The organism is Eubacterium sp. 3_1_31, assembly GCF_964249515.1.
In the GTDB taxonomy this organism is placed as follows: domain Bacteria; phylum Bacillota_I; class Bacilli_A; order Erysipelotrichales; family Erysipelotrichaceae; genus Longicatena; species Longicatena caecimuris.
Genome location: NZ_CAXUBY010000020.1, coordinates 1 through 51,776, shown reverse-complemented (window position 1 = coordinate 51,776; position 51,776 = coordinate 1). Strand labels below are relative to the sequence as shown.

Genomic DNA, 51,776 nt, shown 5'->3' with positions numbered 1-51,776 from the left:
GGTAAGCCGTATGCCTTAATAGGGCACGTACGGTTTGATAAGGGGCGGTAGTTTAATGACTATCGCCTACTTTCTTTATATGAGATTGAATTTAATATTGGTCTTTTAAGTAATCTAATCTATGATACTGAAATTTAGGTTGGTTTTACGTTCATACAAGGATTCTAGCTGATGGAGAATAATAAAAACGCAAGGAAGTATCATAATTCATCTTCGTTATGTTATTGTTTAGAAATTTTTAAGATTTTATTTCAACAGTTGATAAGAACTATCCTTCATACTGATAACAGTAAGAAAGAGGAGATGAAGATGAAAAAACAAAGAAAACAAATTAGTTTTGCCATCATCTGTATACTGGTTACGATTGCCTTATGTATCATCATTGCATCTACCCCCTTTTTAAGAACGATTGATACAATGGATGGTATCGTATTGGCAATGGCAGTTGGCTTTATGATAAAAACCACCTTACAGCGCTATATGATACAGCAACAAAAACGGTGGGAGGGATAAGATGGAACTATTTGTATACTGCATCTGTACGGTATGCACGTTTGCAGGATTTCTTCTGCATAGGAATATCTAAGCTTTCCAAGTGAATAGAAATCGGTTAAAATAGAACAAGTAAATAAGAGAGGGCGTTGAAACATATGGAACATACCGTATTAGTTGTTGAAGATGAACAAGGAATCCGCGAGGCAATCGCAATATATCTAAAGAATCAGGGCTATCAAGTGTTGTTAGCGGAAAATGGAAAAGAAGGACTTGACTTGATTCATACCAATGATGTACATTTGGCAATCGTAGATATCATGATGCCGATCATGGACGGTATCACTATGACGATGGAATTGCGTAAAAACTATGATTTCCCGGTGATTTTTTTAAGCGCGAAATCAGAGGATATTGATAAAATCAATGGTTTAAATATAGGAGCGGATGATTATGTTACAAAACCTTTTGGCTCAATGGAATTATTAGCACGTGTGCGTTCTCAATTGCGCCGGTATGAACAAATATTATCGCTACAAACAGCATCCAAACAAGATAAAACAGAGAAAAATCCCCATCGTTTCTGTGTCGGCGGATTAGAACTCGATACCTATACAAAGGATGTATATGTAGATGGCAGGCGTGTCAAATTGACTCCGAAAGAATTTGCTATTCTTCAATTGTTGATGGAATCCGCAGGAAGAGTGTACTCTGCAAAACAGATTTATGAGCAAGTATGGGAAGAAGAAGCCATCAATACAGAGACAATCATGGTACATGTTCGTAAATTGCGTGAAAAAATTGAAGTGAATCCTCGTCAGCCACAATATTTGAAAGTGGTATGGGGCGTAGGATATAAGATTGAAAAAGGATAGGTGAAAAGCATGAAGCAAAAAAGAATATTTTTAAGTGTATGGATCATGTTGCTCAGTGTGATCAGCATAACTATATGCAGTTTTTATCCATCATCTAAAATGGATAAAGAGAATATGCATAAAACCATTCAGAATGTACTGGGCGATGAATTGTTCTTCTATGCACTCAGTATGAATCAATTTGCGGATGAACAATGGTCCTATCCAAGGTTTTCAAATTTTCCTGAAAAAAGTCATTTTGAAGATGAGTATATAAGCTTGATGGATCGAGCAGTCTCCTGTTTCCAAAATGATGAAAATGTACAATATATCGTTTATGATGCAAATACAAAAAAACGATTAGCAGCGAATGTCAAGGATGATTTAAGTGAAAATGATAGTATGTTTTATGGCATAGGAACTTTTAAGAAAGATGGTTCTTTACAGCTGAGCGGAGATTTTGGTAACTATACGAATGGTGCTAAAGATTATTTGGTGGATTGTATGAATACGTTTATCCGGGATCCTTCCTTATATGATCAAAAAAATGATGCAAAGGTTTCTTTTCGTAATGATTTTACAGTTGTTATACGCATCCCTGAGAAATTAACAAATAATGGTATGTATGTTTATGATACAATTTATGACAGATATGAATATACTCCTTACGTGTTTATCGCTATGGGAGTAGGTGCTTGTATTTTAGCTCTATTCATACTTCTAGTACCGATTCGTATCGTAGAACAATGTCAACCGTTCAAAATTTTTGCGCAAATCAAGTTTGAAATCAATTCCATTTTAGCCTGTTGCCTGATTACCTTTGGCTGCATGGGTGTAGTGGTGCTTTCTAATTATACGATGAATGGCTTATTGGCTGAAATATTGTTACGATATGAAATGTGGGATGGCATAAGCCTACTTGCGAACCTTGCGGCATGGATGTTGTTATTTGCTTATTTATCAATCATTTTCTTTTTGCTAAAGTATATAATTGCCCATGGTGTGATTCGCTATTTGAAAGAGGACACCTTCATTGGCAGTATCATTCGGCGTTTTAAGCATTATGTTAATGCTTTAGCAGATGTAGAACTAGATAAATTGAATCAGAGTTTGATCAAACTGCTATTGATAAATTTGCTAATCGTTATTATCTTTTGTTCCTTGCAGGGATTTGGTATCATCCTTTCCTTTGGATATACAATTGCTCTTTTCTTTTGGCTGCGTGATAAGTTGAAAGAGGTAAAATTAGAGTATCAAGAATTACTAGAGAATGCAAAGGCGATGGAAGAAGGACGTTTTGATTATGAATATACACATGTAGATGGTGTATTTAAAGAACTACAACAGGAATTAACCCAAGTGCGCAGTGGTTTTGAAAAAGCTGTGCGTGAAGAAACAAAATCGCAGTTAATGAAAACGGAGCTTATCAGTAATGTATCACATGATTTAAAAACACCATTGACCGGTATGCGAAATTATGTTGAATTGTTGCAAGATACGACATTGTCAGAAGAAACAAGAACACAATATGTACAAATGCTTGCTCAATATACACAGCGTTTAAGTCGTCTGATTGAAGATTTATTTGAGGTTAGTAAAGTTAATAGTGGAAACATTCAGTTAAATCTTATGGAGTTAGATGTCAAAGCATTAATCGAACAAGCACAAGCTGAATGTAGTGAATTATTACAAGAGAAGCATTTACAGGTCATTACTAGCTTTGATCAAGAACAATATTTGGTTGCGTTAGATGGCGATAAAACCATGCGAATTTTTGAAAATTTATTTATCAATATCGGGAAGTATGCATTGGCCAATACAAGAGTTTATGTGATGGTGAAAGCAGAAAACGAAACGGTGATAATCACCATGAAAAATATATCCGCGGAACCATTAAATTTTGATGAAACGCAAATTGTCGAACGTTTTCAACGAGGTGACTCTTCTCGTCATGGAGAAGGAAGTGGTTTAGGCTTGGCAATCGTTAAAAGCTTTACGGAGATTCAAAATGGTCAATTCCATATTGAAGTAGATGGGGACTTATTTAAAGCTATCGTGCAATTCGCTTTGCCTTCTGATGCAAATATAAACTGATAAACAGTAATCGCACAAAGCATGCTAGTTTAAGAATTTCTTAGCTATGCATGCTTTATTTTATCCTCAATCGTTTTCATGAAAAGAAGCTCATAGGAAATCGATGAAGTTCTTATAAGACATCACCTGTGATAATAGTTTTTTCATTTATATCCAGTATAAGAATTGCTAAAAACCTTCTAGGTATGGTACTATAACCACACTATAGAATTGAGGGATATAATGAAGAAATATGTAAATTTGTTAGATGGTGCGATACTTCCGGCATTAAGCTCATTAGCACTACCTATCATGGCAACCAGTTTGATACAAATGGCATATAATCTTACCGACATGCTATGGATTGGCAGAATCGGGGCAAATGCTGTGGCATCTGTCGGTGCTGCCGGTATGTTCATGTGGCTTTCCAATGGCCTAGTCACCTTAGCCAAGATGGGTGCTCAGGTCAAAGTTGCACATTCTTTAGGCGCACAAGATCAAAACAAGGCAGCATGTTATGCCCAAAGTGCCATACAGATGGGCATTGTTTTCGCATTGGCATTTGGTTTTGTCACGGTCGTTTTTTCACGGCAAATGATTGGCTTTTTTAAATTAAACAGTGCACAGGTAGCAGGCGATGCACAAAGTTATTTAATCATCACCTGTGGCCTGGTGATTTTCTCATTTCTTAATCAGATATTCACGGGTATTTTGACAGCCATGGGAAATTCTAAGACTTCCTTTATAGTGACCGCTTTGGGATTGCTCATGAATATCCTCTTAGATCCTATTTTTATCTTTGGTTTTGGTGGGATACCGGCGATGGGAGTGCGTGGGGCAGCTATAGCTACAGTAATGGCCCAAATGATTGTTTGTCTATTATTTCTCATGGCAATAAGAAAAGATACACTTATTTTTTTACAAGTACATATTCTTTCACATATACACAAGGAAGAAATGAAGGAAATATTTCGTATTGGGCTGCCTATTGGATTACAAAGTATGTTGTTTAGCAGCATCTCTATGGTGATAGCACGCTTTATTGCCGGTTGGGGTGATGCAGCCGTTGCAGTGCAAAAGGTTGGCTCACAGATAGAATCCATTTCTTGGATGAGTGCGGAAGGCTATGCCGCTGCTTTAAATAGCTTTGTAGCTCAAAATCATGGTGCGCATAATGCACAGCGTATTCGCAAGGGATATCGTTTGTCTATGAGATTGATGATAAGCTGGGGCATCCTTTGTAATTTGATATTGCTTTTATTTCCGCAGTTTATTTTTCAGATTTTCATCAATGAACCAAAAGTCATTTGGATGGGCGTAGATTATTTACGTATCTTAGGTTTCTCCCAGTTGTTTATGTGTATGGAAATTACTACTGCCGGTGCTTTTAATGGTTTAGGTAGGACATTGCCACCTTCGATTATATCCGTAACCTTGACGGCCGCTCGTATACCTTTGGCAATGTTGCTGGGAAATGGGCTTGGTTTAAACGGTGTTTGGTGGGCCATTACCATAAGCTCCATTTTTAAAGGTGTGTTACTGTTTGGTTGGTTTTTATGGGATATGAAAAAACCGGATTTCTTAGTTCAAGACCATCCATCAAAAAGTATTTGTTAAGTTCTTTGTAAGCGATAAAGATATAAAAAACATCCAAATAGAAAGGGTCTGTACTGGTAAGCGTTGATATTCCCAAGCGAATCCCCTATCTGGATGTTTTTTTATTTTCATAGTGGTTGTTATGGATGAAGGATAGCCATGATAAGAATATCGTGATAATTGCCATCATAATATAAGCCATCTTTTTTTCGTCCTTCTATCTGATAGCCACAACATTCATACACATGTTGGGCACGAGGATTGTAATCAAACACTTCCAGTTCAATGCGATGAAGCTGTAAGGTATACAATCCAAAATCCGTAACAGCTTTTACGGCCTGTTTACCGATGCCTTTATTTGTTTGTGTACTTGAAAATAAAGCAATTCGAAAACCAGCCATGTTAGCATCCCAATCAATGTCATTTAAAACAGCTTCCCCAATTAACTCGTCTTGATATGTAAATATTAAAAAATCATAGCGATCATCTGCTTCAGCAATACGTTCGACATAATCGTAGATCATCTTTTTGCTAAACGTTTGTGTCGTTCCGGTAAAACGTCTCACTTCCTCATCTTCTTGCGCAAAACCTTTCTCATAATACATGGCGGCATCTTCTTTTCGTAGCAAACGAAGATAACAGTCTTGTACATACAAAACATCTGTTGTTTGTTTCTCATGTCTCATGCAATCCACCCAAACTTTTTACAAGCCTTCCATATTCCATCACGTGTATTAGTATCTGTTACATAATCCGCTTTTTTCTTCAAGACTTCTTTAGCATTTCCCATCGCGATACTTGTCCATTGTGAATCAAACATGACCAAATCATTTGTATCATCACCAAATACAACAACATCTTCAGCTTTTCCATCAATATAGCGTAACATGTCTATAATACCATCTTTTTTTCGGTCATGTTGAATTGTTAAGTAAGCATCGACGAAGCGGAGTTGGCCGACTTCTTTTAATAAAGGAATGCGATCTTCTTCATCAATAGGTACGGAGATATATAGTTTATAAATATCTTTTGCATCCTCAATGCGAAAGTTTTGATCATACACATAGCGTGTAGGTTCTTGACGTTCTCCACATTGTTTTACAAACGTGTCATCTATCCCATAAAGGTCAATAGAATCATCTAGCATTGCTAATACACCATATCCAGCATCGATTGCTTGATGATATAAGGCAATACTTTGTTCACGATCTAAGGGAATGTTTTGGATAAGTTCATCGTTTACTACGAGTGCATTTCCTCCGCAACAAACCATGTTATGCAGATGGACGCTTTCCATAAAGGGTCGTGCCTTATAATGTGCACGCCCTGTGGCAATCGCCACAAAATGTCCGTTTTTTTGCAGCTCATCTAGTGCTTTCTGAGCACTAGGTACGATTTTTTTAGTAGCATTGTCGGTTAATGTACCATCAATATCAAAAAAGATATATTTCTTCTTCATTGTAATCACCTTTCTATTTGGTATTATCATACAGGAAACAAAGAATTTTGACAAGAATAGTGGGCCATACAAGAGCCATCCTAACAATAGGTGATAAGATGAAAATTGGATATGCTTGTACACTGGCATTACAGGATGATACAAAAATGCGTAGCTGTATCGCAAAAAATGCGAGTGAGTTGCGTTTAATAGAACTGATAGATCACAATTTAACCGCTTTATCAAATATTCTGACATATAATCATCAACAGGGAATTAAAATGTTTCGCATTAGTTCAGACATCATACCTTTTGGCTCTAGTCCTATCAACAGTGTTGACTGGCAGACTTTGTTTCAGTCAGCCTTTACTTTCTTACAAGAACAAATTAAACGCTATGATATGCGGGTTTCTATGCATCCTGGACAATATACGATTATAAATTCTCCTAATCCGGAAGTGGTACAAAGAGCGATTGCTGATTTACAATATCATTGTGCGCTTTTGGATCTTTTATGTGAGGATGCCACGCATAAGATGGTGTTACATGTGGGTGGGGTATATGGCGATAAACAGGAAGCGATGAAACGTTTTATGGCAGAATATCGAGAATTGGATGAGACAATCAAACGACGTTTGATCATTGAAAATGATGATCGCTATTATACATTAGAGGATGTCTTATGGATCGCGGAAAAAATCCAGATACCGGTGGTCTTCGATAATTTGCATCATAAATTAAATCCATCTCTTACCAATCTTAATGAAAAACAATGTCTAGCGTTGGTAAAGCAGACATGGAAATCCGTTGATGGGCGCATGAAGATGCATTACAGCGAACAGGATCCGTTAAAACGTGCCGGTGCCCATGCCTCATCTATTGACATAGAGACATTTTTGGAATTCTGCAAAGATTTACAAAAAGAGGAAGTTGATATCATGTTAGAGGTTAAAGATAAACATGTTTCTGCATTGTGTGTGATAGAAGCATTGCGAAATAAATATCCATGGCTGCTTGAGGAATAAAGTAAAAAGCCCTGTGCATACTAAAGATTGACAAGGAGGAATCAGTAATGAAAAAAACAATGAAAGTATTGCTGGCAGCATTTCTGTTCACAGGTATATTACAAGGCTGTAGCAGTAATAACAATGAAACCACTGGTAAGGAAAATCAAAGTGATACCGGTGATGTTGCAAATGATGTAAAAAATGATATTGATGACAGCATTGACAATGTCATGAGCTTCTTCAATAACAAAAAAGTTGAGCTTGAGAATATGCAGCCAATCAAAAATATGGAATTTGCGGCATATGAAGGAAAAAGCTTTGAGGTGAATGGCAAAACAGCTTATCTATATCGTGTAAAAAGTAATGATGAAAACATGAAAAAAGTCTTAAAAGAGGCTAGAGAAAAAGGTAAAGTACGAGTAAATATCAAAAATAAAGAAATGGAGTATGGAGCAAAAGTAAATGGAAATTTCTTACTGTTATATGACCCAAATGCTGATATGAACGATGTCTTAACAACATTTGATGGTTATACAAGTGGTGGAGTAAATGCAGGAACAAGCGCCAAAGATACGACCAATACGCCAACAAGTGATGGAGCATATGGAAATGCCAAAACAAACGATCCCAATGCCGGTAATACGACAAGTGGGAATCAAAATGGTGATGTGAATAATAATGGTAAAACAAATGCCAACAATACCAATGGAACCAATGCTGCAGGACAAAATGAAAACTAAGTAAATATAAAATAAATCTTTCTATATATGAATTGTAGGAAGATTTTTTTTGCTGTACAGATAATAAAAAAAAGTTTATACTATTTTTATATTGTTACACAAATAATGTAACAATGAGGTTTATGATATAGCCGTAAAGATAAGGAAAGAGGTTGAGGCTATATGATAAACGAGAGAAAAATGGCAAAGGAATTATTAAATGCAGTTTGGAACAAGGAAACGGAAAGAATCAAGGAACTTTTAGATTTTGGGGCGGATCCCAATTGGATTTTCAATGGCTATCCCATCTTATTACATGCTGTCTATACGCGTAATGTAGATGCTGTTCTGGCATTTTTAGAAGCAGGAGCATATCACACGGAAGAGGCATTAGGTTTTGCGTTAGAAAATGGAATAGGTGAAGTCGTGGCGGCTTTAGCACCCAAAGGTATCGTACCAAAGAAAAAAGAAGTTGAACCGGTTTTTGGTTCTTTTCCATCCCGCTATAGTCCATTGGACTATCATCCAAAGGTCATACGTTCCTAATGGGAAGGATGAGAGGAAATGAAACGCAGTGCACGCTGTATTCAAATGTTGCAATTATTAAAAGCAAGAGGTTTTTTATCAAGAGAAGAATTAGCGACATTATTAGATACAAATATACGCAATGTATCCGAATATCGCAAAGAACTTGAAGAGGCAGGCTATTCCATCATTAGCACGACCGGCAAATATGGCGGTTATCAGCTGGATGCATCCTGTCTTTTTCCAATTGTCGGTTTACGGCAAGAAGAGGTTAAGGCGGTGAGTGAGGCGATCAGCTATATGAAGAGTCATGATGATTTTTTGCTGTTGCCACAATTTTTATCTGCGATGGATAAATTAATGGCAACGCTTACTATGGAAAAAAAGGAAGGCGGTATTTATGTGAAGGGCAATACCCCATTACTTAATCCAATGTTAAAGGAATTTATCATGCGAATGGATGGTGCTCGTAATGATCAACTTGCTGTTGATATTGTATATAAAGGAATGCATGCTAAAAATTTTGAAAAGGTACGTATTCATCCATATGAAATCTTGAACGATGCAGGGAGCTATTATTGTTTAGCATATTCATTGAAGGCAAAGGATTATCGAAATTTTAAGTTTAGTGAAGAGCGTATGAAAAAAGTGCAAGTAAGTGATGTGAAATTTCAGCGGGATGCTGATTTTCAAGTAAGTGAGCATATTGGCAAAAAGGGTCTTATTCGTAATGAGGTTTATGAATTGGATGTATTGATACATGGTGAGAGTGCTTTGTTAGTAAGTGAAAAAATGATTGGCATCGATCCGAAAGGTGAATGGATAGATGAACATGTTTTACATTTCACAACGATCATGGAAGGGAAAATTCCAGCTATGCAGTTTCTGTTATCTTTGGGTAATCAGGTCGAAGTAAGAAAACCCCTCTCTTTAAAAGCGGAACTAAAACATATTGTAGAAGACATGTTTCGACAATATCATGAAACGAAGGTTCCAACTTATGATATAATACAAGATAGAGAAAGTGTGGAGAAATAAAATGTATCATATTACCGATATAAAAAAGATGGAACGTTGTGAACGTTTGTTTTGGTTAAGTAGAAGAGTTCAAAAGTCATTTACTCCTTATGTGCAATATACAGAAAGTATGACTTCGCTGATGAAAGAACGTCTGTTGTTGCCAAATGATTGTTTTGAAGGACAGGCAAATGATGATCCTGCTTTAGCGTTGCAGGCTTTCGCAGAGAAAAAGCCATTGGTCAATGCCCGTTTTGCATATGAAGATTTACGTATCAAAGTTCCTGTACTTATACAGGAGGAAGGTAAGACCATCCTGTATATGAGTTATCGCAGCTGTTACCCTAAGGAACAGGAAGCTCAATATATCGCCGATATCATTGCGGTGTTGCAATTGTTGGATATTAGAATAGATGAAATCTATGCCATTCATTTGAATGCGGAGTATATACGGGGAAAAACATTAGATGTACATGCATTACTTACCATCAGTGATCATTTTTATAATTCACATAATCGCCCTGGTAAAAATATTTTTCAGCTTGTACAAATGAAACTGCGAGATATTCGCCCATTGCTTGAGAATATGCGTATATTAGATGCATTGGATGAGATAAAACCAAAGCGGACATCGTTTTGTACTAGAGGAAATAAATGTTCTTTTTATAAAGAATGTTTTCAAGAAGAAAGTCAACCTGGCGCTATTACTAATCTAGTTCAATCACAGCATAAATATGCGATGAAAGAAGAGGGAATCCAACGTTTAAAGGATGCCGATCTTGATCGTATTGAAGGAACACGCCATCAATATGCCCAGATCATGGCGGATACATATGGCGGGCTGTATGTGGATGTTGCCGCTTTAAAAACTTGGCGCAAAGATCATATCAGTTATCCCCTTTCTTATCTGGATTTTGAATGGGAAACGTATGCCTTTCCACCTTATGAAGGAATGAAGCCTTTTGATGTTTTGACCTTTCAGTTCAGCCTCCATGTTGAAGAGGAAAAAGGAAAGACATTACAACATACTGGTTTTATCGGTGAGAAAGATTGTCGCCTTGCCTTTATAGAAGCTTTGTTAGCAAGTGTACCGAAAATGGGAACGATTTTAGTTTATAATATGGAGGGGGCTGAGAAACTGCGCTTGGTACAATTGGCCCAACAGTTTCCGCAATATGAAAAAGCTTTGATGCAGATATGGGAACGCATGGTGGATTTATCCCTGCCTTTTTCCACCGGAAATGTTTATGATGTACGTATGGCAGGTCTGTTTTCTTTAAAGACGTTGGTGCCGATTTTCAGTTCTTATCATTATGAAGATTTGGCCATTTCTTATGGATTAGATGCGGTAGCAAAATGGCGGGAGTATCAAGAAAGTGAAGGTACTAAGAAACAACAAATCTATGAGGAGTTAACACAATATTGTGCAATGGATACTTATGCAGAATATATCGTCTATCATGCTTTAGAAGGATTTATGGATGTTTAAGCGACTGCAACGTAGTGATTATGAGATGATCTTAGCAATGATCATCTTTGGCACACTTGCTCCATTTGTACGCAATGTAGCAACATCCAGTGCCACCATAGCTTTTTCAAGAACCTTGTTGGGAGCTATCGTATTGCAAATTATGCTCCTTTTTAAACGACAGACGCATTCTTTAGCGAAAGGTGAAAGAAAGCTTATGGTGCTATCTGCAGCTGCGTTAGCCGGTAATTGGATTTTTTTATTTGAAAGCTATCGTTATGTCAGTGTGTCCATAGCAACCATGCTGTATTATACAGCTCCTATATTGGCTTTGTTATTATCTTTTATATTCTTTCATGAGCCACTTACCAAACGTCAAATAGGGTGTTTTATATTAACCTTGATTGGCTGTATTCTCATTTCATGGCAACCACAAAGTGCATTTAACTTACGTGGTGTGATTATGGGATTATGTGCTGCTTTCTGTTATGCAATGATTTTATTACTACAACGTTTTCGAAAGCCAATGCCTGGATTATTATTGACAAGTTGGCAGTTATCGATTGCGGCCATCCTACTTGGCATATATTTAGTAATAAGTAAAGATACCACCATGTTACATATATCGTTAGCCCAACTTCCCTGGTTGTTATGCATTGGTATTGTTCATACTGCATTGGCGTATTATTTATATTTTCATGCATTGGCTCACTTAGCTTTAGCACGTAGTGCATTATATAGTTATCTCGATCCGTTGACTGCTATATTACTATCTTTTCTAATCTTGCAAGAATCGTGTACAGGAATGCAGGGAAGTGGAATCGTCTTATTATTTAGTGCTATGCTCTTATATTCATATCAGAAATGAGGTGTCAATATGCTGTATCGATTAGAACAAAAAATGATTCCTATTACACTAGATGATGTCAATGATACCGTGTTATGTGCAGGCGTATATCGCATGGCGGAAATGGAACCATTACTTGCCCATTTTGGCTTTGCCCCACAGACATTGCGGGAATTGAAAGAACATCATCAGCATACGGTTAATAAGTTAGATGCTTATTTTGGTTATTGCTTTGGTCTTGTGCATGAAATTATAAAACAGGATGAAGAACTTTCTTTTATTCATATTGGTGTATATTTTAAAAAGAACCTCATCTTACTAGTTTGTGAAGATGAAAAAGCATTGCAGCGATTTCAACACAGGTTAGAGTTAATACCAAACACCAGTTATAGCCTAGAACATGTTTTGGCTATTCTTTTAGAAAGTGTTTTGGCACCTATGCATCCTCTATTTGAATCTATTGAGAATACAATCATGCAGATGGAAGAAGATATTTTGAGTATGCAAAAGGTGACGATGACTGCCAATATCATGAAGATTCGTCGTGAAATCACGATGCTGTCACATTACTTTGCGCAAATGATGGATATCGCCGAGGAGTTGCAACAAGATGAAAATGATCTATTTCAAAAAGATCAGTTGCATCATATTCGTATTTTTGCCGATCGTGTGCAACGCTATGAACAAAGCGTGCAAATGCTAAAAGATTACATCATACAAGTACGCGAATTGCAGCAGTCACAATATGATTTGAATCTAAACCGTATGATGTATGTTTTTACGATCGTAACCATCATCTTTTTACCTCTTACATTGATTGTTGGATGGTATGGCATGAACTTTACGACTATGCCGGAATTAACATGGCGCTATGGCTATCTTTTCGTGATTGCTTTATCACTCATTACGATTGTTGGTTGTATCTGGTATTTTAAGAAAAAAGATATCTTACAATAAGAGCAGATGAAAAATGTGTATGGTGTTAAGAAAAAGCGATAAGAGTAATTGTATAATTGATGCAGAAGAGCGCATTGGTTATTCTTTTCTAGATTCAAGATTGGTTATAAAATGAATACGAGAAAAAGGCTTTTACGATACAATATTCTATCCAATCAAATACAGCATTCTTTTGCCCCTGATATTTTATCGGTATGAAGAAAAGATTTTATAGCAGCACTCGCTGTTTTTTTTTGTAAACTCACAAAATTATTTTGAAAATTTTCAAAGAGTTATGAAAAAACCATCATGTTGTGCTACAATATAAGAAAAGGGAAATGAGCATATGAAAAAGAGGGAACACACAAAGACACCTTTCCTGTTACGGTTAGGGTGTTTTTCAAAAATCGCATGTATATATAAAGCGCTGCATTATCAACAGCGTTTTCAGCAGTTTCTATTGATGATCCTTTTGTTATTTGCCATGTTATCGGTATCCATCAGCGTTAGTGTCTTTACGCGTAGTGATTCTATCGTAGCACGCATTGATCAGATGCATGCCACACATACCGCAATCATTTCCGATTCACCAAAAGGAATGTACAAGTTTTTGGATGTCATACAGAAAGAAGAGCATTGCTTTGACTATTATGAAAAGACAAGCGTCTTTCCGTATGCCCCATATCCAGGAAGCTCTATCCAAGGATCTTTCCCCTTGTATATTGAAGGCTATGTGAAAAGTGATGCTAACTATCCTTTATTGGATGGCAAACCTCTAGAAAAGCTAATAGGAAATGAAATTGCCATCACCCAAAGCTATGCCAAACAGCTGGAAGATAAAGGCATCCAGGTACTTGGTCATAAGGAAGTCATCAAAGATCCATCCAATGGAAAAACGTATTCCTTTGTGATTGCTTCCATCATGGAATATCCCAACTATAACCAAGGGTATATCGGACAAAACGATATTAATAAAGTCGATATGTTCACGATTGCCAAACCAGCCGTTGCAATTGGAAATTATGAAACAATCAAGAAGCTGGAAAAAGCCTCTATCTATGGCAATGCCATGGCAAAGATACGCTTTCATGATTATCATGAGCAGGATGAATATGACCTACGTTCACGCATGTATCTGGATTATACCTATATTACCGGAGAGATGGCTTCCTATCCTGATTTCCGTCTGTTAGCAGAAGAGATGAATGCCAATAAAATCATGAATGGGATCTTTCAGTTTGTATCGCTATGCGTTACCATCTGTATGCTAATCAGCTCTTGCTTTGTGCTTTATGCTTTTATGAAACGGAAGCTGATAAAGGATCAGGAAAAATTAAGCTTAATGTTTATGAATGGGGTTCGCCGTTTGAATATCCGCAATGCCTATTTGCTGGAAATCGTACAAATCTTTTTACAGGCCTTTATCATTCATCTTATCCTTCTGTTTATGATGCAATGGTTTCTGCATGTCTTGAACCGTTACGATTTATTATTGCTGTTTACATTATCAATGAAAGGATGGCTCTTGATCATTGGCAGTACACTGTTATTTTTAGCAGCCTTGCTCTTTCAGGTAACATTGCAGGTTCGTTCCTGTTTTAAAGGCAATTTGGTAACGGCAATACGCTCGCGCTCTTTGCATTTGAAACATCATAAGAGCATACACTATCGCTATCAAAGCTTACAAATGGCGTTGCGTGATATCGTAACCACTCCATTTTCCAGCCTGCGCAGTGTCGTTTCTTTGGCCTTCGTGTTTGTGACCTTGCTGGTATTAAGTGGTACTTCTACCATCTTATTTCATCTATATACACCAGAAACGTTTGGTTTATCTTTCGATTATATGTTAAAAGGACCTATCTCCTTTTCATCTTTTACAAAGCTGCAAAAAACATATCTGGATGAAGATTTCGTGTTTGTCGCTGCGGAAAGTGCAGATACCAGTGTCTATCGTTGTTTTATGGTCGATGATCGCAGCAATCGCGATGAAAATCTCTATCATTATTATCCGGGATTATTGATGATCATGGATGGACCTTTGGATAAATTTCTTCCTTTACGAAAGGGAACCTATCCACAGGAAGCCAATGAGCAGCACTTAGGTGAGCGTGCCTTTGAGTTACAATATGGCATGACGACCAGACGTTTAGAACATGATTTTGGCTTATACACCATGCAAGATAAAAAGGTGGCACAGGATGATACATTACGTACGAAAACTTATGTAGAGTATAGTCTTAATCATTACTTATCCGCATCCCAGTTACATGGCTTTACAGAATCCATTATCAATAATGGGTATATTACATTCTTTCGCGCAAAGCGAAGACCTTTAAATACCTATTGGTATCCGGAAATTCCAACGACATTGCTACGCTTAAAGGATGAAAAGCAAGCAGCTACTTTTGAAACGACATGTAAGCAACAAGGAATCACTTATGTTCGCTACAAGGATATCTTAGATGTGCTGCAGGAGAATAACAATGCCTTACAAGCACGCTTATTTGCTATTATGGCAGGAGTTGCCAGCTTAACGATCTTAGTTGGCTGTATGACGATGTATGCAAATGTCCAAAGTGACATCGAAGAAAAACGTCGGGAAGAAGGCTATCTGTTAAAACTGGGCTGGCAAAGAAACATGCAAAAGAAACGATTGCTGTTGCATGAAATTATTTTGCTGGTTATGGCGTTCTTGCTGGGGTTATTGCTATATGCGGTATTCAAACTACCTTATTTTGCTATTTTGCGTGATTATCTAGGTTTATATACGTTGCCATCCGCATATTCAATAATGCCATGGCTAATGGCCTTGTTATGTGCAGGCGGTGTCTTGCTGTTATTGGTTATCGGAAGACATCGTGGAAGGGAGATATAATATGATTGATGTAAAAAACTTGCGAAAATCTTATCAGACGCAAGATAAGATCGTTGAAATCTTGAAAGGTATCAATATTCATGTAAATCCCGGTGATTTTATGATCATCATGGGGGAAAGCGGCAGTGGAAAGACAACGTTTCTGAATTGTGTTTCCGGTTTTGATACGATTGATGAGGGAAGTATCGAAATTGGTGGCACAAAACTAAATGAAATCAAAGGCAAAGCGTTGGAACAATTGCGTTTACATCAGTTTGGTTTTATCTTTCAGGACAATTATTTAATCGATAATCTGACAATCTTAGAAAACGTAGCGATTACTCGTTTGCAATACGATGCGAAAGCGTATGAAAAAGCAATTGAATTATTGAAGAAGGTGCATATTGATCATTTAAAGGATAACTATCCATCTCAGGTGTCCGGAGGAGAAAAACAGCGTTGTGCGATTGCCAGAGCCTTGGTAAATGAACCAAAGATCTTGTTTGCGGATGAACCAACCGCAGCCTTGGATCGACAGACTGCTGATGAAATCATGAACATCTTAAGTGAGCTGAATAAACAAGGACAAACGATCTTGATGGTAACTCATAGTCCGCGAATTGCCGCATATGGAACAAGAATGGTGTTTGTGGAAAGTGGGGTATTTGAATGCGATGAAGCCTTTACCGGTGATGATCTAGAAGCCAACTATCAGCGAGTGATGGAAATCACGGAGCGCTAAGCTTATGAAACTTGTATATAAAACGTTGCATCAGAAACAGATGTTTACACATGGCTTATTGATCGTACTGCTGTTTTTATCTATGCTGTCTTTACAAGTAACCTGCACGGTTTTTACGAAGAATCAAAGCATGGCAAAACGTATTGAACATTTAGATGTTGCCACAACAACCATCTTCAGCAGTCCTTCGATGAATTTTGATACGTATCTGAAAGAATATCAGGAACAAGGTAAATTTAACTTCACGTATGAAAAAGGTAGTGCATGGCCATACCTGCCTTATTCAACTAGCTGGATGCAGTCAAAATTTCCATTATATTTAGAAAGCTATATTCAAAGTGATGATGCATACCCTTTGTTAGAAGGAAAGCCATGCAAAGAATTAAAGGGTAATCAGATTGCCGTTATGAACGGCTATGCCAATGCTTTACGAAAACAAGGCATAGAACCCTTGCATCATCAAATTAGTATTCAAGATGATATGGGAAATGCGCATACCTTTCAAATTGAAAGCATCCTATATTATACAAACTATGAAGATGGCTATGTGAATCATAAAAATGAAGACGCAATAAAAGATTATCAAATCTTACCACCGGCTGTTGGTATCGTAAAACAAGAAACTTTGCAAAACTTACGTAATGAGATTATCAAAGCCAAAGGAGAAGGTGCGACAGGGGCCTTCAGTACGATGTTAAAAGTACGTTTTGATAGTTATGATATGCAGGATGAATATGAATTTCGCCAGGATGCTTTAGATACCTATTATATGTCATCGGCAGATTTTCGTTTATTGGCGGATGAATTAAATGGCAATCGAGTACAAGATGCTATCTTCCGTTTTGTGTCAATGAGTGTAACGGCATGTTTATTGCTAAGCTGCTTATTTGTTCTGTATGCCTTTTTAAAGCGGAAACTGCTAGATGATCAGGAAAAATTAAGTATTCTTGTCATCAATGGCATTACCAAACGCAATATTCAAAGAGCTTATGATCTGGAATATGGACGATTGTTTGTATTCGCAATCCTTTATCTAATCCTTTTTGATTTTTTCACATATCTTGTTCTTCAGCAGCAAAGTGATTATATTTTGCGCTTACTATTTACCATGTCATGGGAAACGGCAAAATGGTTGTTACCTTTATTAGTTGCTTTCATCATTGTTTTAATGCTGATGATTCGTTGGCAAGTGCATCGCTGCTTCCATGGCAATTTATTTCGACAAATCAAAGGAAAACATCTGTCGGTAAAACGGAAACGACGTGTCATCAGTTATCGCTTTCAGCCACTGCATATGGCAATGCGACAATTTCAGACAGATCCATTTATGGGAATACGGAATATCTTCTCTTTAGCCGTTATTTTCTTAACGATCCTGCTTTTGTCCATGACGCAAGGAATCTTATCACATTTGTATACACCGGCTACCTTTGGCTTACAATTTGATTATCAAATAGCTGCGGGTATGCCTTATGATGATTATGAAAAAATCAAACCATATATAAAAGAATATGCACTTCTAGAGATGAACAAAGAAGAAAATGGTATTATGAAAGAATATATGGTAAATGATCGCAGTACACGCGAGAGTGTAGATTTTCGTTATTTTCCGGGGATGCGTTTGGTATTAACCGGAGATTTGGATGAATTTCTTCCATTACGAGAAGGCTCTTATCCACGGATACCGGATGAAAAACATAATGGGATAGATTATTCGAAAGAGCGTGCTATGGTGCCGCGGCGTATTCAATATGATTTTGATAAATATATCGCCAATTCGGATTATGTAAATCAACATCCTGAATATGCCAATGATACGTATGCCGAATTTGTCGAAGGCTTTTCAGTTCATGGTGCAGCGATTTATGGTTTTACAGAATCCATTATGAATCAAGGTTATGTTGCTTTTACATCGCGAAGAAAAAGTCCGGTTGACAAAGTCCATTATCCATATCTTCCTAAGATGTTGGTAAAGGTCAAGGATGAGAAAGCAAAAGCAGATATGGAAAAGATGATGAAACAAAGTGCATTGACGTATAATTCTTATGATAGCGTCTTAGCGATGCTGCAGGAAAATAATGATGAATTGAACCAGAAGCTGCGATATGTCATGAGTGTTGTCTTTGGAATGGAAATCCTTGTGTTAGCCATTACGCTATACGCCAATATCATGGCCGATAAGGCGCAGCAAAAAGCGATGTATACATGTTTTGCACGCATCGGTGTTAAGAACAGCTTGCGTCGGCGCAAAGAATTTTCTTATGAAGCGTTGATGCTGCTTCTAGCCTTTCTTATGACGGCGTTGCTGTATATACTTGTACAATATCCGTATTTTAATGTATTAGGCATTTATCTTGGTGTATATGAATTACCTTCATCGTTAAGCATGATGCCTATGCTAATGGTAATCTTCGTTATCATATTAAGTGCAGGGATGTTGTTTTATGGAAAAGCGCAGCATAAAAAGGAAGGATGAACAGTATGATTGATGTAAAAAACTTACGAAAGTCTTATCAGACCCAGGATAAGACCGTTGAGATCTTGAAAGGGATTAATATTCATGTAAATCCCGGTGATTTTATGATCATCATGGGGGAAAGCGGCAGTGGAAAGACGACCTTTTTGAACTGTGTTTCCGGTTTTGATACGATTGATGAGGGAAGTATTGAAATTGGTGGTACAAAGCTAAATGAAATCAAAGGCAAAGCGTTAGAACAATTGCGTTTGCATCAGTTTGGTTTTATCTTTCAGGACAATTATTTGATTGATAATTTAACAATCTTAGAAAACGTGGCTATAACCAGATTGCAGTATGATGCGAAAGCATATGACAAAGCCATGGAACTATTGAAGAAGGTGCATATTGATCATCTAAAGGATAACTATCCATCTCAGGTATCCGGAGGAGAAAAACAGCGTTGTGCAATTGCCAGAGCCTTGGTAAATGAACCAAAGATCTTATTTGCGGATGAACCAACCGCAGCCTTGGATCGACAGACTGCTGATGAAATCATGAACATCCTAAGTGAACTGAATAAACAAGGACAAACGATCTTGATGGTAACCCATAGTCCGCGAATTGCCGCATATGGAACAAGAATGGTGTTTGTGGAAAGTGGGGTATTTGAATGCGATGAAGCCTTTACCGGTGATGATCTAGAAGCTAACTATCAGCGAGTGATGGAAATCACGGAGCGCTAAGCTTATGAAACTTGTATATAAAACCTTGCATAAGAAACAAGCTTTCCTGCATGCTATGCTGATACTGCTGCTCTTTCTTTCCCTATTATCTTTGCAAATCACCTTTACAGTGTTTACAAAAGGGCAAAATATGGCAGAACGTATCGATAAGATGGATGTAGCCACGACCAATATTTTTTATAAAGAATATGATGATGAAATCAAGGATTTTTTGCAAGAGTATAAAGAAGATGGCAACTTAGACTTCACTTATGAAGAAAGTTTGGTATGGCCGTATGGCGTTTTTTCAACAAGCTGGATGCAAGAAACATCTCCTATCTATTTAGAAGGATTCGTGAAAAGCGATGCGCATTATCCGTTATTAGAAGGTAAGCCCTTAAAAGATTTAAAGGGGCATGAAATCGGGGTCATGGAAAGCTATGCACGTTCTTTACGAAAACAGGGCATTGAACCTTTAGGACATGAGATTGAAATTACTGGATCCTTCCAAGAAAAAGAAAAATTTACGATAACAAGTGTTTTTGATTATCCTAATTACGATGATGGCTATGCCAATCAAAAGAATAGTAAAGCTATTCAGGATTATCAGATTACCAGACGTGCCGTAGGTATCGTTAATGAGAAAACCATAGAACAAATAAACGGTCATTATGTGAAAACGTATGGTCTTGAAAAGGCGGCAGGTCTATATGAGCGTATCTTAAAATTAAAAATCAAGGACTATTCAGCACAGAAAGAGTATGCCCTGCGCAGTGATGCGTATAATGATGATCGTACTTCTTCCGCTCAGATAGATTTTCGTTTACTTGCGGATGAAATTGATGGTAATCATGTACAAGATGGTATCTTCCAATTTGTATCCTTAAGTGTTACCTTTTGCTTGGTGGTAAGCTGTTTATTTGTTTTGTTTGCCTTTATGAAACGTAAGCTGATCGAAGATCGTGAAAAGCTGCATATTTTGATTGCCAATGGGATCATGAAGAAAAATATTCAAAAGGCATATGGAATGGAATATGGGCAGCTGTTTGCTGCAGCGCTTGGTCTGCTGATTGTTTTTGATATCGTGTTGCAGCTAGTGTTGGCACATCAACAAAACTATGTCTTGCGTCTGTTATTTTCTTTATCAACGAAAACAGTGTTATATCTTTTGCCGGTTACCATCCTTTTCTTTATCGGATTGCTCGCTTTGATGCTATGGCAAGTACATGCCTGTTTCCAGGCAAATCTATCCCATGCGATGAAGGCGAAAGACGTGCATATTACAAAACGTACACATCGTATTCGGTATCGTTGGCAGAGTCTGCATATGGCATGGCGAGAAGTTTTAACACATCCGTTTTCTTCCATGCGTAATATTCTTTCTTTAGCTATTATCTTTTTAACAATCTTGCTGCTGTTTATGACGCAAAGTATTTTATGGCATTTGTATACGCCGGCTACCTTTGGCTTACAATTTGATTATCAGTTGTATAAAGGGATAGCTTATGATGATTTTATGGAACTGAAAAAGGAATATTTTGATGTCTTTGCTTTTATGGATGAAACAAAGCGTTTTACCAGTATCGATAAGGAATTCATGGTTTATGATAAAAGCACGCGGGATAGTGTAGAATTTCATTATTATCCAGGCATGCGCATTACCTTAACTGGAAGTCTAAAGCATTTTCTACCGGTAAAAGAGGGCGTTTATCCGCCACCGGTTGGAGCAGAAGGTGGCGAAACATTGATGGAAAAGATGCGTACTATGGTGCCACGTCGTATCCAACATGATTTTCATCGCTATATCATGTATTCTGACTATGTGAAAAAACATCCTGAAGTTGCTAATGACACTTATGCTGAATTCTCACAGGGATGGCGAGTAAATGGATATCCGATCTATGGCTTTACAGAATCTATCGTAAATCAAGGCTATGTGGCATTTGCCAGTCGTAACATGAGTCCTTTAGATAGAGAGCATTATCCACAAATGCCTAAGACTATCCTAAAACTAAAGGGCAGCTCACAAAAGCAAGTTTTTGAAGCTGCTTTAAAGGAAAAAGGCATTGCCTATGATAGCTACGATACGGTATTACACATCTTGCAGGAGAATAATAACGATTTGAGTCTGAAATTACGCTATGTCATGATTAGTGTTGCAATGATGGGCAGTTTTGTCTTGTTGTTGACTTTATATGCCAATGTGCGTGCAGATGAAGCTATGCAAAAGATGAGCAATATTTGTTATGCACATATCGGTATGCAAAAAAAGATTCGGCTGCAGCGAGATATCTTATATCAAGGCATGATTATTGTAGCAGCTATGATTTTAGCTATTCTCTTGTATGGTATTTTACAATATCCTTATTTCCAGGTGTTAGGAGTTTATCTTGGTTTATATGAATTGCCATCAGGAGCTATCTGGATTCTTCCTGTTTGCCTCGTTATTGTGGTACTGCTATACCTACTGCTTATTGTAATAACCAGAAAACGAAAACACCCCAATATCTGATGGTGTAAGATAGGTATTTCATGGTACGATGAGGAAATCTGTTTACTGTAGCTATTGCGTAACGATTTCCTCTTATAATAGAAGTATATTTTTATATTTTTAATTGCAAAGTATGTAATGCCCGATGTTAGGAAATGAAAGAAGGTGAATAAAGTGGATGAGAGCATAAAGAAAACCTGTAAGAAGTTGAACTTAAGTGAGCTAAACTATATAAAGTGTATATGCAGATTTACGAAAGATACAATTAATTCCGCAAAAAAGGATATTAAAGACAATCTTGATATTGGTAATGATAAAAAACGTGTATGGGCTTTGTTTGGAAAAGATGGAAAAGATTGGTACTGTTTAGAAGTCGGTTCCAGCAATAACATACAAACAGAAATACTATCAAATCTACAGAGTATGCAGCAAGAGCCAAAAGCGGTATGGAAAGGTGCTTATTTTCATAAGGATGAAAAATTGTTTGCATTCCAAACCTACATGGATAGAGCCAGTTGTAAATATCGTGGCATGTTACAGCTATGTGAGGAATTTTGTTGGTGTGAAATTGATATCGATTCCTATGTGGGTGCTAATCAGCTACCTGAAGATATGGAAAGCAACGATATCAACGATCATTTAGAAAATTATGTAGAAGCAAAATTTGCCTATGATACAAAGGCTCTATTTTGGAATCCTTCTCCTGCAACAAACGGTAATAAAGAAAAAGCAATCCTACAGGAATTAGAGAAAGTAGAGAAGTTAAAGATGGCACAAAAAGGTTAGTTTTGCTAACTTATTATGAAATATATAAATTTAATTCGTTAATGATCGTATATTGTTAGTGATTCAGCTAATGATTTACGATTGTTAGTTATATAGCTAATAAATACTGAAAATAAGTAAATATCAACAATTTGCAGAATATTATTTATTAGAAACTTTATGAAGCATAATTCGTTTTTTGATTCATGAATTTAAAATGGAAGATCATGAGTTTTAAAAAATTAAAAGGATACAGTATGAGCGGCTGATAATTAGTTAAGTGCATCCGTGCGATATCTGGATCATAAGGAAAAGATAGAAACTGCTACATTCCTTTGTTTCTTCTTCTAAATTACGCGCATCATGAAAATAATCAAAAAAATCCTTTCATGAGGTGACGAATGAATGCCTTCTATGGTACTATTATATGGCTTATAGAGATGGAGGCGTTATTATGGCTTTTTTACCAACAACACGCGAGGAAATGCTGGAACAGGGATATGAACAAGTAGATTTTGTTTATGTTAATGGGGATGCTTATGTGGACCATCCTTCCTTTGGTTGTGCCATCATTACCAGAGTTTTACAGGCGTATGGCTATAGCTGTGCAATCTTAGCTCAACCGGATTGGCATAAGGATGAAGAATTTTTACAATTTGGAGAACCACGGTTAGGTTTTCTAGTATCTGCCGGCAATATTGATTCTATGGTGAATCACTATTCTGTAAATAAACGCCGCCGTGATCATGATTCTTATAGTGATGATGGTGTCATGGGAAAACGCCCGGATCGCCCTACGATCGTATACACTCAAATCTTGAAACGACTGTTTCCACATAAACCGGTATTGATTGGTGGCATTGAGGCTAGCTTACGGCGCCTATCGCATTATGATTATTGGGATGATGCTGTACGACGCAGTATTCTGATGGATTCACAGGCAGATCTATTGATGTATGGCATGGGAGAAAATACGATTGTTGAGGTTGCGGATGCATTGGCAAGTGGCTTAGCAGCAAAGGATCTATGTTATATACGCGGTACTTGCTGGAAAACCAAAAGTCTAGAGTATTTGAGTGATTATATCTTGTTGCCCAGCTATGAGGAAGTAAAAGCGGATAAGCGCACTTATGCCAAGAGTTTTCATATCCAGCATGAAAATATTGATGCCATTGCGGCAAGTGTATTGGTAGAGCCTTATGATGGTTGGTATGTCGTACAAAATCAACCACCATTGCCATTGACACAGGAAGAGATGGACTTTACCTATTCCTTGCCATATGAACGCACCTTCCATCCAAAATATCATTATATCCCGGCAATTGAAGAAGTGCAGTTTTCCATCGTATCCAATCGTGGCTGCTTTGGCTCCTGTGCTTTCTGTGCCATCACCCATCATCAGGGACGTGTAATTTCTACACGTAGTAAGGAAAGCATTGTCGAAGAAGCAAAACGCATAACCGAGATGCCGAATTTCAAGGGGTATATTCATGATGTAGGAGGGCCTACAGCTAATTTCTCACGAGAAGCTTGTGATAAGCAGCGAGAATTTGGGGCCTGTAAGAAACGAGAATGTTTATTTCCAAAGCCTTGTGGCAACATGGTAGTGGATCACAGTCGTTATTTGGATATCTTGCGTTCCGTTCGTGAATTACCTAAAATTAAGAAAGTTTTTATTCGTTCTGGTATTCGTTATGATTATCTGATGCAGGATAAAAATGATGAGTTCTTTGATGAATTGGTAAAATATCATATCAGCGGGCAGTTGAAGGTAGCTCCTGAACATATCAATGCGGCTGTGTTAGATAAAATGGGAAAACCACGCAAGGAGCTCTATTTAAAATTTGTTGAAAAATTTAAAGAGAAGAATGAACAGTTCCATATGGATCAATATATTGTGCCTTATTTGATGAGTTCACATCCAGGCAGCGATTTACAGGCAGCCATAGAATTGGCTTGTTATTTAAAGAAGATCCATTATACACCGAAACAGGTACAAGATTTCTATCCAACACCGGGGACACCGGCTACTTGTATGTATTACACCGATTTGGATCCTAAGACGATGCGTCCTGTTTATGTAGCGAAGACTTGGGAAGAAAAAGCAATGCAGCGTGCCTTGATGCAATTTACATATCCACAAAATTATGATCTGGTGTACAAAGCATTAAAAAAAGCAGGAAGAGAAGATTTGATTGGCAATGGTCCAAAGTGTTTGATCTCGTATCGTCGTCCATCCGCTAATAATTTTTCACACAAACAAGCAAAAGGGAAAGATAAGACTATGAATAAAAAGAATGTTGGAACAAAGAAAAGGACAAACGCACATAAAAGAGAAAGGAATGCGCAGCGATGAAATTGTTTCGTGAAATTATCATCATCTTTGGCATTAGCTATATTGGAGAATGTCTGTCTACGCTTTTACATTTACCCTTGCCAGGTAGTCTGGTAGGAATGCTGTTACTGTTGTTACTGTTGTCTTTTCGTATTCTGCGGCTGGATATGATCGCAACAGTTTCGGATTTTTTGTTAGGACATCTACCATTTTTCTTTATTCCGGCTGGTGTTGCTTTGATGGCAAAATTTTATCATATCGCCGATATTTGGATTCCAATCCTCTTAATCTGCATGGTGACTACAGTGATTACGATGGGGTTGAGTGGATGGAGCATGCAACAGGTGATGGAGAAATGGGGGAAGAAGCATGGATGAACTTATCAATACCCCTATGTTTGGCATCTTATTGTCATTGCTTGCTTTTGAAATAGGGTTATTTATCCAAAAGAAAACAAAGCTCTTATTTCTGAATCCGTTACTCATTGCCATCGCTCTTATCATTATCGTGTTGCTGATTAGTAACATTCCATTAGAAAGCTATCAGCTTGGTGGCGATATTATCAATCTGTTTTTAGGACCGGCGACAGTTGTTTTAGCGGTTCCTTTGTATCAACAGTTACATAATCTGAAAAATTATTTTGTTCCTATCATGATAGGAATTTGTGTGGGGATCTTAGTTGGCATGATTTCAACGATATCTTTATGTCTTTTAACTCATTTTGATGCTGACATCATTGCTTCTTTAGTTCCTAAATCAATCACAACGCCGATTGGAATTGAAGTAAGTGCACAGCTGGGCGGGATACCTGCTATTAGTGTATTGACAATTTTAGTTACTGGGATTTTTGGAGCAGTTGCAGCGGATGTCGTTTTTCGTGTTTTTCATATCAAACATCCTGTCGCAAAAGGAATTGCTTTGGGAACTAGCGCTCATGCCATTGGAACGACCAAGGCTTTATCGTTAGGCAAAGTAGAGGGTGCGATGAGCTCTTTGGCAATAGGCGTCAGCGGTATTATCACCGTCATGATAGCTCCGTATGTATGGAATATCGTAATGTCGATTTTATAAAAAAAAGGAAGTCCATGTTATCATGCAATTTTTTGGATGATCATGTTGCTTCCTTTTTTAATGTGTTTTTATATCTTTATCACTATTTTTTCATTATGCTTGCTTATGGAGAAATCGCTTTTTCATAGACTTCAAGTTCTTTGCACATCTGCTTTATCAGCTGCCATTGTGTCTCATCCAGGATGCCATTGACTGGAAGGCCGAGCAGTCGCTGAAAGCTTTTTATGGCTTGTCTTGTTGTTTGAGCATCTTCCATAGCACAGTAAGGAATCGTAGGATAATAGGCATGCAAGATGTTCAGCTTTTCTTTTAATGTGTTTAATTGTTCTGTTGTTGCTATGGATAGGGGGGTGAACAAAGGCAAAGAGCCAGCAGTATGCTGCATGATGGTAAAAGCAAGCTCATATGCCCATTGTATCGTAAATGGAGTCAAATGATCCATGCAAGGAAGATGCCAATACCTGTGGAAGGCAAGAAGTGCTTCCATGCTGTCATGGTTCCATTGACCATTCTGTTTAGCGATGATAGGCAATGCCTGGTGAAAGCTGGATATGATATGGTATTGTTGTTGAAACTGTAATCGATAGGTTTTTTTCTGCTCATCAGATAGAGCAGTAATAGGATTTTTTTGATTACTATAAGCATTAAAATAGTGTACGGCTTTTGCTAAAAGGTCAGGATAGAAGCAATAAGTGGCAGTTGCAGCTTTACTACCTTCATCTGTTGTGGAGTCTTGTTCCTGCAAGCTCAACAGTTTCATAATGGAAGCCTCAAGTTGTTCATCAGATGAGGTAGGATTCATCTTTTCACTTAAAAGGTGCATTAATTTACTGATGACGGGTTGAAAAACACCGGCAGGGAAACAAGAAACAGGTGGGTCATGGGCAAAGCATAGACAATCTTTTGTCACTTGATGAGTATTGCCTTTTTGGGTATTTGTACGCATCAAAGTTAATAGACAACTTCGTTCATTCGCATACAGGATGACTTTTTGCTGTAAATTACGAAAGTTTCCTATACGTATATCAACCAGATATTCCACAGGGTTTTTACCATCCACATAAAGGGGAATCCAGGAAGTCATACCATAAGCATCACTTAACAGAAAATCTTCAAATACCAGAATGTTTTGTTGTTTGCGATAAATACGTATGCAGGCTTGGGCAACAGGTGAAAAGGTTTCCTGTGTCATGACATGAACTTGTAAATATGCGGTTGCGATTGTTTCACCTCCCCTACATTACGGTATGTTTCACTAGACAAAGGGCATGGGTGGAATGCCTAGCAAAAGCAAAAATGGAAGGAAATGGAATGATAACCTTTTCAATATGTGAATTATGTGAGAAGTATAGAGTTTTGATGTTGAAAACAGCAAAGGTATTGACGTTATAAAAGGCAAGGTGTATATTCATCACATAAACTATTTCATGCGTGAAATAATAGGAAGTGAGGACGCTGTTATGGGCAATGAGGAACGTATTGTTCGTTTGATCAGAACGATAACTACACATTTGCATAGCTGTATGAATCGCTGTTATGAAGATTATGGAATGACGGGTATTCAAGGGCTTGTACTGATGGAAGTGGCAAATGATGAAGAATGTAAACTGGGGGCATTGGCACAGCGCTTGCTAATGACGAATTCAAATCTATCCGCCATTATCAAACGAATGGAAGAGCATGGTTGGATACGCAGATGCCGTTCACCTCAGGATGAGCGTATTGTCTATGTACGCTTAAGCAATGAGGGCGCAGCTATTCTTGCGGATATTAAAAAGCGTATGGATGCTAAGTTGGACTTTCTGAAGCAAGAAGATGAAGAAAGTATTAAGCAAATGATACAGAGTCTGAAACGACTTGATGATCTTTTGCAGGAGGTTACCTATGAATAAGCAGAAAAAGCCATTATATTACTATTATTTAATCATCTTAATCGTTCTGTTAGGAATTAATCTTGTATTTACTATGTTTCGTGGGGATAAAATTAAAAACGTGAACTACAATGATTTTATGAAACAAATTGAACAGCATCAGATAAATGAAGTAGAAATAGGTGATCAGAATATTACGTATTCACTTAAAGGGGAAACGAAACAGCTGTATAAAACAGAAACGATGGAAACAGATACGAGTTTATCACAGCGCTTATATGATGCCGGAGCTAAATTTACGCGTATTCATACGAAAGAAATGAATCCTTTGTTATCTTTTCTATTGACATTTATCTTACCGGTTGCTTTCTTATGGTGGCTAGGTAATCGGATGTTTAAAAAGATGCAGAAGAAAATGGGTGGCGATGCCATGAGTTTTGGCGGTGGTTTTGGTAATTTTGGCAAAAGCGATGCTAAAATTTATGTAAAAAGTCAAAGCGGTAAAACCTTTCGTGATGTAGCAGGACAGGAAGAGGCGAAGGAATCTTTACAGGAAATGGTTGACTTTTTAAAGGATCCAGAAAAATATAGTAAGATTGGTGCACAAATGCCAAAAGGGGCATTATTAGTAGGTCCACCGGGTACCGGTAAGACGTTATTAGCCAAAGCTGTTGCCGGAGAAGCCAATGTGCCTTTCTTCTCTATATCCGGTTCCGAATTTGTTGAAATGTTTGTTGGACGCGGAGCTGCCCGAGTACGTGATTTATTTAAACAGGCTCGTGAAAAAGCTCCATGCATTGTCTTTATTGATGAAATTGATACGATAGGGAAAAAGCGAGATGGTGCAGGCGTTGGTGGAAATGACGAACGAGAACAGACGTTAAATCAGTTATTAGCCGAAATGGATGGTTTTGATGGCAGTACCGGTGTTATCATCCTAGCTGCGACCAATCGTCCGGAATCCTTAGATCAGGCATTGTTGCGTCCGGGACGATTCGATCGCCGCATTCCGGTGGAATTGCCTGACTTGCATGGACGTGAAGCAATTTTACAAGTTCATGCGAAAGATGTTAAAATCAGTAAACAAGTTGATTTCCGCGCGATTGCCAGAGCTACAGCAGGGGCCAGCGGTGCAGAACTTGCTAATATTATTAATGAAGCAGCTTTGATTGCTGTAAAAGATCATCGTAATCAAGTATTGCAGAAGGATTTAGAAGAAGCTGTTGAAATTGTGATTGCCGGTTATGAACGTAAAAATGCTGTGATTTCAGCGAAAGAAAAACTCATTGTATCCTATCATGAAATTGGTCATGCCTTAGTAGCAGCCCGCAGTAAACATTCCATGCCAGTCGCAAAAATTACGATTGTACCAAGAACAAGTGGAGCTCTTGGCTATACTATGCAGGTACCGGAAGATGAAAGTAATTTGATTACAAAGGATGAGGCTTTTACGAAAATCGTAACATTCTGTGGCGGACGAGCTGCGGAAGAATTGATTTTCCATTCCATTACCAGTGGTGCAGCAAATGATATCGAACAGGCAACCAAAATTGCCAGAAGTATGATCACTCGTTTAGGAATGAGTGAACAGTTTGGCATGACTGCTTTAGAAACAGTGAATAATCGCTATCTTGGACAAGATGCGACACTTGCTTGCAGTGATCAAACGGCAACCAAAATTGATGAAGAAGTAGTGAAACTGATACAGGATGCATATCAACAAGCATATCGAATACTTGAAGAAAATAAAGATAAATTGCATGAGCTGGCAAAGTTCTTATATGAAAAAGAAACGATTACCGGTGAGCAGTTTATGGCAATTTTGAATCGCCCGCGGCAAATTGAAACAAGCGCGGTGCAGGAATAAAGAAAACGTCATAGGACAGGATGCATGTCAACAGCAACTGTGTTATGACGTTTTTTATTTACTTAATCAGATTCTTTAAGAAAGCCTTCTCCCCAATAGCCAACAGGATCTTTCAACAATAACTTCTTAAAATCATTTGCCGGCATTGGTTTAGCAAAGACATATCCCTGGATGAAATCACAGCCACATTTTTCTAAGAAGTACACTTGATCAGGCTCTTCAATACCTTCTGCAACGACCGCGATATGAAGCTGTTTCGCCAAATGAATAATATGGGAAACAATGATGCGAGCTTTCTCTATAGAAGCACCTTTGCGAAAGAATAAGATATCTAATTTTATGACCTGAATAGGAAGTTCTTTTAATGTATTCAAGGAAGAATAGCCAGCACCGAAATCATCAATTGAACAAAGGAATCCATGAGTACGCAGTTCACTGATCTTGGCACTTAATAACGCATGGTCTTCAATCGCTAGACTTTCGGTGAATTCCAATTCTATCACATCATCACAAAGTTCATATTGTTCTTTTATCGAAACATAATAGCTTATGAAATCTTCCTGGAAAATGTCTAATCTTGAAACATTGACTGCTAGATGAATGCGATGTGTGTGATTTTCAAAATAATCGTGCAGCCATTTGCAGGCAGAAGCAAACATATAACGATCTAAAAGAACAATGAATCCATTACGTTCAAATATCGGAATAAAGTCATTTGGAGGAATGATGGTTCCATCACTTTTTTGCCAACGTACCAAAACTTCTCCACCCATGATGCGATGATTATGATGAGTATCCGTTTTAGGCTGTATATACATTTTAAATTCACCATTCTTCAAGGCAAGCTGCATTTGACTTTCAATCTCATTAACATGTAGGATATTTTGACGAATGGTATCGGAATAAAATGCTTGCCGTATTTCACGATTTGCTTTAATTGACTGTTGCGCCATCTTAGCACGGTTATACATCTTATTTACACTTAACACATCTTCTGGTTTTGTTACACAGTAAAAACCAATTGCAAATGAAATAGGGAAAGAATGTGTATTGCAATGCTCTTTCGCAATAACAGCTTTCATGATATGTTCATGCCATTCGATTAATTGGTTAGGTTCTTGGAAAAAACGTATACCCGTAAAATGATCGGCACTTTCACGACAGAAGAAATCATGTGTTTGCATATTGGCAAGTAGGCAATTGCACATGATTTTTAATAAAGCATCACCGGCCTCATAGCCAAAGGTGTCATTATAGATTTTAAAATTATCAATATCCCCATACCAAAAGGCGAATGGTTGAAATGCGTCTTTTCTTTGGATTATCTGTTCTTCCACATCTATAGAAAATTTGACAAAGTTTGATATACCGAGCACAGGATCTGCAAAGGCTAGTCTTTCAAGATGTTGCTTTGTGCGATTGTGCGTGCGATTAATAAGGTAAAAGAGTAGTAAAAAGATCAATAAGGCAAAGCCTGTTAACAGAATGATTCCATAGATCAGCGTATGATCTGCATTAATCATATTTTCATTTACGATACTTAATAAATACCAATCGTTATACGATAATGGTGTATATAAGCACCAATAAGTTTGTTTATCCTCATCATATGTGAAGAAATGTGATGTTTTATCTTTGAGGTTTTGATGAATACTTGTTAATTGTTCTTCACTAAGATTACCAATATCCCCTATATTTTCCACCGTTGCTGATTTCATAGAACGAATGATATAAGTGCCGTTGCTGTCAATGATATTGGAATAGCCACTGTGACTGAAGATGGCATTATCCAAAACACTCCGCAGTCGCTGAGTTTTATCAGCCGCTAGTAACACACCGATATTTTGATTATTACTGATAATAGGAACACTATAATAATTGAGGTAGTTATTACTGAAAGGATCTTTTAATGTCTTAGAAATGGTAAGGTTTCCTTGCATGCCTGATTGAAAAATAGGAGAGGAACTAAAATCAACCTTATGATGAATGGTGCCATCTAAATCAACCATGTCGGCTTTCCCATTGCTATGAATGATACCCATGCGATAAAACGCGTTGCGATCATTGATCTTACGGATAATAGGAAGTAAATGTTTTAAATCCATAACTTTCATTTCACCAAGTGTAAGTGCCACACCGTCAAGGGTTTCCATATTATTCGCTATTTGTTCGTTAACCGTTGTCTTCATATTTTCTACAGACTCTTCAAAATAAGCAATATTTTTCTGATTGCTTTCTTTCATCATATAGAAAATAAAACCGACACCTGAGACGAAAAAGCACAGGCATAATATAAGAATAATACGATAATATCTACTTGTTTTTTTTGTTACCATGACTATCTCCTATATAAATCATCATCCGATATCCCTTACATCGGTTATAGTTCTTACATTATAGCATGGATTATGTAAAGAGTGGTACTAGAATAAGAATTCCTATTTATTCACTTTATTTTTAGCATATATCATGTATATATCATACTTCTACAAGTAATCTGTAATGAATGAAGATAACAATTACCGAAAATAAGATACCACTTTCAGCAAATGATAAGAAATAAAAAATATGGCATTGCTCTTTCAGTTACTATCCTATGGAATCAAGCATAAAAGAAAAGAAGGGTTTCGCTTTCATAATAAAGCATTGTGAAAAAGAGGAATGAAATGCTATAATACCACTAGACGACAATAGGAGGGAAGCACATGCCAAATATTATCACGCACAAAATATTTGCTGAAGAGGTATTAAAACAATTAGAAAAACAAGATATTCGCTCAATTATTGAAAAACATCCGCAAAGCTATTATATTGGCAGTAACGGACCGGATTTTCTGTTTTTTTCGCATAGTAAGCCTTGGGAGGCATATAAGAGCCATGTCTTAAATCATCTAGGGAGCCGTATGCATGCAACCCATATCAACGCTTTTTATGAAACTGCACTGCGCTGTGTGAAAGCTCAGGAAAACATACAAATAAAAGAAACAATGATGGCATATTTGTTTGGACATTTATGTCATTGGGCATTAGATAAAACAACACATCCTTATATTTTTTATCGTACCGGGAACTGTAAAGGAAAAAGTGCCGGATATCATCACCGTTTTGAATCTATGATGGATACCATGATGTTAGAAAAATATAAGGGTATTAATATTAAAGAATTCCCTTGTTATGAAATTTGTGAATATGATGAAGATATACTAAAGGCTATTGCCAGGATATATGTTCCTAGCGCAAAAGAAGTGTATCATGTAGATGTAAAGGTACATGACATACGAGAAGCTTTAAATTCCTGGTATGATATTCAAAAATTATTGTATGATCCTAATAATTTGAAATATCCCATTGTTAAAGGTGTGGAAACTTTGTTTAGACAACCATGGAAGATCAGTGGCAATATCGTTAAAACAAAGATTGATGAACGCTATGATATCTTGAATGAAGAAAAACGCGAATGGCTGCATCCTTGTGATTCTGCTATGCGATCAAATGCATCCTTCCTTGAGTTATTCCAAGAGGCGCAATCGTTGGCAGTTGCGGTAGTGGAAAAGGCCTATGGATGTATAGAATATGATGCAAATGTCCAAAGTGTTATGGATATTTTACAAAATCAGGCATATGATACTGGTATGGATGGCAATCCTAAGATGCAGTATTTTGATGTCATCTATGAGCATTAGCAGCATATATGCTGCTTTTTTAAACGGAGGTGTATGATTTGAAGAGTTTTGATTTGCATGCAGATATCGGCTACGATATTATGCAAAAGAAAAATAAGGGATATAAAGAGAATATTTTAAAAACGTATCATCTGCCTAAATTTGAGCAGGGAGAAATCGCTTATATTTGCATGGCATCTTTTTTTGATGGGCATGAAGATTGGACGGATATGCAGGATATGATCCAAAGTACCAAAAAAGCCATACAGGAGTGCGAAGATGTCTGTCTTCTTTTGCAAGCAGAAGACTTTTTTGTACCTGCTAAGGTTCATGCCATTATGAGTGTAGAAGGGATGTGTGGAATCAAGGAGCATCCGCGTGAAAAGATACGTTGGATGTATGAACAGGGTGTGCGTTTGGCGTCCTTTTGCTGGAATGATGAAAATGCGCTGGCAACCGGTGTGAAAGGTGATACACAACGTGGACTTACGGCAATGGGAAAAGAAGCATTGGACGAAATGGTAAAACTGAATATGGTCATTGATGTCTCACATGCAAATGAAAAAACTTTCTGGGATATTCTTTCTCATCCTAAGGCCAATATCATCGCGAGTCATTCTAATGTTCGGGAATTGTGTGATCATCCACGTAATCTTAAGAATGAACAGATTGAAGCATTGCTGAAACGTGGCACTTTGATTGGAATGAATACAGCACCACAATTTGTGCATAGCAATAAAGAAAAACAGGATGTTGCCCATCTTGTACAGCACATGGTCTGGTTAAAAGAGTTTCATCATAATAAGGTTGACAGCATTGCTTTTGGCTTTGATTATATGGATTTTTATGAGGAACAATATGATTATTTAAAGGGTGCGAAGGATTGTACGCAGACTGGTAATATCCTTCAGGAAATGCGTAAGTATTTTAGTGAAGAGGAGATTGCAGCAATTGCATATCGTAATGCATGCGATTATTTTAAAAAGATTTGGCAGGCCCATAATGCCATATAGAAACATTCAAAAAAGAAAGTTTTCAGGTAGTTTAAAATTCACCTTAAGACTTTCTTTTTTTAAACAATTTATTTGTAGGAAGACGTTCTTACTTGGTCATTTGTGCTAGCAAATGTACCAGTTTGTGATAGGCAAGCTCCATATCGTCTATATGCAATACACATGTTTCCATGGGGCAGATACCATCTTTTTTGCGATTGATGATATTTGGCACAAGTAGTTCGTAATGAACAAGAATATGATGTGCTTGTAAAAAATGCAGTGCCGGTTCAGATATCACACCAGCATGAACTTCTTTGATGCCCCCGAATACTAACATCATTGCTGCCGCTTTGCCAATCACTTTATCTGCGATTTGCGCATCTTTCAATACACCCTTATCAAGGAGGGTTAGAATGGGGCGTATTCCATCAGCCTTTTCTTTATAAATATGATTGTTTTGTGATACTATACAGGATAAGTGTTCTTCCTTTAAAATTTTCATCAGGCTTTCCATTTTTTTCTTTTCCTTTCTTACAAATAGTTTGCATAAAAAAAGCGAAACTTCCATGATCGCCCTTACAGTACAAGTCTATCATATTTTATCTAAAAATGATAGTCTAGTAAAAGGAATTTTTTTGACTATAATAAAGGTATAAATACAAGGAGGGATTTTATTATGAAAGTCCAGATCTACGGTAAGAACATTACGGTAACTCCAGCAATCGCTGAGAAAATTGAGAAGAAGTTAAATCATCTCGAAAAGTATTTCATCATTGATGAGAATGTGATTGCAAATGTGGTAGTTCGGGTGTATCCGAACAAACAGAAAATAGAGGTGACGATTCCAACAAAGTTTGCAGTTCTGCGTGCAGAAGTTGTGCATGATGACTTATATGCAGCCATTGACTTGGCTATCGACAAACTGGAAGATCAGATTCGCAGACAAAAAACAAGATTAACGAGAAAGAACAAAGAGAAATTGGCATATGCGTTCCTTGAAACAGAAGAATTAGATGAAGAGTATGATGAAGCGGATGAAGTCGTTAAGACAAAATCCATTGTCCCAGACACCATGGAATTAGATGAAGCGATTATGCGTATGGAAATGTTGAATCATAATTTCTTTATTTATCGCGACGATGAAACAAAGGAAATTGCCGTTGTCTATAAACGTCATGATGGTGGCTATGGCTTAATTGAAACGGAATAAACATAATGAAAGAAAGTGTGCAATCGCACACTTTTCTAATGGTTTCTTGTTTGTTTAATGGTAGGTGTTTGTTAAATGATAAGGTTTCTTTGTGCCAATAGACTATAACATGCCGAATCAAGCATATAGATCAACATTGCTATGAAGCGTAGGTGCTTGCAGGACTTGACCGCTTTGTTTAGGGAAGATAAGTAAGGAAAAGATAGACTTAAGACCGTGTGGAAATCAAATAAAATTGTAACACGTATTTGAAACTGTTATAATAAGAAAAAGCAGGTATATTTGAAGTGATTTTTTCCTTGTATCATAGTAGTGCTGTTCTTGTTAGAAGGTATATTGTAAAATAAAAGGAATGGAGAGATCATATGTTAATATCTAATGGAAAACAAAAATTAACAAGTTTTACAAAAAACTATAAAGAAGCTGTTATAGAAATAACATCAGGTGTATGGTTCGTTTTTGGCGTGGGGCATAGTAATGCTATTTTTATTGAAGGTGCTACAAGTATTCTTCTGATTGATACTTTAGATTCTTTAGAACGTGGCAAAAAATTGGCAAATATCATTCGAAATCATACAGAAAAGAAAGTTAAAACCATTCTTTACACACATGGACATCCAGATCACAGAGGTGGCGCAGGTGCTTTTTCAGAAAGTGTTTCGGAGATTATTGCATTTGAGCCTAAGATGGCGGAATTAGAGAAAACAGCTTTTTTAAAGGATATTCAAACTTTACGAGGGGCAAGACAGTTTGGTTATGCGCTAGATGATAATGAAGCCATTTCTCAAGGAATTGGGATACGTGAGGGAGTTGTTTATGGTGAACAGCGTGCTTTTGTTTCACCGACCACTTGTTATCAGCAAGATAAAGTCATTAGAGAAATTGATGGTATACAATTAGAGTTGGTTAGACTTGTTGGCGAATCTGAGGATCAGATGATGATATGGCTTCCTCAAAAAGAAGTTTTATGTTGCGGGGATAACTATTTTGGTTGTTTTCCAAACCTATACGCTATTCGTGGCGGACAATATCGAAACCTTGCGACATGGATTAACAGTATCGACTTTATGTTATCTTATCCTGCCAAATATCTTTTAGCTGGACACACAGCCTTGATACAGGGAAAAGAAAAAATTCATGAAGTACTAACGAATTACAAGAATGCGATGGATTATGTCTTGAATGAAACACTGAAAGGTATGAATGAAGGCAAAAACGCAGAACAATTAGCTTCTGAAATTCATTTACCAGCTGAATATGCTGACTTACCATATTTAGGTGAATATTATGGTTGTGTAGAGTGGACAGTAAGAGAAATCTATGCAGCTTATTTAGGCTGGTTCGATGGAAATCCAACCAATCTTCACCCTCTTTCTCCTGAGCAAAAAGCAAGTAAAACGGTTAAATTAATGGGAGGAAAAGAAAATGTGTTTGCAGCTGCGCAAACAGCGCTTAAAGACAGAGATTATCAATGGTGTTTAGAACTTTGTGATTTGCTGATACAAATAGATATAGATAAAACTATATTGGAAGTAAAAGCAACTGCATTAGAGAAAATTGCAGAATATGAAACAAGTGCCAATGGACGGCACTACTATATCGCTTGTGCTAAAGAATTAAGAAATAAAATTTCAAAAGAATTTCCTGATAATGATGTTGTCTTATAAGGACAAACGAGCGCTTTGCACTAAACGATTGATAAAAATGGATCTTTCCAGAAGAGAATCCCTACTGGAAAATGGGTAATTGAAAAATAGGAATTAAAAAATGGAGATTTCCAAAATGACGATACATAGTAACCATTTAGAAACCACTTTTACAAAGCTAACCTAAAGTAAGAAAGAACCTAGAGGAGTCATCGTACAGTTGTTAAGGTTAGGCAGTGTCTTTCATCTAGGTACTATATTTATTAATGAAAAGCACAAGGTGTCTATCAATAATTGGCACCTTATGTTTTTTATATTATCTGTTATGAAATGTCATTTCAATGATCATGTTATGATAGCGGCTTTGTGGGAAAGCCGATTTCTTAATAGGTACATAGATAAAATATTTTTTATACAGATAATCATATATGAAATGTAACTTATGTTAAAGAAGAAATGTTTGTATCTTCATTAAAATACATCAATATAAACTACCATTGATTGCTCTTACTTTGTTTTATTTTCAACAATTTTTTTAAAACGATTTCGATATTCGGCTGCCAAAGTATTGTCTTGAAAATGCTGCATACTGCCTTCTTTTTTTATACCGAGTTGCATGAAGATGGCATCACACTCTTCAATTTCTAAATATGTATGCTCTTCATAACGTTTTTCATGTGCCGCATTTGGCATAGAAATATCAATCTTTTTACCATCCTTCAGATAAAGAAAATAATAGAAATCACCTTTATTGTGTTGCGATAAGAAGGATTTGGCTGATTGAAAACCAGTTTTTACTTTTGTGATATTTTGATAATCATTTGTTTGCAGGATAGGCGCATACCAGCGTGCTATTTCAAGATGTGATGGATATAGCACATTGATGTTTGTTAAAGATATATAAAGAACGATGAGATTTACAAAGAGCATTAGGAAACGGTAGTGTTTCAGTTTGTGAAAGATGACTTGATAGTCTTCAAAATCAATATTATGCGTTTTCTTGGCAATGTAGGCGCCATTTATGACCATCGCTTCAATGTGGAAGAAAAAGGGAAGGATATCGGCAAGCATCGTGGAACTCCACAGTATGTAGCCATCTTTAAGATAAAGCAGCTCTTTTAGCCACTGTATGACAAAGATGAATAAAAATCCTATGCATAAAGAAAAAGGCAACCACAAGAGTAAGATCCATCCTCTCTTTTTCCGTTCTTTAAATTGGTGTCTTGTAGTAAAATACTTACGCCATAATAATGTTAGCACGCTCATGTCAGCTAGAGAAAGTAAGGTTAGCAATCCTTGGTGTTCTACATTATGTTCATTAATTTTAAGAAATAAAGTTAGAATAGGGCCACTAAGAATGAGAGTCCATACAACATAAAAAAGCGGGGAATGCTGCGTCAACATTTGGACATCTTCGTGTAATTGTTGGAATTCATCCGTTTCGATTTCTTTTAAAGTTTGTAGCCATGCAGATAATGCAGAGGCATCACTTTTCTGAAAAGATTTTTGCATATCATATAAAATAGATAGGCGAAGATCTTCTTGCCATTTCTGTTTTTCCAACATATGAATTTGTTTTTCTAATAACTCTACTAGCGTACATTTTCCGTCTGTAACATCCTTAATAGCAGCTATAGAACAACCACATTTTCTTAATAAAGCAATTGTTTGTAATTGCGTTAAATCTTCTTCGCCATACTCGCGATAGGCATTTTCACCACGTTTGATCTATAATAGGCCCTTAGTTTCATAATAGCGTATCGTCTTGGCAGAGATGCCACTCAATTTTTCAATTTCTCCAATTTTCATAGCTATGCTCCTTCTTTTATAGAGGTAGTAAACACCTTCTAGCAGCTGGAAGGTCAAGGAAAAAATAAACTTTTTGCTATATTTACGACATTTTTATATCATCTTGTGATTGTTGTTGCTTCACATGTCACTTTTTGCGATAAATAAAAAACCCGCTTGCATCAGCGGGTAATACACATATGGCGTCCACGAAGGGATTCGAACCCCTGACCGTGCGCTTAGAAGGCGCATGCTCTATCCAACTGAGCTACGTGGACAACAATCAATGCCTAATTATAATAGCAAATTTCATATTGAATTTCAATATATAATTTGTTTTTTTTTCATTTCTGAACAGTTTTTCAACCGTAGTACACAAAGAATGTTAAGTGTAAAGTGAGATATATGCACCCTCAAATATGTAAAGTCAATCATATGTATTAATACTTTTTGTAAAATAGTAGTATGTGTTTGGCATTTTTAAAATATCATATCCTTATATAATATAGCGGTTTGTAAAAGAAACTTCGCTTTTATGATTTTAAAGAAAATAAAAGTATTTTCATTTTTAGGGATTTTACTGCATGAAGTGTGTACGTTGCCTAGAAAGACTGTTGTAAAAGCAGGATGGGCAAAGGAAAATCATCACATAAGAAATGAAAATAACACACTTTATGTGATAACGGACAAAAAATGCGTGAAATTGGCGCAACTATGGACATACTAATTGATAAAACAAGGTAAATATGCTATATTAATGTATGTTTGGTCGTAAAGGAGATACCATGGATACTTATTATGAAGATATTCTAAAAAAAGTAGAAATGCAGATGGAACAACATGACCATCAAGCTGCTTACCAGATTCTTGAGGAAGAGCTTTCCATGCCTTATATTCCTAAGGAATATGAACAGCGATTGATCGATCTTTATAATGCCTGTCGCAGTGAGTTGCAACCACAAGCACAGCGAAGCTATAGTGAAGAGGATATTGAAATGCTGCTAAAGGGTTCCTTGGAAGAACAGTTTCTTGCGATTGAACAGTTAAGAAAAAGTAATATTCGTAATCATCTGGATGCGATACGCGATTACCTTGGCAATGCGCCACACTACTTAATTCGCTCTTATCTAATTGAAGCGATGATGGAACAAAACATCAGTGACGAGTTCACAATTGAGATGGATGGGTTAGTCATAACCTTTGCTCCATGCTTTATTGAGCCGCCAATGGAGAGTGATGGTGTCATACAAGCAGTCGCATACCTAAAGGATTGGTTTGAAAGCGATAATCCGACATTCACGATGATGTGTGTGGAAACACTAGTAAAAGAGGCATATCTTCGATTGCCATACAATATCGAAGAAGATGATGCTTTGGGAATTGCAATCGGTGTTGCACAATATGTCTTTGCGGCACATGAAGAAATGGATGCTTTTGCAATATTTCTGAATGAAAAAGGACTTGCGCGAAACAGTGGTTATGAATTATTATTAAGTAAGCATGAAATTTAAACATGTGAAAATCGTATTGGGTACGTAGGAGGTATGAACATGAGTTCAACATGGGAATTAAAAGAAAAATCAACAGGTGAATTAACAACAACTGTAGAAGGAGATGCTTGGAAAGCTGCTCAAAAGAAAGCATTTGGCAAACTTTCTAAGAAAGTAAATCTGCCAGGCTTCCGTAAAGGACATGCTCCTGAGGCACTGGTTAGAAAACAAATCAGTACACAAAATATATTAATGGAGGCAATTGATGAAGTTGCTGGTGAAGCTTTAAGTGATGGTATCAAGGAACATGACTTGTGGGTCGTTTCTCGTCCTTCTTTAGGCATCGACAGTATTGATGAAGATAAAGTAACTTTTAAATTCACAGTTACAGTGAAACCAGAAGTAAAACTTGGCGCATATAAGAACTTGGATATTAAAAAAGATGATGCAGCCGTTAGCGATGAAGATGTTGAAGCAGAATTGACTTCTTTACAGGAACGTTTTGCTGATCTAGTAATAAAGGAAGACGGCAAGGTTGAAAATGGCGATACAGCTGTCATTGACTTTGAAGGATTTAAAGATGGTGTTGCATTTGAAGGTGGAAAAGCAGAGGCTTATCCATTAGTAATCGGTAGCGGTTCTTTCATTCCAGGTTTTGAAGAACAGCTGTTAGGCATGAAGAGCGAAGAAACAAAAGAAATCAATGTAACTTTCCCTGAAGAATATCAGGCAGAAGAATTAGCTGGTCAACCAGTGGTCTTCAAGGTTACGGTACATGATATTAAAGAAAAGGTATTGCCTGAAGTAAATGATGAATTAATCAAACAGGCAGAAATCAAAGATGTTGAAACGGTTGATGCGTACAAAGAATATGCACGTAAAAATCTGGAAACTAGTAAAGCAAATGCGGCTAATCAGAAATTTGAAAATGAATTGCTGACTGCGGTAACGGATGCTGCAGAAGTAGAAATTCCAGATGTTATGGTAGAAGAAGAAACGGATACTTTGGTAAATGAATTTGCACAGCGTTTACAGTCTCAGGGATTCAGCTTGGATCAGTTCAAACAGGTAACTGGACAAACAGATGAAATGATTCGTGAGGAAATGGGCAAAGACGCATACAACAAAGTAAAAGTGCGTTTAGTTCTAGAGGCAATTGCTGCTGAAGAAAAAATGGAAATCAGCGATGAAGAAGTAGAAAAAGAACTGGAAACAGTTGCAACTACTTACAACATGCCATTAGAACAGGTGAAACAGCTGATTAGCAAAGATGCGATTGCGTATGATCTGCGTATTCGCAAAGCTCTTGAATTATTGAAAGAGACAGCTGGTAAGTAAAGCCGCGTAAAAGACGCATCCGCGTCTTTTTTGGCTTATGAAAGGAGTGTAGACAAATGAGTGAAAACGATGCTAATCCAATTGTACGACTGCCTTTGGTTTGTACGCGCGGTGTAATTGTCTTCCCAAATCAAGAAGTAATCATTGATGTAGGACGAGACAAATCTACGTGTGCTGTAGAAGAGGCTCAGGAAAAGTTTGAGAGTCAGGTGGTTCTGGTAGCGCAGAAAGACTTAGCGATGGATTCACCAGACATTGATGACTTATATTCCTTTGGTACATTGTGTCAAATTCGCCATATCCGTCGTATGGATGGCTATCTGCGAGTAAAATTTAAAGGGCTTCAGCGTGTAAAGATTCATACGATCATCAATGACGATGAGATGATGAGCACATCTGCTGAGGTTATGTATGATGTAACACAGGATGCGATGGAAGAAGTAGCTTTAATTCGCAAAATTGCAAAACAGTTTGAAGAGATTGAAGCAATTTCGCAAAGCATTCCGAAAGAGATGATTAATGAGTTGGCAAAAGGGGTCAGTGCTCCTCAGCTAGCGGATCAGATATCACAATTGTTTCCTTTTACATTGGAAAAACGCCAAGAATTATTGGAAACAACAGGTGTCAATGACCGTCTGTTTTTGATCTTACAGGAAATCGAAAGTGAGAAAGAGCTTTCTCAGATTGAAAATAAGATCAATGATAAAGTGAAATCACGTATTGAAGAAAGCCAGAAAGAATACTATTTGCGTGAAAAGATGCGGGCGATTAAAGAAGAGTTAGGTGATGTGCCTGACAGTGATAAGGATGCGGATGAAATTCGTCGTCGTTTAGATGAGAACCCATATCCGGAAAGCATTAAAGAAAAAATTAAAGAAGAGCTAAGCCGTTATGAAATGTTGCCAGCAGCCAGTGGGGAGACCGGGGTCATCAAAACTTATATTGACTGGATGATGGATCTTCCTTGGTGGCAAGAAAGCAAAGATAATGAAGATTTGCAAGCTGCCAGTGATGTCTTAGATGCAGATCACTATGGCTTAGAAAAAGTCAAAGAACGTATCTTAGAATATTTAGCGGTGAAACAGATGACGAATTCTTTGAAAGCTCCAATTATTTGTTTAGTTGGTCCTCCAGGAGTTGGTAAAACATCTTTGGCCAAATCTGTTGCGCGTGCATTAGATCGTAAATTTGTAAAAATTTCACTTGGCGGTGTTAAAGATGAATCTGAAATTCGCGGTCATCGCAGAACGTATTTAGGTAGTATGCCGGGACGTTTCATTCAAGCGATGAAAAAAGCCGGAACGATCAATCCTGTCTTTTTGATCGATGAAATCGATAAGATGGCAAGTGATTATAAAGGAGATCCTGCCAGTGCAATGTTGGAAGTATTGGATCCTGAACAAAATGCGATGTTCTCAGATCATTACATTGAAGAACCATATGATTTGAGTAAGGTTTTATTTATCGCAACAGCAAACTACTTGGAAAATATTCCAAACGCTTTACGCGATCGTTTAGAAATTATCGAACTTTCCTCTTATACGGAATTAGAGAAAATTGAGATTGCGAAACGTCATTTAGTACCAAAGCAGATTAAAGAAAATGGTTTAAAGAACAGCCAGCTGAAAATAGACGATGATATGATCAGCTATCTGATTCGTTATTATACGCGTGAAAGTGGTGTGCGTCAGTTAGAAAGAACGATTGCCACTGTATGCCGGAAGAGCGTTTTGGCTATTCTTAAGGATAAAAAACGTTCGATCAAGGTTACAAAAAAACTCATCCATGAATGGTTAGGCAATGAAAAATTTGAATACGGCAAGCGTGAAACAAAGGATCAGGTAGGAACTGTGACAGGGCTTGCGTATACAGCCTTTGGCGGTGATGTGTTACAGATTGAAGTAAATCATTTCGAAGGTAAAGGGAAGTTGGTAATTACCGGACAGCTTGGTGATGTGATGAAAGAATCGGCAACGATTGCATATGATTATGTGCGTGCCAATGCTAAAAAGTATAAGATCAAACCAGACTTCTTTGAAAATAACGATATTCATATCCATGTTCCAGAAGGAGCCGTACCAAAAGATGGACCAAGTGCAGGGGTTACTTTGACAACAGCGCTTGTATCCAGTCTAAGCAACACGCCGGTAAAAGCGAATTTAGCTATGACGGGTGAAGTTACCTTACGTGGTCATGTTTTGCCAATCGGTGGTTTAAAAGAGAAATCGATGGCTGCTCATCGCTGTGGTATCACAACCGTAGTTATTCCAAAAGCGAATGTGAAGGATCTTGATGATGTACCTGCTGCTGTTAAGGAAACCGTAAGCTTTATCCCAGTGGAACGTGTTTCACAGGTACTAGATGCAGCTTTGGTAAAGTAAATGATCACTTTTCAGAAAGCAGAGCTAGTTATATCTGCTCCCGATAAAAAATCTTGGCCGGAAACCGATTTACCGGAAATCGTATTAGCAGGACGCAGCAATGTTGGTAAAAGCAGCTTTATCAATACGATGTGTGGAAGAAAAAAACTTGCCTATGTAGGAAATACACCGGGGAAAACAAGACTTTTAAACTTCTTTAACCTAGATGATAAATACATGTTTGTCGATGTACCAGGCTATGGTTATGCTAATATATCAAAAGCACAGCTGCTAAAATTTGGCGAAATGATGGAAGATTATTTTGCCGAAAGAAAACAGAAAAAAGGGTTAGTCATCCTTGTGGACGCAAGGCATAAACCAACAGAGGATGATATCACCATGCTTGAATTTGCACGATATTATGAAATTCCGGTAGCTGTTGTTGCGACGAAAACAGATAAGCTGCCATCAACCAAATTAAAAAATCAATTAAAGATGATTCGTAAAGAATTGCAATTGAATGATCATGAGCCATTATTTCCATTCTCCGCTGAAAAAAAGACGGGAATGGAGGCGGTATGGGAGTATCTCATTCCTATCTTTGAATCTTAAGACGTGTGTAATGCACGTCTTTTCTTTTATGAATTGGGTAATTAATTTTTTAGGGGTCTTTGCTAGAAATTTAGGGGACAACTTTAGGGTAGATGAAGAAAACGAACTAAAATCTAAGACCCCTAAAGTTTTAGATATCTTTTAAATTAGCAAAAGAAAAGCAGGGAATTCCTGCTTTAGAAATTATATATTAGGCCAAGATAACCTCTTGAATGGTTTTACGCAAATGCTCTTGTTGCTCATGTTCGATGGCATCATCGACAATGATGCGTGAAAGCTGTGATAAATCAGCGAATTTACAAAAACAGACTTTGTTGAATTTCGTAGAATCTACCAGTAAGATGGTTTCATTGGCAATGGCCATCATTTTTGCTTTTAGATGAGCCGTTCCAGCATTCGGTGTTGTCAATCCCTGTACCAGATCAATGGCAGAAGTTGTTAGGAAAAATTTATCAACATGGAAAGCACTCAACATACGAATGGCAATATCGCCACAGGCAAAATGGAAACCATGACGAATTTCGCCACCAATGGAGATGATTTCAAAGTCCTGACGTTTTTCAAATGTATGCAACAACATCAAATCTGAAGTAATGATCTTCAGATTTTTTTTTGATGATTGGATCAAGGCATTTGCAAATGCCAAGGCTGTCGTTCCGGTATCTAAGGCGAGGGTATCACCATCATGAACATAAGCAATTGCGCTTTGGGCTATTTTCATTTTCTTATCATCGTTTTTGCGATTATCTAATACTTCTTCCTGTTCAATCTTGTTACGTAAAACAGCTCCTCCATGTGTACGGATGATACTGCCGTTTTTTTCTAGCTCCCTTAGATCACTGCGTATCGTTGCAGGGGTGATATCAAATAATTTTGCTAGCTCACTCACACTGCAACGGGTGTTTGTTTTAATGAAATTCATAATTTTGCGTTTTCGCTCTTCCGCAAAAAGCGGATTTGGGTTCTTCTGCATAATTTCACTTCCCTTATGTATATTTTAGCAGATTATAGAAAAGTAAGCAAACGAAAATAAATAAAAACAAAAATAAATAAATATATTTACAAAACAAAAATATAGGACTATAATGAACCTGTAAAACGAAAGCAAATGAAAATAGGAGGAATTAAATGAAAATAACAAGAAAAGAATTAGCGAGTATGGTGGATCACACAAACTTAAAAGCTTATGCGACAAAAGAAGATTTCCAACAGCTATGCGAGGAAGCGAAAGCTTATGGGTTTAAATCTGTAGCAATCAATTCCTATCCAGTTGCGATGTGTCGTAAGATGTTGGAAAATTCTTCGGTATTATGTGGAGCTGCTATTGGTTTTCCATTAGGGCAAACCACGATTGCTGTAAAAGCTGCCGAAGTTGAAGATGCCATTGGCAATGGATGTCAGGAATTTGATTATGTATGCAATATCGGCAAAGTAAAAGAACATGATTATGCCTACCTTCGCAAAGAAATGGAATGTTTAGTAGGAATTGCTCGCAAACATGGGGTTTGTTGCAAAGTGATTTTTGAAACCTGTTATTTAGAGGAAGATGAAATCATCGAGCTTGCGAAAATTGCAAAAGAAGTAGAGCCTGATTTTGTGAAAACATCAACTGGCTTTGGCAGTGCTGGTGCAACAATTGCCCATGTAAGGCTCATGAAACAATATGCCGGTGATAAGGTACAAGTAAAAGCAGCCGGTGGTATCCGCGATCTGAAAACTGCATTGGCCATGATAGAAGCAGGAGCAACTCGTCTAGGTACTTCCTCAGGCATAAAAATATGCGATGAACTGGCAGAAAAATAAGGAGATCAATAATGAATATACAAGAATATATCAGTAAGGATTGTGTAACTTTCCAACTCCAAGCTGATAAGAAAGAAGCCGCATTAAAGGAAATGGCAGAACTACTATATCAAGCAGGGAAAGTGAAGAATTTATCACTTTATCTGAAAGCAGTAGAAGAGAGAGAATTGGAATATACGACCGGGATAGGAGGTGGAATTGCTATACCGCACGGGAAATCGGCTACTGTACCCCATGCCTGTATTGCCTTTGGCAAGAGTGAAACGGGTATTGCCTGGAATTCACTTGATGAAAAGCCTGTCTATTGTGTATTCATGCTCGCTATACCGGAACATGAAGATGAAACGCATTTGGATATGCTCAGTACATTGGCGCGTAAGCTCATGCATCAGGAAGTTCAAGAGGCATTGTTACAGGCAAATGATATAGATACATTTTATCAAGCTATCGAATAATAAACATCGTAGATGAAAAAGGAGAAGATATTATGAAACTGATTGCGATTACATCATGTTCAACCGGAATTGCCCATACATATATGGCAGCTGAGGCATTAGAAATAGCCGCAAAAGATATCGGATGGAACATCAAGGTTGAAACGCAGGGGTCGGTGGGGGCTAAAAATGTATTAACTCAAGAAGATATTGAGGCTGCAGATGCTGTTGTCATAGCGGCAAGCACATCTGTAAACAAAGATCGTTTCCATGGAAAACGCTTATATGAAGTAGATGTCAATGATGCCATCAAAAACGGACAACAGGTTTTAAAGGATTCTTTGCAAGCTCCTATCTATGGAGGTGCTAAACAAACAGAAACCATAAAGGTTGAAAAAGAAAGTAATAACAACTTTAAAGGTATTTACGCTCATTTGATGACAGGTGTATCTTATATGATTCCATTTGTTGTAGCCGGTGGTATCATGACTGCATTATCTTTTGCATTTGGTGGTATTAATTCAGAAGGAGCAATTGCCGAAGCCTTTAAGACCATCGGTGGTACTGCCATGGGATTGATGTGGGCAGCACTTGGCGGTTATGTGGCTTTCTCTATTTCTGATCGTCCAGGACTTGTACCAGGCATGGTTGCCGGTATGTTGGCATCTTCTTCCGGGTCTGGCTTTTTAGGAGCATTGCTAGGAGGCTTTATTGCAGGTTACTCGGTTTTAGGTGTTAAAAAAGCCTTTGTAAAATTACCAGAAAAGTTTGAAGGTCTGATGCCGGTCTTGATCATTCCGGTACTATCCTGTATCATTACCGGTTTCTTAATGGTCTTTGTCGTCGGAAAACCACTTACTTGGTTGAATGAAACCTTGACATCTTGGCTGACAAGCATGAGTGGTGCTAGCTCCGTTGTATTAGGGGTCATTCTTGGTGCCATGATGGCAATTGACCTTGCCGGTCCTATTGGAAAAGCAGCATATTTCTTTGGTGTTGCATCTTTAACAGCCTTAACGCAAGGACAGACAAGTCCGGTAATGGCAGCGGTAATGTTATCTGGTATGGTACCTCCACTTGCTATGGCCTTATCTTCCACAGTGTTGGCAAAGAAAAAATATACACGCGATGAGCGTGAATCAGGAAAAACAGCATGGATTCTTGGTCTATCCTTTATATCTGAAGGAGCGATTCCCTTTGCGGTAGCCGATCCAATTCGTGTTCTTGCCTCTGTTACGGTAGGTTCTGCGATTACCGGGGCATTGTCAATGGTTTTCAATTGTGGTCTTGCTGTACCACATGGAGGATTCTTTGTCTTGTTAATTCCCGGTGCTACATCCAATGTCTTTATGATGGTATTGGCATTAGCTGTTGGTACGGTTGTATCCGCCTTGCTGGTATCTTTATGGAAGAAGGAAAAATAATATGAAAGATTGTCTAAACGTCTGTTTAATAGGAACAGGAAGAGCAGGCATGATCCATGCCCGCAGCTATATGGGAAACGTCGTGGGAGCACGTCTATTGGCAATATGTGATCCCTGTGAAGAAAATTTAAAAAAAGCCCAAGAAGAACTTCATGTTGCTTATACGTATGCGGATTATCAAGTGGCACTACAGAATAAAGAGATAGATGCAGTAATCGTGGTGACACCAACAGGTACCCATAAAGAAATTGTGCTGGCGGCAGCTTCTGCCGGCAAACACGTGTTCTGCGAAAAACCGATGGCGATTTCAGCGGAAGAATGTGATGAGATGATAGCAGCTTGTAAACAACATCATGTAAAGCTACAAGTAGGATTTATGCGGCGTTATGATGAGAGCTTTCAGAAAGCAAAAGAAGTCATTACATCTGGTAAGATCGGTGAAGTGACAATGATTAAATCACTGACTCATGGACCAAGTGAGCCCAAAGAATGGATGTATGATATAGCAAAAAGCAGTGGACCTATCGGAGAAGTTAACAGCCATGATTTCGATACGTTGCGCTGGTATGCCGACAGCGAAGTAAAAAGTATTCATGCAATTGGAAGAAATTTTCGCTCCTGCGAAAAAAAAGCAGAATATCCAGACTATTATGATACCGTGGCTGTATTATTGGAATTTGAAAATGGCATTATCGGCATGATTGATGGAGCACAATATGTACAGTATGGCTATGATGCCAGAGCGGAGATATTAGGTACATGTGGCAATGTATTGGTAGGTTCACAGAAAAACAACAATGTGAGCATCGCCACTCATGATAAGTGCATGCATGCTGAAGTCATGCCTTCCTGGACAAAGTTATTTAAAGATGCTTATATTAATGAAGCAAGAGATTTTATTCGTTGCATACGTGAAGATGATACCCCTAGAGTTAGTGGACATGATGGTAAAATGGCATTGATTCTGGTACGTGAAGGATTGCGTTCGTTACTTGAAAAACGACCAATCAGAATAGGAGAGTAAAAATGAAAGCTGCATTATTAAAAGGAAAGCTAGACATTAGCGTAGAAGAAGTTCCGCTGCCGGAAATAGGGGATGATGAAATCCTATTAAAGGTGAAAGCTGCAAGTATTTGTGGCAGTGATGTTCGGATGTATAAGAATGGTTATCAACATGTATCTAAAGAACATCCTTTGATTATCGGCCATGAATTTGCCGGGGTCATTGAGAAAATCGGTAAACAAGTCACGGCGTATGAAGTAGGGCAACGAGTAGCTGTTGCGCCCAATATGGGATGTGGCACTTGTGATCATTGTGTGAGTGGTGAAACACATCTGTGTGAGCATTACCAAGCCTTTGGTATTAATATGAATGGTGGGTTTGCCGAATATGTAAAAATTCCGGCAACCGCCATTCAACAAGGAAATATCACGGTATTACAGGATGCGATTTCCTTTGCGGAAGCTGCTTTGGTGGAACCTTTAAGCTGTGTGTATAATGGGCAAAAGCGTCTGCATATGACACCGGGAAAAGATGTTTTGATTATCGGCGCTGGACCGATTGGAATCATGCATATCATGGTGGCAAAATTGTTTGGTGCTGCCAAGGTGTTCATGAATGATCTCAGTCGTGAACGGATGGAACAGGCGAAGAAACTCTTTCCTGATTTGATTCTGGTGGAAGGTGATTTACAAGAGGAGATACGCAAGCATACGGGAAAGGGCGTAGATGTATGCATCATTGCAGCTCCGGCACCAACAGCACAAACACAATCCTTGCAGTATATGAATATGAATGGACAGCTGTTATTTTTCGGCGGTCTTCCTAAAGATCGTGAAAATGTATCATTAAATACGAATCTTGTACATTACAAGCAATTGAGCATTTATGGCTGTACCAGACAAAGTGTCATGGATTATCGACTTTGCAGCAAATTGGTAAACGATAAACGTATCCCTTTGAACAGCATCATATCCGCAACATATCCCATCGATGATTTCATGGAGGCGATGGATAAGGCAGCACATGCCGTTGGTTTAAAACATGTCATTACGTTTGCATAATCTGATCAGACAGTGAGCATGACATAATGGTAGTAAATAAATATGAAAGCACATAAAAAGGCGAGAAGTTCGCCTTTTTATTGTTTATTGTTCTTTTTGTTCCACAGCTAAGATCAATTCTTTTGCATAAGGTAAAGAAGCAATCCAATCACATACAACATGCCATTCATCCAGTTTGTGATTTCTTCTGGCATAATATATATTCATTAACGTTTCATAATTCAAGGTACAGGTACGCAGTTGGTGGTAGCTGGTTGGCAATAGTTGAATCATGCTATACCAGACAGTTTTATCTTTTGTTTCTAAATATTCCAAGCGCAACTCTTCCAATACCGCTATGACTGCTTTCAAAGATGCTAAGGCTTTTTCATTCATATGCTCATAAGAGAAGTCATCTAATGTAAAAGGCTTACTGGCAATCTTATGCATGGTGCTTGTTGAATTGGCAACCGTTGCTACTTTATAGGTGTCATATTCTTTCCACCAGTACATTGGTGCGGTAAAATCTACGGAAACAAAAATCTGGCGAATAAATTTACGATGGTCACTGCCAGCCTTTGCTAAACGCTGTGCTAAAGATAAATCATTAGGCCCCATCACAAAGTTTCCTTCATCATCATAATAGGAATCCATGCGATTCCAGCTATTCATCGGATTACGAGCTCCGCGAATGGCGTTTTCAAAATTCATAACGCTGCAACGTTCAATTTTTATCATAATTCTTTACTTGTATTATTTAATTACCCAAGAAACAGGTAATTAAATAATATCTTCCTTTCTTGGGAATTCATTAAGCTATATA

At 37.6% G+C, this 51,776-nt stretch carries 43 protein-coding genes, 1 tRNA gene and 1 pseudogene; 35 read left to right on the top strand and 10 right to left on the bottom strand.

The features are described from left to right. Nucleotides 1-309: 309 nt before the first annotated feature. From ACESSZ_RS09475 to ACESSZ_RS09460, 4 genes are all read left to right on the top strand, one after another. The gene (locus ACESSZ_RS09475) at nt 310-513 is read left to right on the top strand and encodes a hypothetical protein (protein ID WP_132223842.1); all 204 of its coding nucleotides are present in this window, start codon (nt 310-312) and stop codon (nt 511-513) included. A gap of 137 nt (nt 514-650) precedes the next feature. Continuing rightward, entirely contained in the window at nt 651-1,367 is a 717-nt protein-coding gene (locus tag ACESSZ_RS09470) for a response regulator transcription factor (RefSeq protein ID WP_008689020.1), read from the top strand. 9 nt (nt 1,368-1,376) lie between these two features. Continuing rightward, entirely contained in the window at nt 1,377-3,440 is a 2,064-nt protein-coding gene (locus tag ACESSZ_RS09465) for a sensor histidine kinase (protein ID WP_117547286.1), read from the top strand. 222 nt (nt 3,441-3,662) lie between these two features. Further along, entirely contained in the window at nt 3,663-5,036 is a 1,374-nt protein-coding gene (locus ACESSZ_RS09460; protein WP_008689018.1) for an MATE family efflux transporter, read from the top strand. A 119-nt stretch (nt 5,037-5,155) separates the two neighbouring features. On the opposite strand, the gene ACESSZ_RS09455 is transcribed toward ACESSZ_RS09460, so the two are convergent. Both ACESSZ_RS09455 and ACESSZ_RS09450 read right to left on the bottom strand, forming a co-directional pair. After that, nucleotides 5,156-5,701 carry a GNAT family N-acetyltransferase gene (locus ACESSZ_RS09455; protein ID WP_132223848.1) on the bottom strand — a complete coding sequence of 182 codons (546 nt, stop codon included), beginning with the start codon at nt 5,699-5,701 and terminating at the stop codon, nt 5,156-5,158. Next, nucleotides 5,698-6,474: a Cof-type HAD-IIB family hydrolase gene (locus tag ACESSZ_RS09450; RefSeq protein WP_008978940.1), complete on the bottom strand. Its 777-nt coding sequence runs from the start codon at nt 6,472-6,474 to the stop codon at nt 5,698-5,700. Before ACESSZ_RS09450 ends, ACESSZ_RS09455 begins: the two co-directional genes overlap by 4 nt. Nucleotides 6,475-6,521: 47 nt before the next feature. Between ACESSZ_RS09450 and uvsE the strand changes: the two genes are divergently transcribed. The 16 genes from uvsE to ACESSZ_RS09370 all read left to right on the top strand — a co-directional run bounded on the left by uvsE (nt 6,522) and on the right by ACESSZ_RS09370 (nt 26,410). Further along, on the top strand, nt 6,522-7,478 hold the full coding sequence (gene uvsE / locus ACESSZ_RS09445; protein WP_331866921.1) for a UV DNA damage repair endonuclease UvsE: 957 nt from the start codon (nt 6,522-6,524) through the stop codon (nt 7,476-7,478). Nucleotides 7,479-7,525: 47 nt separating this feature from the next. Next, a complete protein-coding gene (locus ACESSZ_RS09440; protein WP_008689011.1) occupies nt 7,526-8,200 on the top strand; it encodes a hypothetical protein in 675 nt (224 codons plus the stop codon). A 162-nt stretch (nt 8,201-8,362) separates the two neighbouring features. Continuing rightward, on the top strand, nt 8,363-8,725 hold the full coding sequence (locus tag ACESSZ_RS09435; protein WP_008689009.1) for an ankyrin repeat domain-containing protein: 363 nt from the start codon (nt 8,363-8,365) through the stop codon (nt 8,723-8,725). Nucleotides 8,726-8,743: 18 nt separating this feature from the next. Next, on the top strand, nt 8,744-9,742 hold the full coding sequence (locus ACESSZ_RS09430; RefSeq protein WP_331866922.1) for a helix-turn-helix transcriptional regulator: 999 nt from the start codon (nt 8,744-8,746) through the stop codon (nt 9,740-9,742). Between the two features lies 1 nt (nt 9,743). Then, a complete protein-coding gene (locus ACESSZ_RS09425) occupies nt 9,744-11,210 on the top strand; it encodes a DUF2779 domain-containing protein (protein WP_132223860.1) in 1,467 nt (488 codons plus the stop codon). Next, nucleotides 11,203-12,057 carry a DMT family transporter gene (locus ACESSZ_RS09420; RefSeq protein ID WP_008689004.1) on the top strand — a complete coding sequence of 285 codons (855 nt, stop codon included), beginning with the start codon at nt 11,203-11,205 and terminating at the stop codon, nt 12,055-12,057. The genes ACESSZ_RS09425 and ACESSZ_RS09420 overlap by 8 nt, the downstream gene beginning before the upstream one ends. Nucleotides 12,058-12,066: 9 nt before the next feature. Continuing rightward, nucleotides 12,067-12,993 (top strand): magnesium transporter CorA family protein, encoded by a 927-nt coding sequence (locus tag ACESSZ_RS09415; RefSeq protein WP_008689003.1) that lies wholly within the window; start codon nt 12,067-12,069, stop codon nt 12,991-12,993. A gap of 325 nt (nt 12,994-13,318) precedes the next feature. Next, nucleotides 13,319-15,847, top strand: a complete 2,529-nt coding sequence (locus tag ACESSZ_RS09410; protein WP_008689002.1) for an ABC transporter permease — start codon at nt 13,319-13,321, stop codon at nt 15,845-15,847. A gap of 1 nt (nt 15,848) precedes the next feature. Beyond that, nucleotides 15,849-16,568: an ABC transporter ATP-binding protein gene (locus ACESSZ_RS09405; RefSeq protein WP_017144623.1), complete on the top strand. Its 720-nt coding sequence runs from the start codon at nt 15,849-15,851 to the stop codon at nt 16,566-16,568. 4 nt (nt 16,569-16,572) lie between these two features. After that, complete coding sequence (locus ACESSZ_RS09400; RefSeq protein WP_008689000.1) at nt 16,573-19,044, top strand: ABC transporter permease; 2,472 nt, start codon at nt 16,573-16,575, stop codon at nt 19,042-19,044. Nucleotides 19,045-19,049: 5 nt separating this feature from the next. Then, nucleotides 19,050-19,769 (top strand): ABC transporter ATP-binding protein, encoded by a 720-nt coding sequence (locus tag ACESSZ_RS09395; protein WP_008688999.1) that lies wholly within the window; start codon nt 19,050-19,052, stop codon nt 19,767-19,769. Between the two features lie 4 nt (nt 19,770-19,773). Next, nucleotides 19,774-22,260, top strand: a complete 2,487-nt coding sequence (locus ACESSZ_RS09390) for an ABC transporter permease (protein ID WP_008688998.1) — start codon at nt 19,774-19,776, stop codon at nt 22,258-22,260. A 153-nt stretch (nt 22,261-22,413) separates the two neighbouring features. Further along, nucleotides 22,414-23,025: a hypothetical protein gene (locus ACESSZ_RS09385; RefSeq protein ID WP_008688995.1), complete on the top strand. Its 612-nt coding sequence runs from the start codon at nt 22,414-22,416 to the stop codon at nt 23,023-23,025. Between the two features lie 433 nt (nt 23,026-23,458). Beyond that, nucleotides 23,459-25,360 (top strand): YgiQ family radical SAM protein, encoded by a 1,902-nt coding sequence (locus ACESSZ_RS09380; RefSeq protein WP_008688994.1) that lies wholly within the window; start codon nt 23,459-23,461, stop codon nt 25,358-25,360. After that, nucleotides 25,357-25,716, top strand: coding sequence for a CidA/LrgA family protein (locus tag ACESSZ_RS09375; RefSeq protein WP_008688992.1), 360 nt, complete (start codon nt 25,357-25,359; stop codon nt 25,714-25,716). The genes ACESSZ_RS09380 and ACESSZ_RS09375 overlap by 4 nt, the downstream gene beginning before the upstream one ends. Continuing rightward, nucleotides 25,709-26,410: an LrgB family protein gene (locus ACESSZ_RS09370; RefSeq protein ID WP_008688991.1), complete on the top strand. Its 702-nt coding sequence runs from the start codon at nt 25,709-25,711 to the stop codon at nt 26,408-26,410. The genes ACESSZ_RS09375 and ACESSZ_RS09370 overlap by 8 nt, the downstream gene beginning before the upstream one ends. A 103-nt stretch (nt 26,411-26,513) precedes the next feature. On the opposite strand, the gene ACESSZ_RS09365 is transcribed toward ACESSZ_RS09370, so the two are convergent. After that, on the bottom strand, nt 26,514-27,602 hold the full coding sequence (locus ACESSZ_RS09365; protein WP_008688989.1) for a peptidoglycan-binding domain-containing protein: 1,089 nt from the start codon (nt 27,600-27,602) through the stop codon (nt 26,514-26,516). A 268-nt stretch (nt 27,603-27,870) separates the two neighbouring features. Here ACESSZ_RS09365 and ACESSZ_RS09360 point away from each other — a divergent pair, with 268 nt between their 5' ends. Both ACESSZ_RS09360 and ftsH read left to right on the top strand, forming a co-directional pair. Next, nucleotides 27,871-28,302, top strand: coding sequence for a MarR family winged helix-turn-helix transcriptional regulator (locus ACESSZ_RS09360; RefSeq protein WP_008688987.1), 432 nt, complete (start codon nt 27,871-27,873; stop codon nt 28,300-28,302). Next, entirely contained in the window at nt 28,295-30,148 is a 1,854-nt protein-coding gene (ftsH, locus tag ACESSZ_RS09355) for an ATP-dependent zinc metalloprotease FtsH (protein ID WP_008688984.1), read from the top strand. The genes ACESSZ_RS09360 and ftsH overlap by 8 nt, the downstream gene beginning before the upstream one ends. A 62-nt stretch (nt 30,149-30,210) precedes the next feature. Here the strand turns inward: ftsH and ACESSZ_RS09350 are convergent, their stop codons facing one another. Beyond that, complete coding sequence (locus ACESSZ_RS09350; RefSeq protein ID WP_008688982.1) at nt 30,211-32,484, bottom strand: bifunctional diguanylate cyclase/phosphodiesterase; 2,274 nt, start codon at nt 32,482-32,484, stop codon at nt 30,211-30,213. 369 nt (nt 32,485-32,853) lie between these two features. Between ACESSZ_RS09350 and ACESSZ_RS09345 the strand changes: the two genes are divergently transcribed. Together ACESSZ_RS09345 and ACESSZ_RS09340 are read left to right on the top strand one after the other, a co-directional pair. Beyond that, nucleotides 32,854-33,831 (top strand): zinc dependent phospholipase C family protein, encoded by a 978-nt coding sequence (locus ACESSZ_RS09345; protein WP_008688980.1) that lies wholly within the window; start codon nt 32,854-32,856, stop codon nt 33,829-33,831. Between the two features lie 38 nt (nt 33,832-33,869). Then, complete coding sequence (locus tag ACESSZ_RS09340; RefSeq protein ID WP_008688978.1) at nt 33,870-34,823, top strand: dipeptidase; 954 nt, start codon at nt 33,870-33,872, stop codon at nt 34,821-34,823. A gap of 88 nt (nt 34,824-34,911) precedes the next feature. On the opposite strand, the gene ACESSZ_RS09335 is transcribed toward ACESSZ_RS09340, so the two are convergent. Continuing rightward, nucleotides 34,912-35,319 carry a DUF1893 domain-containing protein gene (locus ACESSZ_RS09335; protein ID WP_008688977.1) on the bottom strand — a complete coding sequence of 136 codons (408 nt, stop codon included), beginning with the start codon at nt 35,317-35,319 and terminating at the stop codon, nt 34,912-34,914. A 162-nt stretch (nt 35,320-35,481) separates the two neighbouring features. Here ACESSZ_RS09335 and hpf point away from each other — a divergent pair, with 162 nt between their 5' ends. Together hpf and ACESSZ_RS09325 are read left to right on the top strand one after the other, a co-directional pair. After that, a complete protein-coding gene (gene hpf, locus ACESSZ_RS09330) occupies nt 35,482-36,015 on the top strand; it encodes a ribosome hibernation-promoting factor, HPF/YfiA family (RefSeq protein ID WP_008688975.1) in 534 nt (177 codons plus the stop codon). Nucleotides 36,016-36,380: 365 nt separating this feature from the next. After that, nucleotides 36,381-37,682 (top strand): alkyl/aryl-sulfatase, encoded by a 1,302-nt coding sequence (locus ACESSZ_RS09325; protein WP_008688973.1) that lies wholly within the window; start codon nt 36,381-36,383, stop codon nt 37,680-37,682. A 486-nt stretch (nt 37,683-38,168) separates the two neighbouring features. On the opposite strand, the gene ACESSZ_RS09320 is transcribed toward ACESSZ_RS09325, so the two are convergent. From ACESSZ_RS09320 to ACESSZ_RS09310, 3 genes and pseudogenes are all read right to left on the bottom strand, one after another. After that, complete coding sequence (locus ACESSZ_RS09320; RefSeq protein WP_008688970.1) at nt 38,169-39,227, bottom strand: hypothetical protein; 1,059 nt, start codon at nt 39,225-39,227, stop codon at nt 38,169-38,171. Nucleotides 39,228-39,281: 54 nt separating this feature from the next. Then, nucleotides 39,282-39,470: pseudogene (locus ACESSZ_RS09315) on the bottom strand (MerR family transcriptional regulator); the annotation flags it as partial. A 180-nt stretch (nt 39,471-39,650) separates the two neighbouring features. Further along, nucleotides 39,651-39,727 (bottom strand) — tRNA-Arg (locus tag ACESSZ_RS09310). Nucleotides 39,728-40,234: 507 nt separating this feature from the next. Here ACESSZ_RS09310 and ACESSZ_RS09305 point away from each other — a divergent pair. Genes ACESSZ_RS09305 through yihA form a run of 4 tightly spaced genes read left to right on the top strand, consistent with a single transcriptional unit; the run spans nt 40,235 to nt 45,249 of the window. Then, entirely contained in the window at nt 40,235-40,960 is a 726-nt protein-coding gene (locus ACESSZ_RS09305; protein ID WP_008688969.1) for a DUF3196 family protein, read from the top strand. 39 nt (nt 40,961-40,999) lie between these two features. Further along, nucleotides 41,000-42,277, top strand: a complete 1,278-nt coding sequence (gene tig, locus ACESSZ_RS09300; protein ID WP_008688968.1) for a trigger factor — start codon at nt 41,000-41,002, stop codon at nt 42,275-42,277. A 56-nt stretch (nt 42,278-42,333) separates the two neighbouring features. Continuing rightward, nucleotides 42,334-44,658, top strand: a complete 2,325-nt coding sequence (gene lon / locus ACESSZ_RS09295) for an endopeptidase La (protein WP_008688966.1) — start codon at nt 42,334-42,336, stop codon at nt 44,656-44,658. Beyond that, entirely contained in the window at nt 44,659-45,249 is a 591-nt protein-coding gene (gene yihA, locus ACESSZ_RS09290; protein ID WP_008688964.1) for a ribosome biogenesis GTP-binding protein YihA/YsxC, read from the top strand. 190 nt (nt 45,250-45,439) lie between these two features. Here the strand turns inward: yihA and ACESSZ_RS09285 are convergent, their stop codons facing one another. Beyond that, nucleotides 45,440-46,222, bottom strand: a complete 783-nt coding sequence (locus ACESSZ_RS09285) for a DeoR/GlpR family DNA-binding transcription regulator (protein ID WP_008688963.1) — start codon at nt 46,220-46,222, stop codon at nt 45,440-45,442. Nucleotides 46,223-46,377: 155 nt separating this feature from the next. Between ACESSZ_RS09285 and deoC the strand changes: the two genes are divergently transcribed. From deoC to ACESSZ_RS09260, 5 genes are read left to right on the top strand one after another with little or no spacing between them, the layout of a single operon-like run. Then, complete coding sequence (deoC, locus tag ACESSZ_RS09280; RefSeq protein ID WP_008688960.1) at nt 46,378-47,052, top strand: deoxyribose-phosphate aldolase; 675 nt, start codon at nt 46,378-46,380, stop codon at nt 47,050-47,052. Nucleotides 47,053-47,063: 11 nt separating this feature from the next. Beyond that, nucleotides 47,064-47,507, top strand: coding sequence for a PTS sugar transporter subunit IIA (locus ACESSZ_RS09275; RefSeq protein WP_008688957.1), 444 nt, complete (start codon nt 47,064-47,066; stop codon nt 47,505-47,507). A 32-nt stretch (nt 47,508-47,539) separates the two neighbouring features. Then, the gene (locus tag ACESSZ_RS09270) at nt 47,540-48,910 is read left to right on the top strand and encodes a PTS fructose transporter subunit IIC (protein ID WP_008688956.1); all 1,371 of its coding nucleotides are present in this window, start codon (nt 47,540-47,542) and stop codon (nt 48,908-48,910) included. Between the two features lies 1 nt (nt 48,911). After that, nucleotides 48,912-49,934 (top strand): Gfo/Idh/MocA family oxidoreductase, encoded by a 1,023-nt coding sequence (locus tag ACESSZ_RS09265; protein WP_008688954.1) that lies wholly within the window; start codon nt 48,912-48,914, stop codon nt 49,932-49,934. A gap of 2 nt (nt 49,935-49,936) precedes the next feature. Further along, entirely contained in the window at nt 49,937-50,974 is a 1,038-nt protein-coding gene (locus ACESSZ_RS09260) for a zinc-dependent dehydrogenase (protein WP_008688953.1), read from the top strand. An 84-nt stretch (nt 50,975-51,058) separates the two neighbouring features. Here ACESSZ_RS09260 and ACESSZ_RS09255 read toward each other — a convergent pair whose 3' ends face one another. Next, nucleotides 51,059-51,691 carry a hypothetical protein gene (locus tag ACESSZ_RS09255; protein WP_008688950.1) on the bottom strand — a complete coding sequence of 211 codons (633 nt, stop codon included), beginning with the start codon at nt 51,689-51,691 and terminating at the stop codon, nt 51,059-51,061. Nucleotides 51,692-51,776 lie beyond the last annotated feature (85 nt).

Excerpts from the sequence above, each read along its gene's own strand:
- ACESSZ_RS09360 (WP_008688987.1), top strand. The coding sequence starts at position 27,871 with ATGGGCAATGAGGAACGTATTGTTCGTTTGATCAGAACGATAACTACA.
- deoC (WP_008688960.1), top strand. The coding sequence starts at position 46,378 with ATGAAAATAACAAGAAAAGAATTAGCGAGTATGGTGGATCACACAAAC.
- ACESSZ_RS09305 (WP_008688969.1), top strand. The coding sequence starts at position 40,235 with ATGGATACTTATTATGAAGATATTCTAAAAAAAGTAGAAATGCAGATG.
- ACESSZ_RS09255 (WP_008688950.1), bottom strand. The coding sequence starts at position 51,691 with ATGATAAAAATTGAACGTTGCAGCGTTATGAATTTTGAAAACGCCATT.
- ACESSZ_RS09285 (WP_008688963.1), bottom strand. The coding sequence starts at position 46,222 with ATGCAGAAGAACCCAAATCCGCTTTTTGCGGAAGAGCGAAAACGCAAA.
- ACESSZ_RS09435 (WP_008689009.1), top strand. The coding sequence starts at position 8,363 with ATGATAAACGAGAGAAAAATGGCAAAGGAATTATTAAATGCAGTTTGG.
- ACESSZ_RS09375 (WP_008688992.1), top strand. The coding sequence starts at position 25,357 with ATGAAATTGTTTCGTGAAATTATCATCATCTTTGGCATTAGCTATATT.
- ACESSZ_RS09325 (WP_008688973.1), top strand. The coding sequence starts at position 36,381 with ATGTTAATATCTAATGGAAAACAAAAATTAACAAGTTTTACAAAAAAC.
- ACESSZ_RS09320 (WP_008688970.1), bottom strand. The coding sequence starts at position 39,227 with ATGTTGGAAAAACAGAAATGGCAAGAAGATCTTCGCCTATCTATTTTA.
- ACESSZ_RS09405 (WP_017144623.1), top strand. The coding sequence starts at position 15,849 with ATGATTGATGTAAAAAACTTGCGAAAATCTTATCAGACGCAAGATAAG.
- ACESSZ_RS09425 (WP_132223860.1), top strand. The coding sequence starts at position 9,744 with ATGTATCATATTACCGATATAAAAAAGATGGAACGTTGTGAACGTTTG.
- ACESSZ_RS09415 (WP_008689003.1), top strand. The coding sequence starts at position 12,067 with ATGCTGTATCGATTAGAACAAAAAATGATTCCTATTACACTAGATGAT.
- ACESSZ_RS09260 (WP_008688953.1), top strand. The coding sequence starts at position 49,937 with ATGAAAGCTGCATTATTAAAAGGAAAGCTAGACATTAGCGTAGAAGAA.
- ACESSZ_RS09420 (WP_008689004.1), top strand. The coding sequence starts at position 11,203 with ATGTTTAAGCGACTGCAACGTAGTGATTATGAGATGATCTTAGCAATG.
- ACESSZ_RS09400 (WP_008689000.1), top strand. The coding sequence starts at position 16,573 with ATGAAACTTGTATATAAAACGTTGCATCAGAAACAGATGTTTACACAT.
- ACESSZ_RS09450 (WP_008978940.1), bottom strand. The coding sequence starts at position 6,474 with ATGAAGAAGAAATATATCTTTTTTGATATTGATGGTACATTAACCGAC.
- ACESSZ_RS09365 (WP_008688989.1), bottom strand. The coding sequence starts at position 27,602 with ATGACACAGGAAACCTTTTCACCTGTTGCCCAAGCCTGCATACGTATT.
- ACESSZ_RS09265 (WP_008688954.1), top strand. The coding sequence starts at position 48,912 with ATGAAAGATTGTCTAAACGTCTGTTTAATAGGAACAGGAAGAGCAGGC.
- ACESSZ_RS09370 (WP_008688991.1), top strand. The coding sequence starts at position 25,709 with ATGGATGAACTTATCAATACCCCTATGTTTGGCATCTTATTGTCATTG.
- ACESSZ_RS09270 (WP_008688956.1), top strand. The coding sequence starts at position 47,540 with ATGAAACTGATTGCGATTACATCATGTTCAACCGGAATTGCCCATACA.
- ACESSZ_RS09460 (WP_008689018.1), top strand. The coding sequence starts at position 3,663 with ATGAAGAAATATGTAAATTTGTTAGATGGTGCGATACTTCCGGCATTA.
- ACESSZ_RS09465 (WP_117547286.1), top strand. The coding sequence starts at position 1,377 with ATGAAGCAAAAAAGAATATTTTTAAGTGTATGGATCATGTTGCTCAGT.
- ACESSZ_RS09275 (WP_008688957.1), top strand. The coding sequence starts at position 47,064 with ATGAATATACAAGAATATATCAGTAAGGATTGTGTAACTTTCCAACTC.
- ACESSZ_RS09390 (WP_008688998.1), top strand. The coding sequence starts at position 19,774 with ATGAAACTTGTATATAAAACCTTGCATAAGAAACAAGCTTTCCTGCAT.
- ACESSZ_RS09455 (WP_132223848.1), bottom strand. The coding sequence starts at position 5,701 with ATGAGACATGAGAAACAAACAACAGATGTTTTGTATGTACAAGACTGT.
- ACESSZ_RS09470 (WP_008689020.1), top strand. The coding sequence starts at position 651 with ATGGAACATACCGTATTAGTTGTTGAAGATGAACAAGGAATCCGCGAG.
- ACESSZ_RS09395 (WP_008688999.1), top strand. The coding sequence starts at position 19,050 with ATGATTGATGTAAAAAACTTACGAAAGTCTTATCAGACCCAGGATAAG.
- ACESSZ_RS09410 (WP_008689002.1), top strand. The coding sequence starts at position 13,319 with ATGAAAAAGAGGGAACACACAAAGACACCTTTCCTGTTACGGTTAGGG.
- tig (WP_008688968.1), top strand. The coding sequence starts at position 41,000 with ATGAGTTCAACATGGGAATTAAAAGAAAAATCAACAGGTGAATTAACA.
- ACESSZ_RS09440 (WP_008689011.1), top strand. The coding sequence starts at position 7,526 with ATGAAAAAAACAATGAAAGTATTGCTGGCAGCATTTCTGTTCACAGGT.
- hpf (WP_008688975.1), top strand. The coding sequence starts at position 35,482 with ATGAAAGTCCAGATCTACGGTAAGAACATTACGGTAACTCCAGCAATC.
- ACESSZ_RS09380 (WP_008688994.1), top strand. The coding sequence starts at position 23,459 with ATGGCTTTTTTACCAACAACACGCGAGGAAATGCTGGAACAGGGATAT.
- ACESSZ_RS09350 (WP_008688982.1), bottom strand. The coding sequence starts at position 32,484 with ATGGTAACAAAAAAAACAAGTAGATATTATCGTATTATTCTTATATTA.
- ACESSZ_RS09430 (WP_331866922.1), top strand. The coding sequence starts at position 8,744 with ATGAAACGCAGTGCACGCTGTATTCAAATGTTGCAATTATTAAAAGCA.
- ftsH (WP_008688984.1), top strand. The coding sequence starts at position 28,295 with ATGAATAAGCAGAAAAAGCCATTATATTACTATTATTTAATCATCTTA.
- lon (WP_008688966.1), top strand. The coding sequence starts at position 42,334 with ATGAGTGAAAACGATGCTAATCCAATTGTACGACTGCCTTTGGTTTGT.
- ACESSZ_RS09335 (WP_008688977.1), bottom strand. The coding sequence starts at position 35,319 with ATGGAAAGCCTGATGAAAATTTTAAAGGAAGAACACTTATCCTGTATA.
- yihA (WP_008688964.1), top strand. The coding sequence starts at position 44,659 with ATGATCACTTTTCAGAAAGCAGAGCTAGTTATATCTGCTCCCGATAAA.
- ACESSZ_RS09345 (WP_008688980.1), top strand. The coding sequence starts at position 32,854 with ATGCCAAATATTATCACGCACAAAATATTTGCTGAAGAGGTATTAAAA.
- ACESSZ_RS09475 (WP_132223842.1), top strand. The coding sequence starts at position 310 with ATGAAAAAACAAAGAAAACAAATTAGTTTTGCCATCATCTGTATACTG.